Source organism: Streptomyces sp. NPDC049597, from assembly GCF_040675505.1.
Classification (GTDB): Bacteria; Actinomycetota; Actinomycetes; order Streptomycetales; family Streptomycetaceae; genus Streptomyces.
In genome coordinates this window covers 1-56022 of the sequence record NZ_JBFAOY010000014.1, presented here as the reverse complement: position 1 = coordinate 56022, position 56022 = coordinate 1, and the positions used below count along the sequence as shown (strand labels likewise).

At 71.0% G+C, this 56022-nt stretch carries 51 protein-coding genes and 1 pseudogene (1 of these 52 only partly in view); 31 read left to right on the top strand and 21 right to left on the bottom strand.

The annotated features are described in order from the left end of the window. The 10 genes from AB0K02_RS17930 to AB0K02_RS17885 all read left to right on the top strand — a co-directional run. Positions 1 to 400, top strand: partial view of a hypothetical protein gene (locus AB0K02_RS17930; RefSeq protein WP_365993405.1) — the 3' portion only. The gene continues 38 nt to the left of window position 1, outside the view; 400 of the gene's 438 nt are visible here — the last part of the coding sequence; its start codon lies off the left edge, out of view; it ends in the stop codon at positions 398 to 400. A 274-nt stretch (positions 401 to 674) separates the two neighbouring features. Beyond that, the gene (atpB, locus tag AB0K02_RS17925) at positions 675 to 1445 is read left to right on the top strand and encodes a F0F1 ATP synthase subunit A (RefSeq protein WP_365993521.1); all 771 of its coding nucleotides are present in this window, start codon (positions 675 to 677) and stop codon (positions 1443 to 1445) included. Between the two features lie 72 nt (positions 1446 to 1517). After that, complete coding sequence (atpE, locus tag AB0K02_RS17920; RefSeq protein ID WP_147988146.1) at positions 1518 to 1754, top strand: ATP synthase F0 subunit C; 237 nt, start codon at positions 1518 to 1520, stop codon at positions 1752 to 1754. A 41-nt stretch (positions 1755 to 1795) separates the two neighbouring features. Continuing rightward, positions 1796 to 2344: a F0F1 ATP synthase subunit B gene (locus AB0K02_RS17915; protein WP_177147596.1), complete on the top strand. Its 549-nt coding sequence runs from the start codon at positions 1796 to 1798 to the stop codon at positions 2342 to 2344. Next, positions 2341 to 3156 carry a F0F1 ATP synthase subunit delta gene (locus tag AB0K02_RS17910; protein WP_365993404.1) on the top strand — a complete coding sequence of 272 codons (816 nt, stop codon included), beginning with the start codon at positions 2341 to 2343 and terminating at the stop codon, positions 3154 to 3156. The genes AB0K02_RS17915 and AB0K02_RS17910 overlap by 4 nt, the downstream gene beginning before the upstream one ends. Positions 3157 to 3293: 137 nt before the next feature. After that, a complete protein-coding gene (gene atpA, locus AB0K02_RS17905; RefSeq protein WP_365993403.1) occupies positions 3294 to 4892 on the top strand; it encodes a F0F1 ATP synthase subunit alpha in 1599 nt (532 codons plus the stop codon). 20 nt (positions 4893 to 4912) lie between these two features. After that, positions 4913 to 5830 carry a F0F1 ATP synthase subunit gamma gene (locus AB0K02_RS17900; protein WP_365993402.1) on the top strand — a complete coding sequence of 306 codons (918 nt, stop codon included), beginning with the start codon at positions 4913 to 4915 and terminating at the stop codon, positions 5828 to 5830. Next, a complete protein-coding gene (atpD, locus tag AB0K02_RS17895; RefSeq protein ID WP_365993401.1) occupies positions 5830 to 7272 on the top strand; it encodes a F0F1 ATP synthase subunit beta in 1443 nt (480 codons plus the stop codon). The genes AB0K02_RS17900 and atpD overlap by 1 nt, the downstream gene beginning before the upstream one ends. 195 nt (positions 7273 to 7467) lie before the next feature. Next, on the top strand, positions 7468 to 7842 hold the full coding sequence (locus tag AB0K02_RS17890) for a F0F1 ATP synthase subunit epsilon (RefSeq protein WP_365993400.1): 375 nt from the start codon (positions 7468 to 7470) through the stop codon (positions 7840 to 7842). Between the two features lie 129 nt (positions 7843 to 7971). Further along, on the top strand, positions 7972 to 8418 hold the full coding sequence (locus AB0K02_RS17885; RefSeq protein ID WP_365993399.1) for a DUF2550 domain-containing protein: 447 nt from the start codon (positions 7972 to 7974) through the stop codon (positions 8416 to 8418). Between the two features lie 189 nt (positions 8419 to 8607). Here AB0K02_RS17885 and AB0K02_RS17880 read toward each other — a convergent pair whose 3' ends face one another. The 3 genes from AB0K02_RS17880 to AB0K02_RS17870 all read right to left on the bottom strand — a co-directional run bounded on the left by AB0K02_RS17880 (position 8608) and on the right by AB0K02_RS17870 (position 12620). Then, a complete protein-coding gene (locus AB0K02_RS17880) occupies positions 8608 to 10374 on the bottom strand; it encodes a glycoside hydrolase family 18 chitinase (protein WP_365993520.1) in 1767 nt (588 codons plus the stop codon). Between the two features lie 252 nt (positions 10375 to 10626). Next, positions 10627 to 11418: a response regulator transcription factor gene (locus AB0K02_RS17875; protein WP_365993398.1), complete on the bottom strand. Its 792-nt coding sequence runs from the start codon at positions 11416 to 11418 to the stop codon at positions 10627 to 10629. Then, positions 11415 to 12620 carry a histidine kinase gene (locus AB0K02_RS17870; protein WP_365993397.1) on the bottom strand — a complete coding sequence of 402 codons (1206 nt, stop codon included), beginning with the start codon at positions 12618 to 12620 and terminating at the stop codon, positions 11415 to 11417. The genes AB0K02_RS17875 and AB0K02_RS17870 overlap by 4 nt, the downstream gene beginning before the upstream one ends. Before the next feature lie 152 nt (positions 12621 to 12772). Here AB0K02_RS17870 and AB0K02_RS17865 point away from each other — a divergent pair, with 152 nt between their 5' ends. After that, positions 12773 to 13348 (top strand): hypothetical protein, encoded by a 576-nt coding sequence (locus AB0K02_RS17865; RefSeq protein WP_365993396.1) that lies wholly within the window; start codon positions 12773 to 12775, stop codon positions 13346 to 13348. A 158-nt stretch (positions 13349 to 13506) separates the two neighbouring features. On the opposite strand, the gene AB0K02_RS17860 is transcribed toward AB0K02_RS17865, so the two are convergent. Next, positions 13507 to 14079, bottom strand: coding sequence for a cob(I)yrinic acid a,c-diamide adenosyltransferase (locus AB0K02_RS17860; protein WP_365993395.1), 573 nt, complete (start codon positions 14077 to 14079; stop codon positions 13507 to 13509). Between the two features lie 221 nt (positions 14080 to 14300). Between AB0K02_RS17860 and AB0K02_RS17855 the strand changes: the two genes are divergently transcribed. From AB0K02_RS17855 to AB0K02_RS17845, 3 genes are all read left to right on the top strand, one after another. Further along, the gene (locus AB0K02_RS17855; protein WP_365993394.1) at positions 14301 to 15149 is read left to right on the top strand and encodes a 3-hydroxyacyl-CoA dehydrogenase family protein; all 849 of its coding nucleotides are present in this window, start codon (positions 14301 to 14303) and stop codon (positions 15147 to 15149) included. 149 nt (positions 15150 to 15298) lie between these two features. Next, positions 15299 to 15622, top strand: a complete 324-nt coding sequence (locus AB0K02_RS17850; RefSeq protein ID WP_177147608.1) for an STAS domain-containing protein — start codon at positions 15299 to 15301, stop codon at positions 15620 to 15622. A 332-nt stretch (positions 15623 to 15954) separates the two neighbouring features. Then, entirely contained in the window at positions 15955 to 18345 is a 2391-nt protein-coding gene (locus AB0K02_RS17845) for an ATP-binding protein (protein WP_365993393.1), read from the top strand. Between the two features lie 69 nt (positions 18346 to 18414). Here AB0K02_RS17845 and nucS read toward each other — a convergent pair whose 3' ends face one another. Then, positions 18415 to 19077: an endonuclease NucS gene (nucS, locus tag AB0K02_RS17840; RefSeq protein WP_177147610.1), complete on the bottom strand. Its 663-nt coding sequence runs from the start codon at positions 19075 to 19077 to the stop codon at positions 18415 to 18417. A gap of 243 nt (positions 19078 to 19320) precedes the next feature. Between nucS and AB0K02_RS17835 the strand changes: the two genes are divergently transcribed. Then, positions 19321 to 19713 (top strand): SCO5389 family protein, encoded by a 393-nt coding sequence (locus tag AB0K02_RS17835; protein ID WP_307713396.1) that lies wholly within the window; start codon positions 19321 to 19323, stop codon positions 19711 to 19713. A 135-nt stretch (positions 19714 to 19848) separates the two neighbouring features. Here AB0K02_RS17835 and AB0K02_RS17830 read toward each other — a convergent pair whose 3' ends face one another. After that, entirely contained in the window at positions 19849 to 20880 is a 1032-nt protein-coding gene (locus AB0K02_RS17830) for an LLM class flavin-dependent oxidoreductase (protein ID WP_365993392.1), read from the bottom strand. 212 nt (positions 20881 to 21092) lie between these two features. Here AB0K02_RS17830 and AB0K02_RS17825 point away from each other — a divergent pair, with 212 nt between their 5' ends. Beyond that, the gene (locus AB0K02_RS17825; RefSeq protein ID WP_365993391.1) at positions 21093 to 21425 is read left to right on the top strand and encodes an ATP/GTP-binding protein; all 333 of its coding nucleotides are present in this window, start codon (positions 21093 to 21095) and stop codon (positions 21423 to 21425) included. A 3-nt stretch (positions 21426 to 21428) separates the two neighbouring features. On the opposite strand, the gene AB0K02_RS17820 is transcribed toward AB0K02_RS17825, so the two are convergent. From AB0K02_RS17820 to mce, 7 genes are all read right to left on the bottom strand, one after another. After that, positions 21429 to 22262, bottom strand: a complete 834-nt coding sequence (locus tag AB0K02_RS17820; protein WP_365993390.1) for an ABC transporter permease — start codon at positions 22260 to 22262, stop codon at positions 21429 to 21431. Next, a complete protein-coding gene (locus AB0K02_RS17815; protein WP_365993389.1) occupies positions 22259 to 23431 on the bottom strand; it encodes an ABC transporter ATP-binding protein in 1173 nt (390 codons plus the stop codon). Before AB0K02_RS17815 ends, AB0K02_RS17820 begins: the two co-directional genes overlap by 4 nt. 173 nt (positions 23432 to 23604) lie before the next feature. Beyond that, positions 23605 to 24384, bottom strand: coding sequence for an ABC transporter permease (locus AB0K02_RS17810; RefSeq protein ID WP_365993388.1), 780 nt, complete (start codon positions 24382 to 24384; stop codon positions 23605 to 23607). A gap of 3 nt (positions 24385 to 24387) precedes the next feature. Continuing rightward, complete coding sequence (locus AB0K02_RS17805; RefSeq protein WP_365993387.1) at positions 24388 to 25374, bottom strand: ATP-binding cassette domain-containing protein; 987 nt, start codon at positions 25372 to 25374, stop codon at positions 24388 to 24390. Between the two features lie 143 nt (positions 25375 to 25517). Further along, the gene (locus tag AB0K02_RS17800) at positions 25518 to 26456 is read right to left on the bottom strand and encodes a cellulose-binding protein (RefSeq protein ID WP_365993386.1); all 939 of its coding nucleotides are present in this window, start codon (positions 26454 to 26456) and stop codon (positions 25518 to 25520) included. A gap of 113 nt (positions 26457 to 26569) precedes the next feature. Further along, positions 26570 to 30610, bottom strand: a complete 4041-nt coding sequence (gene scy / locus AB0K02_RS17795; protein WP_365993385.1) for a polarized growth protein Scy — start codon at positions 30608 to 30610, stop codon at positions 26570 to 26572. A gap of 167 nt (positions 30611 to 30777) precedes the next feature. Continuing rightward, positions 30778 to 31206, bottom strand: a complete 429-nt coding sequence (gene mce / locus AB0K02_RS17790; RefSeq protein ID WP_177147620.1) for a methylmalonyl-CoA epimerase — start codon at positions 31204 to 31206, stop codon at positions 30778 to 30780. Between the two features lie 144 nt (positions 31207 to 31350). On the opposite strand from mce, the gene AB0K02_RS17785 reads away from it, so the two are divergent. The 3 genes and pseudogenes from AB0K02_RS17785 to AB0K02_RS17775 all read left to right on the top strand — a co-directional run. Beyond that, the gene (locus AB0K02_RS17785) at positions 31351 to 32553 is read left to right on the top strand and encodes an acetyl-CoA C-acetyltransferase (RefSeq protein ID WP_365993384.1); all 1203 of its coding nucleotides are present in this window, start codon (positions 31351 to 31353) and stop codon (positions 32551 to 32553) included. A 35-nt stretch (positions 32554 to 32588) separates the two neighbouring features. Then, on the top strand, positions 32589 to 33545 hold the full coding sequence (meaB, locus tag AB0K02_RS17780; RefSeq protein WP_365993383.1) for a methylmalonyl Co-A mutase-associated GTPase MeaB: 957 nt from the start codon (positions 32589 to 32591) through the stop codon (positions 33543 to 33545). A 575-nt stretch (positions 33546 to 34120) separates the two neighbouring features. Next, a pseudogene (locus AB0K02_RS17775) lies at positions 34121 to 34632 on the top strand (sensor histidine kinase); the annotation flags it as partial. 48 nt (positions 34633 to 34680) lie between these two features. Here AB0K02_RS17775 and AB0K02_RS17770 read toward each other — a convergent pair. The 4 genes from AB0K02_RS17770 to AB0K02_RS17755 form a co-directional block, all read right to left on the bottom strand. Continuing rightward, positions 34681 to 35157 (bottom strand): MarR family transcriptional regulator, encoded by a 477-nt coding sequence (locus AB0K02_RS17770; RefSeq protein WP_365993382.1) that lies wholly within the window; start codon positions 35155 to 35157, stop codon positions 34681 to 34683. Between the two features lie 125 nt (positions 35158 to 35282). Further along, positions 35283 to 36065 carry an AIM24 family protein gene (locus AB0K02_RS17765; protein WP_365993381.1) on the bottom strand — a complete coding sequence of 261 codons (783 nt, stop codon included), beginning with the start codon at positions 36063 to 36065 and terminating at the stop codon, positions 35283 to 35285. Then, complete coding sequence (locus AB0K02_RS17760) at positions 36062 to 36712, bottom strand: AIM24 family protein (RefSeq protein WP_365993380.1); 651 nt, start codon at positions 36710 to 36712, stop codon at positions 36062 to 36064. The genes AB0K02_RS17765 and AB0K02_RS17760 overlap by 4 nt, the downstream gene beginning before the upstream one ends. 1 nt (position 36713) lies before the next feature. Continuing rightward, the gene (locus tag AB0K02_RS17755) at positions 36714 to 37352 is read right to left on the bottom strand and encodes an AIM24 family protein (protein WP_365993379.1); all 639 of its coding nucleotides are present in this window, start codon (positions 37350 to 37352) and stop codon (positions 36714 to 36716) included. Positions 37353 to 37519: 167 nt separating this feature from the next. Between AB0K02_RS17755 and AB0K02_RS17750 the strand changes: the two genes are divergently transcribed. The 5 genes from AB0K02_RS17750 (at position 37520) to AB0K02_RS17730 (ending at position 41038) form a co-directional block, all read left to right on the top strand. Further along, positions 37520 to 37864 (top strand): DUF3817 domain-containing protein, encoded by a 345-nt coding sequence (locus tag AB0K02_RS17750; RefSeq protein ID WP_365993378.1) that lies wholly within the window; start codon positions 37520 to 37522, stop codon positions 37862 to 37864. Further along, positions 37861 to 38154 (top strand): MTH1187 family thiamine-binding protein, encoded by a 294-nt coding sequence (locus AB0K02_RS17745; protein WP_365993377.1) that lies wholly within the window; start codon positions 37861 to 37863, stop codon positions 38152 to 38154. The genes AB0K02_RS17750 and AB0K02_RS17745 overlap by 4 nt, the downstream gene beginning before the upstream one ends. 212 nt (positions 38155 to 38366) lie before the next feature. Continuing rightward, on the top strand, positions 38367 to 38876 hold the full coding sequence (locus tag AB0K02_RS17740; RefSeq protein ID WP_177147632.1) for a MarR family transcriptional regulator: 510 nt from the start codon (positions 38367 to 38369) through the stop codon (positions 38874 to 38876). Between the two features lie 52 nt (positions 38877 to 38928). Continuing rightward, entirely contained in the window at positions 38929 to 39258 is a 330-nt protein-coding gene (locus AB0K02_RS17735; protein ID WP_365993376.1) for a DUF3817 domain-containing protein, read from the top strand. 79 nt (positions 39259 to 39337) lie between these two features. Continuing rightward, positions 39338 to 41038, top strand: coding sequence for a methylmalonyl-CoA mutase family protein (locus tag AB0K02_RS17730; RefSeq protein WP_365993375.1), 1701 nt, complete (start codon positions 39338 to 39340; stop codon positions 41036 to 41038). Positions 41039 to 41195: 157 nt separating this feature from the next. Here AB0K02_RS17730 and AB0K02_RS17725 read toward each other — a convergent pair whose 3' ends face one another. Beyond that, positions 41196 to 41831: a TetR/AcrR family transcriptional regulator gene (locus tag AB0K02_RS17725; protein WP_365993374.1), complete on the bottom strand. Its 636-nt coding sequence runs from the start codon at positions 41829 to 41831 to the stop codon at positions 41196 to 41198. Positions 41832 to 42060: 229 nt separating this feature from the next. On the opposite strand from AB0K02_RS17725, the gene AB0K02_RS17720 reads away from it, so the two are divergent. The 4 genes from AB0K02_RS17720 (at position 42061) to AB0K02_RS17705 (ending at position 46291) form a co-directional block, all read left to right on the top strand. Then, on the top strand, positions 42061 to 43029 hold the full coding sequence (locus AB0K02_RS17720; RefSeq protein WP_365993373.1) for a tetratricopeptide repeat protein: 969 nt from the start codon (positions 42061 to 42063) through the stop codon (positions 43027 to 43029). A 650-nt stretch (positions 43030 to 43679) separates the two neighbouring features. Continuing rightward, positions 43680 to 44336, top strand: a complete 657-nt coding sequence (locus tag AB0K02_RS17715) for a DUF6230 family protein (protein WP_365993372.1) — start codon at positions 43680 to 43682, stop codon at positions 44334 to 44336. A 97-nt stretch (positions 44337 to 44433) separates the two neighbouring features. After that, the gene (locus AB0K02_RS17710; RefSeq protein WP_365993371.1) at positions 44434 to 44991 is read left to right on the top strand and encodes a DUF6114 domain-containing protein; all 558 of its coding nucleotides are present in this window, start codon (positions 44434 to 44436) and stop codon (positions 44989 to 44991) included. After that, the gene (locus tag AB0K02_RS17705) at positions 44981 to 46291 is read left to right on the top strand and encodes a hypothetical protein (RefSeq protein WP_365993370.1); all 1311 of its coding nucleotides are present in this window, start codon (positions 44981 to 44983) and stop codon (positions 46289 to 46291) included. Before AB0K02_RS17710 ends, AB0K02_RS17705 begins: the two co-directional genes overlap by 11 nt. 127 nt (positions 46292 to 46418) lie before the next feature. Here AB0K02_RS17705 and pyk read toward each other — a convergent pair whose 3' ends face one another. The 3 genes from pyk to pta form a co-directional block, all read right to left on the bottom strand. Continuing rightward, complete coding sequence (gene pyk, locus AB0K02_RS17700) at positions 46419 to 47849, bottom strand: pyruvate kinase (RefSeq protein WP_365993369.1); 1431 nt, start codon at positions 47847 to 47849, stop codon at positions 46419 to 46421. Positions 47850 to 47923: 74 nt separating this feature from the next. Further along, positions 47924 to 49144 (bottom strand): acetate kinase, encoded by a 1221-nt coding sequence (locus tag AB0K02_RS17695; RefSeq protein ID WP_365993368.1) that lies wholly within the window; start codon positions 49142 to 49144, stop codon positions 47924 to 47926. Next, positions 49141 to 51234 (bottom strand): phosphate acetyltransferase, encoded by a 2094-nt coding sequence (pta, locus tag AB0K02_RS17690; RefSeq protein WP_365993367.1) that lies wholly within the window; start codon positions 51232 to 51234, stop codon positions 49141 to 49143. Before pta ends, AB0K02_RS17695 begins: the two co-directional genes overlap by 4 nt. A 263-nt stretch (positions 51235 to 51497) precedes the next feature. On the opposite strand from pta, the gene AB0K02_RS17685 reads away from it, so the two are divergent. The 3 genes from AB0K02_RS17685 (at position 51498) to AB0K02_RS17675 (ending at position 55853) form a co-directional block, all read left to right on the top strand. Beyond that, entirely contained in the window at positions 51498 to 52523 is a 1026-nt protein-coding gene (locus AB0K02_RS17685; RefSeq protein ID WP_365993366.1) for an ATP-dependent 6-phosphofructokinase, read from the top strand. A gap of 254 nt (positions 52524 to 52777) precedes the next feature. Beyond that, the gene (locus AB0K02_RS17680; protein WP_365993365.1) at positions 52778 to 53824 is read left to right on the top strand and encodes a helix-turn-helix domain-containing protein; all 1047 of its coding nucleotides are present in this window, start codon (positions 52778 to 52780) and stop codon (positions 53822 to 53824) included. A gap of 478 nt (positions 53825 to 54302) precedes the next feature. Further along, the gene (locus AB0K02_RS17675; protein ID WP_365993519.1) at positions 54303 to 55853 is read left to right on the top strand and encodes a M4 family metallopeptidase; all 1551 of its coding nucleotides are present in this window, start codon (positions 54303 to 54305) and stop codon (positions 55851 to 55853) included. Positions 55854 to 56022 lie beyond the last annotated feature (169 nt).

Here is a 56022-nt window from a genome sequence, read left to right as displayed (position 1 = left end):
CGTACCCACCGCTGCCGCCGGCGTGATCGCCGCTGTGATCAGTGGGGTGGTCGCCGGTGGAAAGGGTGCGCTGGGCGCGGTCGTGGCTGCCGCGGTGGTCATTCTCTTCATGGGGATCGGCGTTCTCGTCCTGCAGCGGACCGCAAAGCAGTTCCCGCACCTTTTCCAGGCAATGGGCCTGATGCTCTACACGACGCAGCTGCTCGTGCTGTTCGTCTTCGTCGCGGTCTTCAAGGACACGACGCTGTTCAACCCCAAGGCCTTCGCTGTGACGCTGGTCGCGGCCACGGTCGTCTGGGTGGCGGCTCAGGCCCGCGCCCACATGAAGGCCAAGATCCTCTACGTTGAGCCGGAACCGTCTGATTCCCGTCAGGGCGAGAAGACGGGGTCCTCGACGTGACAGGTAGGGCCGGGATAAATGCCCGTTCGAGACCCTGCTATCGTCCGGTGCCAACTGCGGCACTGCGGGCGCGGGCATCCGAGCTGACGCCTGCTCGATCGCGAGGCTTTGATGCCTGAGAGCCGCCCCCACATCCGAAACACCAGTCCGGTGCCGACTCGCGGCTGCGCGCCGCTCCGACACAACGAGGTTGCCGAACCCATGCGTCACGCCGAAGGAGCCCGCGGTGAGTGCTGAACAGACCACGCTCGCCTTTGACTGGAGCTGCCGCATCCTGGCCGACAACGGCTGTGGCTTTCCGGCGCCGGGCCTGCACTCCTTCCTCTTCAAGCCGATCTTTCACGTAGGCGGCTTCGAGTTCAACAAGGTGATGCTGCTCGCGCTGATCACCACGCTGCTGATCGTCACGTTCTTCACGATGGCGTTCGGCAAGGCGAAGGTCGTGCCGGGCAAGCTGCAGATGATCGGCGAGGCCGGCTACGACTTCGTACGCCGCGGCATCGTCTACGAGACCCTCGGCAAGCGCGAGGGCGAGAAGTACGTCCCGCTCATGGTCTCGATCTTCTTCTTCGTCTGGATCATGAACGTCTGGTCCGTCGTCCCGCTGGCGCAGTTCCCGGTGTCGTCGATCATCGCCTACCCGGCCGTGCTCGCCCTGCTGGTCTACGTGATCTGGGTGTCGCTGACCTTCAAGCGTCACGGCTTCGTCGGCGGCTGGAAGAACATCACCGGCTACGACAACTCGCTCGGCCCGATCAAGTGGCTGGTCTCGTTCATCGAGTTCTTCTCGAACCTGCTCGTCCGCCCGTTCACGCACGCGGTGCGACTCTTCGCCAACATGTTCGCCGGTCACCTGATGCTGGTGATGTTCACCGTCGCCTCCTGGTACCTGCTGAACAGCTACATGATCCCGGCCGCCGGTGTCTCGTTCGTGATGACCATGGCCATGATCGTCTTCGAGCTCTTCGTGCAGGCCGTCCAGGCGTACGTCTTCGTCCTCCTGGCCTGCACCTACATTCAGGGCGCTCTCGCCGAGCACCACTGAGCCTCAGCACGGACCCCGAAAACGTCCGGTGGTCAACCCCCACCGGTCCGTACATGAAAAGGAAGAATCAGCATGGCTGCCACTGAGACCCTCGCCCAGGTCACCGGTTCGCTCGGCTCCATCGGCTACGGCCTCGCCGCGATCGGCCCCGGCATCGGCGTCGGCATCGTCTTCGGCAACGGCACCCAGGCCCTGGCCCGTCAGCCCGAGGCTGCCGGCCTGATCCGTGCCAACCAGATCCTGGGCTTCGCCTTCTGTGAGGCGCTCGCCCTGATCGGCATCGTTATGCCGTTCGTGTTCGGTCAGTAATCACGTCTCACTGACGACACTTTTCGACGAAAGGCACTGATGTGATCGCCAACATCGTTCAGCTGGCGGCCACGGAGGAGCAGAACCCGCTCCTTCCGCCGGGCCCCGAGCTGCTCGTCGGCACGATCGCCTTCGCCATCGTCTTCTTCTTCTTCGCGAAGAAGCTCCTCCCGAACATCAACCGTGTTCTCGAAGAGCGTCGCGAAGCCATCGAAGGCGGCATGGAGAAGGCCGACGCGGCCAAGATCGAGGCCGAAAGCGTCCTGGAGCAGTACAAGGCCCAGCTCGCCGAGGCCCGCCACGAGGCCGCACGGCTGCGCCAGGAAGCCACCGAGCAGGGCACCGCGATCATCGCTGAGATGAAGGCGGAAGGCCAGCGGCAGCGTGAGGAGATCATCGCGGCCGGCCACGCCCAGATCGAGGCCGACCGCAAGGCCGCGGCCGCGGCGCTGCGTCAGGACGTGGGCAAGCTCGCCACCGACCTGGCCGGCAAGCTCGTCGGCGAGTCCCTCGAGGACCACGCCCGGCAGAGCCGCACCATCGACCGCTTCCTCGACGAGCTCGAGGCGAAGGCCGAGGTCGCACGATGAACGGAGCCAGCCGCGAGGCGCTGGCCGCCGCGCACGAGTCCCTCGACGCGCTGACCGACAACACGTCGGTCGACGCGGCGAAGCTCGCCGGCGAGCTGGCCGCCGTCACCGCGCTGCTCGACCGTGAGGTGTCGCTGCGTCGGGTCCTGACCGACCCGGCGCAGGCCGGCGAGGCGAAGGCCGAGCTGGCGGGCCGCGTGCTCGGCGGCCAGGTGGGCGGCGAGACCGTCGACCTGGTCAAGGGCATGGTCCGCGCCCGGTGGTCGCAGTCCCGCGACCTGGTCGACGCGCTCGAGGAGCTGGCGAACACCGCAGACCTCACGGCCGCCCAGCAGACCGGTGCGCTCGACAACGTCGAGGACGAGCTGTTCCGGTTCGGCCGGATCCTCGCGTCCAGCACCGAGCTGCGGTCCGCGCTGACCAACCGGTCCGCCACGGCCGCCGCCAAGAGCGAGCTGCTGAGCGGTCTGCTCGGCGGCAAGGCCGAGCAGGTCACCGAGCGCCTGGTCGTCCGTCTCGTCACCCACCCGCGCGGACGTAGCCTGGAAGCGGGACTCGAGTCCCTCTCCAAGCTGGCCGCGGGACGCCGGAACCGGATGGTCGCCGTCGTCACCTCCGCGGTGCCGCTGACCGACGCGCAGAAGCAGCGCCTCGGCGCGGGTCTGGCGCGGATGTACGGCCGCGAGATGCACCTGAATCTCGAGGTGGACCCCGAGGTCCTCGGCGGGATCTCGGTGCGCGTCGGTGACGAGGTCATCAACGGCACGATCTCGGAGCGGCTCGACGAGGCCAAGCGTCGGATCGCCGGCTGACCACTCAGCCGCGCACAACTGAATTGGCAAGACCAGCGGCCCGGTTGGGCCGTGCAGAGATTGCAGAAGATTCCTGGGGGTCGGCCCCCAGACCCCCAAAGAAACTTCGGGCCCAACAAGGAGAGCAGGGAACCCAGATGGCGGAGCTCACGATCCGGCCGGAGGAGATCCGGGACGCGCTGGAGAACTTTGTCCAGTCGTACCAGCCGGACGCGGCCTCGCGCGAGGAGGTCGGCACGGTCAGCCTGGCCGGCGACGGTATCGCGAAGGTCGAGGGTCTTCCCTCGGCCATGGCGAACGAGCTGCTGAAGTTCGAGGACGGCACCCTCGGTCTCGCCCTCAACCTCGAGGAGCGCGAGATCGGTGCGATCATCCTCGGTGAGTTCAGCGGTATCGAGGAAGGCCAGTCGGTCACCCGCACCGGCGAGGTGCTGTCCGTCGCCGTCGGCGAGGGCTACCTCGGCCGTGTGGTCGACCCGCTCGGCAACCCGATCGACGGTCTCGGCGAGATCGCGACCTCGGGCCGCCGCGCCCTCGAGCTGCAGGCCCCCACGGTCATGCAGCGCAAGTCGGTCCACGAGCCGATGGAGACGGGCTACAAGGCCGTCGACGCGATGACCCCGATCGGCCGTGGCCAGCGTCAGCTGATCATCGGCGACCGTCAGACCGGCAAGACCGCTCTGGCCGTCGACACGATCATCAACCAGCGCGACAACTGGCGCTCCGGCGACCCGAAGAAGCAGGTCCGCTGCATCTACGTCGCCATCGGCCAGAAGGGCTCGACCATCGCGTCCGTGCGCGGCGCCCTGGAAGAGGCCGGCGCGCTCGAGTACACGACGATCGTCGCCGCCCCGGCGTCCGACCCGGCGGGCTTCAAGTACCTCGCCCCCTACACCGGTTCGGCCATCGGCCAGCAGTGGATGTACGAGGGCAAGCACGTCCTCATCATCTTCGACGACCTCTCGAAGCAGGCCGACGCCTACCGCGCCGTGTCCCTGCTGCTGCGCCGTCCGCCGGGCCGCGAGGCCTACCCGGGTGACGTCTTCTACCTGCACTCGCGTCTGCTGGAGCGCTGCGCCAAGCTCTCCGACGACATGGGCGCCGGTTCGATGACGGGTCTGCCGATCGTCGAGACCAAGGCGAACGACGTGTCGGCGTTCATCCCGACCAACGTCATCTCCATCACCGACGGCCAGTGCTTCCTGGAGTCCGACCTGTTCAACGCCGGTCAGCGTCCGGCCCTGAACGTCGGTATCTCGGTCTCCCGTGTCGGTGGCTCCGCCCAGCACAAGGCCATGAAGCAGGTCTCCGGCCGCCTCCGTGTGGACCTCGCCCAGTTCCGTGAGCTGGAGGCGTTCGCCGCCTTCGGTTCCGACCTGGACGCCGCCTCGAAGGCCGCGCTGGAGCGCGGCAAGCGCATGGTCGAGCTGCTGAAGCAGCCGCAGTACCAGCCGATGTCCACCGAGGACCAGGTCGTCTCCGTCTGGGCCGGCACCACCGGCAAGATGGACGACGTCCCGGTGCAGGACATCCGTCGCTTCGAGCGTGAGCTGCTGGACTACCTCCACCGCGAGGAGAACGGCCTCATGACCTCGATCCGCGAGGGCGGGAAGCTGTCGGACGACACCCTGACGAAGGTCGCGGACTCCATCGCGGACTTCAAGAAGCAGTTCGAGACCTTCGACGGCAAGCTGCTCGGCGAGGACGCCCCGGCCGCCGTCAACGTCTCCAAGTGACGACGGAAGGGACCTGACTCATGGGAGCGCAGCTCCGGGTCTACAAGCGTCGCATCCGGTCCGTCACCGCGACGAAGAAGATCACCAAGGCGATGGAGATGATCGCCGCCTCGCGCATCGTCAAGGCGCAGCGCAAGGTGGCGGCCTCCACGCCGTACGCGACCGAGCTCACCCGCGCGGTCACGGCGGTGGCGACCGGATCGAACACGAAGCACCCTCTGACCACGGAGGCGGACAACCCGGCCCGTGCCGCGGTTCTGCTCATCACGAGCGACCGCGGTCTGGCCGGCGGCTACTCCTCCAACGCCATCAAGGCGGCCGACCGGCTCACCGAGCGGCTCCGCGGCGAGGGCAAGGAGGTCGACACGTACATCGTCGGCCGTAAGGGTGTCGCCTACTACGGCTTCCGTGAGCGCAAGGTCGCGGACTCGTGGACCGGGTTCACGGACAGCCCGGAATACGCGGACGCCAAGAAGGTCGCCGCCCCGCTCATCGAGGCTGTCCAGACGGACACCGCGGAGGGCGGCGTCGACGAGCTGCACATCGTCTTCACGGAATTCGTGTCGATGATGACGCAGAACCCCGTCGACAACCGGATGCTGCCGCTCAGCCTTCAGGAGGCCGCGCAGGAGACCGGCGCGAAGGGCGAGATCCTTCCGCTGTTCGACTTCGAGCCGTCGGCGGAGGACGTCCTCGACGCCCTTCTGCCGCGCTACGTCGAGAGCCGTATCTACAACGCCCTGCTGCAGGCCGCTGCCTCCGAGCACGCGGCCCGCCGCCGGGCCATGAAGTCGGCCACCGACAACGCGGGCGAGCTGATCAACACGCTCTCCCGACTTGCCAACGCGGCCCGCCAGGCCGAAATCACCCAGGAAATCAGCGAGATCGTCGGTGGCTCCAGTGCCCTGGCCGACGCGACCGCGGGGAGTGACAAGTAATGACGACCACTGTTGAGACGGCCGCCGCCACGGGCCGCGTCGCCCGGGTCATCGGCCCGGTCGTCGACGTGGAGTTCCCCGTCGACGCGATGCCGGAGATCTACAACGCGCTGCACGTCGAGGTTGCCGACCCGGCCCTCGAGGGTGCCAAGAAGACGCTGACGCTCGAGGTCGCCCAGCACCTCGGTGAGGGCCTCGTCCGCACCATCTCGATGCAGCCCACCGACGGTCTGGTCCGCCAGGCCCCGGTGACCGACACGGGCGCGGGCATCAGCGTCCCGGTCGGCGACTTCACCAAGGGCAAGGTGTTCAACACCCTCGGTGAGGTGCTGAACCTCCCGGAGGAGAACGCCAACGTCGGTGAGCGCTGGCCGATCCACCGCAAGGCCCCCGCCTTCGACCAGCTCGAGTCCAAGACCGAGATGTTCGAGACCGGCCTGAAGGTCGTCGACCTTCTCACCCCGTACGTCAAGGGTGGAAAGATCGGTCTGTTCGGTGGTGCCGGTGTCGGCAAGACCGTTCTGATCCAGGAAATGATCATGCGTGTCGCCAACCTCCACGAGGGCGTTTCCGTCTTCGCGGGTGTCGGTGAGCGTACGCGTGAGGGCAACGACCTGATCGCGGAGATGGAGGAGTCCGGCGTTCTCGACAAGACCGCGCTGGTCTTCGGTCAGATGGACGAGCCCCCGGGCACCCGTCTGCGCGTCGCCCTGGCCGGTCTGACCATGGCGGAGTACTTCCGCGATGTGCAGAAGCAGGACGTGCTCTTCTTCATCGACAACATCTTCCGGTTCACCCAGGCCGGTTCCGAGGTGTCCACCCTGCTCGGCCGTATGCCGTCCGCGGTGGGTTACCAGCCGAACCTGGCGGACGAGATGGGTCTGCTGCAGGAGCGCATCACGTCGACCCGCGGTCACTCGATCACCTCGATGCAGGCGATCTACGTCCCCGCGGACGACCTGACCGACCCGGCGCCGGCGACCACCTTCGCCCACCTCGACGCGACGACGGTTCTCTCCCGTCCGATCTCCGAGAAGGGCATCTACCCCGCGGTGGACCCGCTGGACTCCACGTCCCGCATCCTGGACCCGCGCTACATCGCGCAGGACCACTACGACGCCGCCATGCGCGTCAAGGGCATCCTGCAGAAGTACAAGGACCTCCAGGACATCATCGCGATCCTCGGTATCGACGAGCTGGGCGAGGAGGACAAGCTCGTCGTCCACCGTGCCCGTCGTGTCGAGCGCTTCCTGTCCCAGAACACCCACGCGGCGAAGCAGTTCACCGGCGTGGACGGTTCGGACGTGCCGCTGGACGAGTCGATCGCCGCGTTCAACGCGATCTGCGACGGTGAGTACGACCACTTCCCCGAGCAGGCCTTCTTCATGTGCGGTGGTCTCGAGGACCTCAAGAAGAACGCCAAGGAGCTCGGCGTCTCCTGAGTCCCCTGACTCGCTGAAGGGGGCGGGCGTCGTCCCGCCCCCTTCGTCACGCCCGTGCTGCACTCTCCGGGGGCGACCCCCGGACACCCGGCCCCTGAGCCGGGGCGGGCCGGGACGCTTCGGTGTCCCGAGCCCTACTAGACTTATGACCCAACACCCGGCAGTACCGCCGGGTGGTGACCCGAGGAGCCAACCTTGGCTGCTGAGCTGCACGTCGAGCTGGTCGCCGCGGACCGCAGTGTCTGGTCCGGCGAGGCCACCCTGGTCGTCGCGCGCACCACGTCCGGCGACATCGGCGTCATGCCCGGTCACCAGCCGCTGCTCGGTGTGCTGGAGTCGGGCCCGGTGACGATCCGCACGAGCGAGGGCGGCACCGTCGTCGCCGCCGTTCACGGTGGATTCATCTCCTTCGCCGACAACAAGCTGTCGCTGCTGGCGGAGATCGCCGAGCTGGCGGACGAGATCGATGTCCAGCGCGCCGAGCGTGCGCTGGAGCGCGCCAAGTCGGACGCGGACGCCGCCGCCGAGCGTCGTGCCGATGTCCGGTTGCGCGCGGTGGCGGTGCACTGACACCCCGCCCACAGTTTTGTCCCTCAGCCGCGGCCCGGGCTGGAGCCACTCCAGACCGTGCCGCGGCTGAGGCGATGCAGGTGCACGTGGTATTCGGTTTTACGGGACGATGCGAGGAGGTCGGTGGAGATGTTCCTCGCTCTTCTTGTGAGCGGCCTGGTCGTCCTACTGGTGGTGGTCGCGCTCTTGGTCTTCGGTCTGCGCCGGCGCCTGATCCAGCGCTCGGGCGGCACGTTCGACTGCAGCCTGCGGTGGAACGTCCCCGAGCAGGGCGACCCGTCCAGCAAGGGCTGGGTGTACGGCGTCGCCCGGTACAGCGGTGACCGGATCGAGTGGTTCAGGGTCTTCTCGTACGCCCCCCGGCCCCGGCGCATCCTGGAGCGTTCGGCGATCGAGGTGCTCGCCCGGCGTACGCCGGACAGCGAGGAGGAGCTCGCGCTGCTGTCGGACTCGATCGTGCTCGGCTGCCTGCACCGCGGCACCCGTCTGGAGCTGGCGATGAGCGAGGACGCGCTCACCGGCTTCCTCGCCTGGCTGGAGGCGGCTCCGCCCGGCCAACGCGTCAATGTGGCGTGAGTAAGGGCTCTCGTTGGTTGTGGGTCCCCCGGACGAAGTCTGAGGGAGAGCCAATGTGGCATGGGGGATGGGGCGTGATCAGGGGTTCTCGTCGGTGGGGCCCCCGGACGACGTCCGCGGGAGTCGTCCGAGACGTGACGCGGGGGCGGTGCGCACGCACCGCCCCCGCTCCTGTGCCCGCTCCCGGGACTACCCGAGGCCGCTGTTGATCGCGCTCACGAGCTCGCCGTTCGCGGTGTCGCCGCTGAACTCCCAGAAGAAGGCCCCGCCGAGCCCCTGGTTCCTCGCCCAGCCCATCTTGGACGTGACGGTGGCCGGGGTGTCGTAGCTCCACCAGTTGCTGCCGCAGTGGGCGTAGGCCGTGCCGGCGATCGTGCCGGTCGCCGGGCAGGTGGACTTCAAGACCTTGTAGTCCTCGATGCCCTGCTCGTACGTGCCGGCCGCCGGTCCGGTGGCCGAACCGCCGGGCGCCGACTGCGTCACGCCCGTCCAGCCCCGCCCGTAGAAGCCGATGCCCAGCAGCAGCTTCGACGAGGGGACGCCCTTGGCCTTGAACTTGGCGATCGCCTCGGCGGAGTTGAAGCCTGCCTGCGGGATGCCCGCGTACGAGGTGAGGGGGGAGTGCGGGGCGGTCGGGCCCTTGGCGGCCCAGGCGCCGAAGAAGTCGTACGTCATCACGTTGTACCAGTCGACGTACTGCGCGGCGCCGCCGTAGTCGGCCGCGTCGATCTTGCCGCCGGAGGAGGCGTCGGCCGTGACGGCCGCGGTGACCAGGTTGTTCGCGCCGAACTTCGCGCGCATGGCCTGCATCATGTTCCTGAAGGCCGCGGGGCCGCTGGTGTCGCACGACAGACCGCAGGCGTTCGGGTACTCCCAGTCCAGGTCGATGCCGTCGAAGACGTCGGCCCAGCGCGGGTCCTCGACCAGTTCGTAGCAGGACTGGGCGAAGGCGGCCGGGTTCGCCGCGGCCTGGCCGAAGCCGCCGGACCAGGTCCAGCCGCCGAACGACCACAGCACCTTGATGTGCGGGTACTTCGCCTTCAGCTTGCGCAGCTGGTTGAAGTTGCCGCGCAGCGGCTGGTCCCACGTGTCGGCGACGCCGTCGACGCTCTGGTCGGCCGTGTACGCCTTGTCGTAGTCGGCGTACGCGTCACCGATGGCGCACTTGCCGCCGGTCACGTTGCCGAAGGCGTAGTTGATGTGCGTGATCTTCGACGCCGACCCCGAGGTGACCAGGTTCTTCACGTGGTAGTTGCGCCCGTAGACGCCCCACTCGGTGAAGTAGCCGAGCTTGACCTTGCCGCCGGGGCCGGGGCCCGGGTCGGTGCCGCCGCCGGTGGTGCGCACGGCGCGGGCGCCGCTGACGGGGCCGGTCTGGTCGGCGGTGTCCCGGGCCTGGACGCTGTACGAGTAGTCCGTGCCGGCGGTCAGGCCCGTGTTCGTCCAGGTGGTGCCGGTGACGGTGGCGACCCTGGCGCCGTCGCGCAGGACGTCGTAGTTCTTGACGCCCTTGTCGTCGGTCGCGGCGCTCCAGCTGAGCGTGACGGAGGTGTCGGTGATGTTGCTCGCGCTCGGGGTGCCGGGGGCCGATGGCGGGTTGTCGCCGGGGACGGAGCCCCCGTCGCAGGACGCGCCGTTGAGCTTGCAGCCGGAGGGGGAGCCGGAGCCGGTGCCGTTGAAGCCGAAGGAGACGGAGGCACCGGGTGCGAGCGACCCGTTCCAGCTCTTGTTCTTCGCCGTCCAGTGAGTGCCGGAGTTCGTGACGTCCGCGTCCCAGGCGGAGCTGACGGCGGTGCCGGTGGGGAAGTCCCACTCGACGGTCCAGGAGCTGAGGGCGGTGGTGCCGGTGTTCTTCACCGTCCACTTGCCCTCGAAGCCGGATCCCCAGTCGGAGACCTTGGTGTAGGAGGCCGTGGCCGACGCGGCGGCCTCCGCGGGGGAGGCCAGGCCGACCATGGCGGCGAGGGGGAGGAGAAGCGCGGTCAGGGCCGCGGTGGTTCTGGCTCTGTATCTGCTTCCGGGGCGGGTCGCCCCGGTGACGGGAGTGCTCAAGGAAGCTCCTCGAGTTGCGGACGGACAAGTCGGGGTGGTCCGTGCACTGCGTACGCCGTGAGGCTCACCACGGCGCGTGTGCCGTGAGAGTAGGAAGGTCTGGACCAATCGTCAATAGGTCCAGACCACGCCTGCCGCCCTGTCGGGCGGCAGGCATCAGATCCCCAACTCCTGCGCCAGCACCGCCGCTTGGACCCGGCTGCGGAGTTCCAGCTTCCCGAGCAGCCTGCTGACGTGCGTCTTCACCGTCGCCTCCGCCATCGACAGACGGCCGGCGATCTCGGCGTTCGACAGCCCTTCGCCCAGGCACGCCAGCACCTCGCGCTCACGGCGCGTCAGCGTCCCGACGGCCGAGGGGCCGGGCGCCTGTGCGGGGCGTGCGGCGCGCGGCCCGGCGAACTCCGCGATCAGGCGGCGCGTCACCGCGGGAGCGATCATGCCCTCGCCGCGCGCCACCGTGCGCACCGCCGCGATCAGGTCCTTCGCGTCCGTGTTCTTCAGCAGGAATCCCGCGGCCCCGGCCCGCAGCGCACCGAAGACGTACTCGTCGAGGTCGAACGTCGTCAGCACGAGCACGTCGGCCAGGCCCTCGGCGACCACCTGCCGGGTCGCCGAGACGCCGTCCAGCTTCGGCATCTGCACGTCCATCAGGACGAGGTCCGGCCGCAGCTCACGGGCGAGGCGGACCGCCTCCTCCCCGTCCGCGGCCTCGCCCGCCACCTCGATGTCCGGGGCGCTGCCCAGGATCAGCACCAGCCCGGCGCGCACCGCGCTCTGGTCCTCGGCGACGAGCACCCGAACGACCCGGCGCGGCGCCTGCCCGCCGGATGCGTCCGCCGGCGCGTGCACGTCCGCCGGTGCGCGTACGTGCGCCCGCGCCCGTGTGGCCGATGCGTCCACCGGCGCCCGCCCGCCCGGTGCGCCCGACGGTCCCGCTGCGAACGTCATGCCGAAGGCTCCTTGTCGTCCGGTACGGGCAGCACCGCCCGTACCCGCCAGATCTTTCCGGTCCCCGGGCCGGGCCACGCCGCCGGACCCGCCTCGAACGTCCCGTCCAGCAGCGCCACCCGCTCATGCATCCCGACGAGACCGGCGCCGGATCCCGGCGCCCGCGGTCCCGGCCGTCGGCCGAACGGGCTCGTCACCGTCACGGCCAGCGCGCGCCCCGCGCCGTTCGACACCTCCACCAGGACCTCACCCTCCTCCGCGTGCTTGATCGCGTTCGTCAGCGACTCCTGCACAATCCGGTAGGCGGCCAGCTCCACCGGCGGGGGCAGCCGCGCGCCCCCCTCCCGTACGTCGTGCAGCGTGAACGTGAGGCCGCTCGACGCCCCGTTCGTCCGGGCCTGCTCCACCAGGGCGTCGAGACCCGCCAGGGTGGGGGCGGCGGCCGGTCCCGCGTCGCCGCTGCTTTCCCGCAGCAGCCCGATGAGGCGGCGCATCTCGGCCAGCCCCTCGACGCTGTTCTCGCGGATGACCGTCAGCGCCTGCCGGGTGGTCGCCGCGTCGTCCAGCGAGAGCGCGGCGGTGGAGTGGATGGCGATCGCCGAGAGGTGGTTGGCGACCATGTCGTGCAGCTCGCGGGCCATCCGGGCGCGCTCGGCGACGACGGCCTGCGTCCGGTCCATCTCGGCGAGCAGCGCGGTCTGCTCGGCGCGCAGCCGGGCCGCCTCCGCGGCCTCGCGGTGGTTGCGCACGATCGCGCCGGTGGTGGCTGGGCCGAACGTGACGAGCCCCGTGACCAGGCCGATCAGCAGCGCGCTCGGCTCCCTGAGCCATGCGAGGCAGCCGATCGTCACCACGAGCGTGATCATCCCGGTGGTGACCGGGATGCGGCGGGCGGAGGCGGGGGTCCCGTACACCACGGCCGCGTACACGATGTCCGCGAACATCAGCAGCGACACGATGCTGCCCGGAGTGAACGGGTCCAGCACGACCGCGGCCGAACCGGCGATCAGGGCCGTGCGCGGCATGGTCCGGCGCAGCAGCTCCAGACCGGCCAGCGCCACCAGCGGCACGAGCGTCACCCACGACGGCAGCGGGGCGTACGGGCCGTTGCTGTGGACCCCCAGGGACCACAGCAGCAGACCGCCGAGCAGGCACACGGCCGCGATGAGCACGTCGTCGCGGTGCGGGCGGGGGAGGGGCACGCCCCCATCCAACACGCTGCGGGCCGACCGCTGCCTCACCGTGCGGGCGGAGCCGCGACTACATCGAAGGATGCAGTCGCGGTTCGTCACTCACGACGACGAAACAGCGGTGCCGTGCCGAGAGGCTGGGACCGTACGAAAGGAGAGCCGTCGTGATCGTCACGCTGATCGTGGTCTGCGAGGTCGGTTTCTGGGTGCTGCTGGCCGCGGGACTCGCCACCCGATACCTGCTCAGGATGCCGCGCACGGGCGCGGCGCTGCTGCTGTGCGAACCGCTGCTGGAGGTCGTGCTGCTCGTCGCCACGGCCGTCGACCTCGAGAACGGCGCCGAACCGAGCTGGAAGCACGGCCTGGCCGCGCTGTACATCGGCTACACGGTCGGCCACGGCCACCGCACGGTCACGTGGCTGGACGGACACGCGGCGCACCGCTTCGGCGGCGCCCCGCCGCCCGCGAAGCCGCCGCGCTACGGCATGGCCCGCGCCAAGCACGAGGGCCGCGTCTGGCTGGGCACCCTGATCGCCGCCGCCGTCACCACCGTGCTGCTCCGGGTCGCGATCTGGTACGTGGGCGACGCGAGCCGGACGGGGTCCCTGGAGAGCTGGACGACCGTCGCGTGGCAGGCGGCCGGGATCCACGGCCTGATCGCGCTGTCGTACGCCGTGTGGCCGAAGAAGGCGCCCAAGACCGACCAGGAGCGCGACCCGGTCCCGGCCGGACGCGACTAGCGGTCGCCGCCCGGACCCCCGGCCGGGTGCGTCCGGGGTCAGCGGTCGCCGCCCGGTACCCACAGGACGTCTCCGACCTCACTTGTTCGCGGTCCTCGCGAGGATGCTGTGTCGTTCCGGGGGGCGACCCCCGGGCCCCCGGCCGGGTGCGTCCGGGGTCAGCGGTCGCCGCCCGGCACCCACAGGACGTCCCCGACCTCCTTGTTCGCGGTCCTCGCCAGGATGAACAGGAGGTCGGACAGGCGGTTCAGGTACGTCGCCGTCAGCGCGTTCATCGTCTCGCCGTGCACCTCCAGCGCCGCCCACGTCGAGCGCTCCGCGCGCCGCACGACCGTGCACGCCTGGTGCAGCAGCGCCGCCCCCGGCGTGCCGCCGGGGAGGATGAAGCTGCGCAGCTTCTCCAGCTCCTCCAGGAAGCGGTCGCAGTCCGCCTCGAGCTTGTCGATGTACGACTGCTCGACGCGCAGCGGCGGGTACTTCGGGTTCTCGACCACCGGGGTCGACAGGTCCGCGCCCACGTCGAACAGGTCGTTCTGCACGCGGACGAGGACCTTCACGACATCCTCGCCGAGCTGCCCGAGGGCGATGGCCGTGCCGATGACGGCATTGGCCTCGTTGGCGTCGGCGTACGCGGCGATGCGCAGATCGGTCTTGGCGGTGCGGCTCATGTCGCCCAGGGCGGTGGTGCCCTGGTCGCCGGTACGGGTGTAGATACGCGTCAGATTGACCATGCGGCCAGCGTAGTTACGCTCGGCCCCGGCGGGACACACGTGTGCCCGCCGTCACGGCGCAGGGGGACGAACGGGCACCCGTCCGGGCGGACGCGCCGTCCGGCGGTGTGATGTCCGCCATGTGGGACGTGACGCGCATCTCTTCACGGTCACAGGGCACCTCACGGGCGCTAACCTCCGCCAGAGAGCGAACATGTAAACAGCTGTTAAGGGGTGCCGCAGTGGCCAGGAAGCTCGCCGTCATCGGGGCCGGACTCATGGGGTCCGGAATCGCGCAGGTCTCGGCCCAGGCCGGCTGGGACGTCGTACTCCGCGATGTCACCGACGAGGCTCTGACCCGCGGCCGGGACGGCATCAAGGCGTCGTACGACAAGTTCGTCTCCAAGGGCAAGCTCGAAGCCGCCGACGCCGAGGCCGCGTTGGCCCGCATCACCACCACGACCGACCTGGACGCCGTCGCCGACGCGGACGTCGTCGTCGAGGCCGTCTTCGAGAAGCTCGAGGTCAAGCACGAGATCTTCCGTACGCTCGACAAGCTCGTACGGGACGACGCCGTCCTCGCCTCCAACACCTCCGCCATCCCGATCACCAAGATCGCGGCAGTGACGGAGCGTCCGGAGCGCGTCGTCGGCACGCACTTCTTCTCGCCGGTTCCCATGATGCAGCTGTGCGAGCTGGTCCGCGGCTACAAGACCAGCGACGAAACGCTCGCCACCGCGCGGGAGTTCGCCGAGTCGGTCGGCAAGACCTGCATCGTCGTCAACCGTGACGTCGCCGGCTTCGTCACCACCCGCCTCATCTCGGCGCTCGTGGTCGAGGCCGCGAAGCTGTACGAGTCGGGCGTCGCCAGCGCCGAGGACATCGACATCGCCTGCAAGCTCGGCTTCGGCCACGCCATGGGGCCGCTGGCCACCGCCGACCTGACGGGCGTCGACATCCTGTTGCACGCCACCAGCAACATCTACACCGAGTCGCAGGACGAGAAGTTCGCGCCGCCGGAGCTGATGCGCCGGATGGTGGATGCCGGTGACATCGGCCGCAAGAGCGGGCAGGGCTTCTACAAGCACTGACCGTATCGACCGGTTCGGTATCGCCCTCCGGGGTGAATTCGGTATCGGTTCGCTTACAAACAGCAACCCGTCCAGGTGCCGGGCAGTCAGTTGTTGCTAGACGAAGAAGTATCGGTAACGGGGTAGCGAAGAGTTCTCGGGGAGCGCATATGCACATCAGGGGCGACCACGCCGAGCTGGTCGTCGGGGGCCGCCTCGACGTCCGCAGCGCGGCGGACGCCCGTACGGTCCTGCACTCGGCCGTCGACGACGGAGTCGGCGACCTGGTGCTCGACCTGACCCATCTCGACTCCTGGGACGCCACCGGGCTCGGGGTCATCATGGGGGCGCACAGGCGGGCCGGCCGGTGCGGCCGCCGCCTGGTGCTGCGCGGTGTCCCGCCGCAGATGCAGCGACTCCTCGTCGCGACCCGGCTGCACCGCATCCTCGCGATCGAAGGCGGCCTCGCGGCCGAATCGCTGCCCCGGGTCTGACGCGGGTCCGATCGGGCACGACGGTACGAGCCGCGCGGGACGGCACGAGACACACGTGACGGCACGAGCCCGACGGGACGTCATGAGTCGCGCAAATCTCCCGAGACCGTGACGTCCCAGGCGGCGTGGGACCCCGCCGGTTCCGCCATGCCGACGGAGCGTCTAGGGTTCAGGCGCCCACCCTTGCGAAGGACCCACAGGTGGGCACCGGACCGAAGCGACGGCGAGCGTGCGAGACAAGGCCGGGAGGGCATCCGCACGCGGCTCGGGCCCCGGGATCGGCAGATTCCGGCGGCGCGAAGCCAGGCGAACCGTATCTGGGGGCTTTCACCATGGACAACGACAGCTTCGGCGAGGGCGGCTTCGGCGACGGCGGCAGCTTCGGCAACGGCGCGGCCCGGCCGCCGCGCGACGCCGTTCCTCCGGCCGCGAAGGCCGCACCGGCACCCGCGCGCACCGTCAAGGTGGTCTCGGGCGACTTCCTGCTCACCGTCAACCCCGTCGACGGCAGCGAGATCGAGCCCTGCCCGCCGGGGGAGCAGCCCGCGCGGCCGACCCGGCGCACGGCCGCCGAGCGCGTGGAGCGGCAGCGCGCCGCGCTGCCTCCCGTGCCGCCGGGGCCCGCGTCCCCGCGGCTGCCGCTGCTGGAACGGGACGAGGAGCGGGAGCGGCTCGTCCGCCTGCTCGGCCAGGGCCGGTCCGTACGGCTCACCGGCCCCGCGGGCTCCGGACGCAGCACCCTCCTCGACGCGGTGGCGGAGGACTGCGCGGGCCTCGCGCCCGACGGTGTCGTACGCCTCAACGGCCACCACCGCTCCCCCGGGGAGCTCCTCCAGGAGCTCTTCACCATCGTCTTCTCCGCGCCCGGCCACCGGCCCGACCGGAACGCGCTCGCGGGATTCGTCCGTGACATCGGGGCCGTCGTCGTCCTCGACGACCTGGAGTTCGGCGGCGCCGCGCTCGACGAGCTGCTCGACGCCGCTCCCGAGTGCGCCTTCCTGCTCTCCGCGACGCCCGACGTGCCCGCGCCGTCCGCGGACTCGCCTCTCGAAGAGGTCTTCCTCGGAGGCCTCGGCCGCGCGACGGCGCTGGAGCTGCTCTCGCACATAGTGGAGCGGCCGCTCACCGAGGAGGAGTCGAACTGGGCGGGCGACCTCTGGTTCGAGTCCGAGGGACTGCCGCTGCGCTTCGTCCAGGCGGGTGGGCTGCTGAGGCAGGGCGACGAGCTGCGCGGGGATCCGGAGGCCGTGGACGAGTTCGCGGCGTTCGACGGCGCGAAGGGCCGGGACGTACCGCTGCCGACGCTGGGGGAGGGGGCGGCGCCCGCGCCGCTGCTCGCCTCGCGGCTCAGCGAGTCCGCGCGGCAGACCCTGCGGATCGCCGTCGCCCTCGGTGGCGAGGTGCCGCACCAGGCGCACCTGCCGGCGCTCGTCGGCGACACCCACGCGGACGCGGCGCTCGGCGAACTCATGGGCTGCGGGCTCCTCTCCCCGGTCGGCACGCGCTACCGGCTGGCGGCCGGAGTGCTCGCGCAACTGCGGGAGAAGGGCTACGACAAGGACTCCGTCGCCCACGCGCACACCGCCGCCCAGCATTACGCCTGGTGGTCGGGCCACCCCTCGGTCACGCCCGAGCGCGCGATCGCCGAGTCGGACGCCGTGCTCGCCTCGCTGGCAGCGCTGGTCGCGGGCGGCCGGGACGCCGGCTACGCGGACGCGGCGGTGCGGCTGGCCCGCAGTGCCGGGCCCGTGTTCGCCGCGGGCCTGCACTGGACCGCCTGGGAGAAGGCCCTCCGGGCCGGCTCGGCGGCCGCCAGGATCGCGGGTGAGGTCGCCGAAGACGCGTTCTTCCACCATGAGTTGGGTGTCCTCGCGCTCTGCACCGGCAACCTCGAGCGCGCGAGGGCCGAGCTGGAGGCGTCCATCGGGATGCGCGGCGCGCTCGCGGACAAGCGCGGCACGGTGGCGGGGCGGCGGGCGCTGGCGCTCGTCGAGGACCGCACGTCGGGGCTGACGCCCACCTCCGAAGCGCTGACGATACGTACCCAGAGCGCGACGCAGCCCGTGTTCCCGCTGCCGGGGCTGACAGCCACGACGTCGCAGCTGCCTCGTACGCGGCCGGAGGAGGAGACCGCGGCGCTGGTGACCGCCACCGAGCCGCCGTCCCGGCGCGGCCTCGCCCTCCTCGGCACCCGCCGCAACGTGGTGGCGGCGGGAGCGGGTGCGCTGCTCGCGGTCGTCCTCGGCACGGTGGTCACGCTCGGGGCGGCCTCCGACAAGGAGGAAGCGCCGGCGGACAACGTCAAGAACGGGCAGCAGACGGACGGGGACGATTTCTCGGAGGACTGGGACACGCCCCAGGACCCGGCGGACGACGCGTCGGACAAGCCGGACGACAAGGGCGCGACGAAGAGCCCGACGTCCTCGGCGGTGCCGGGCACGTCCACGGCCCCCGACGCGCCGGCCTCGCCGGGCGAGATGCCGTCGTCGACCCCGTCGCAGCCGGGCAGCCCCTCGAAGACGGCGCAGACGCCGCTTCCCTCGCCGACGCGCTCCACACCGAACCCGCCCTCGACGCCGCCGAAGCCGACCCCCTCGACGGGAACGCCCACCTCGGAGCCGCCGCCCACGGAAACGACCTCTCCCGCGCCGACGCCTGCCGGTGGCGAGACGTCGGCGAGCGGCCCGTCGGCCTCGCAGAGCTCGTCGGAGCCGGTGATGTAGAAGTCCCGGCGTCCGCTGACCTGTGCCCCCGGCCCTCCGCACATGCGGAGAGCCGGGGGCACAGACCCGTCAGAACAGGCGGAGTTTGTCGTCCTCGATGCCTCGCAGCGCGTCGTAGTCCAGCACCACGCAGCCGATTCCCCTGTCCGTGGCCAGCACTCTGGCCTGGGGCTTGATCTCCTGCGCCGCGAACACGCCCTTCACCGGGGCCAGGTGCGGGTCGCGGTTCAGCAGTTCGAGGTAGCGGGTCAGCTGTTCCACGCCGTCGATCTCGCCGCGGCGCTTGATCTCCACCGCCACCGTCCCGCCGTCGGCGTCGCGGCACAGGATGTCCACCGGGCCGATGGCCGTGGGGTATTCGCGGCGGATCAGGCTGTATCCCTCGCCGAGTGTCTCGATCCGGTCGGCCAGAAGCTCCTGCAGGTGCGCTTCCACGCCGTCCTTGATGAGGCCCGGGTCCACCCCCAGCTCGTGCGACGAGTCGTGGAGGACCTCTTCCATCGTGATGATCAGTTTCTCGCCCGCTTTGTTCACCACGGTCCACACGCTGTCGTCGCCTTCCTTCAAGGTGCAGGGAGGCGACATCCAGTTCAGTGGTTTGTACGCCCTGTCGTCGGCGTGGATCGACACGCTGCCGTCCGCCTTGACCAGGATCAATCGGGGAGCGGATGGCAGATGGGCGGTGAGCCTGCCCGCGTAGTCCACGGAGCAGCGGGCGATGACGAGACGCATGGTCGGCAACGCTACTCGACCGACACCGCCCCGCGCGATTCGCCCCGGAAGCCCCCTTCTTATTTGGCCGGTTGTGCTCCCAATCTCCTGGTGCGCTCAAGACACCGCACTTACCGTGGAAGCGGGAGGTTGCCGCTCGTGCACTCTGCGTCGTCCTACGTCGTTCGTATGCCGCCGTTTCGTCCGGTACCTCCTTCCCTGCCCGTAAGGCCCCGTTCGCCCGGGGCCGCGAGAGGAGAACCCATGTCGCTCGACGTCTCACCGGCGCTGTTGGAACAGGCCGAGCGAGGCGAGGTCGACGAAGCAGCCTTCGTCGACTGCGTCCGGACCTCCCTGCCCTACGCATGGGAGATGATCAGTTCTCTGGTGGCTCAGCTGAAGGTGGACGGCGGCGACTTCGCCGACAACCAGACGCCTCCGCCGGACGAGCAGGCACGTGGTCAGCTGCTGCGCGCACTCGCGAGTGACGCCATTCGCGGTGCGCTCCAGCGGCACTTCGGTGTGCGTCTGGCATTCCAGAACTGCCACCGCGTCGCGGTGTTCCCGCTGGACTCCTCGGTGGACGAGCGGCTCGCCCGCTTCACTTCCGTACGGGCCCAGCTGCTCAACCAGTCGCCCGAACTGCGCGACTGCTGAGAACTTCCGCTGCCGCTCCGCATCGCGGGAGGAACCGCTCCGGTGGCCGGGGCGGCGGCACTGTGCGCGTTCCCGTGGGCGCGTACGGCTCCGGCCGGGCTCGACGGGGCCGGCCGGAGCCGAAAGGCCGGGGGCTCAGGCGAGCTGTGGAAGCACTTCCGCGCCCAGGCGCCGTACGTTCTCCTCGGTCGCCGCCAGATCGCCCGAGCCTTCGGCCAGCAGCGCGAAGCGTGTGATGCCGGTCCGCTCGGCCGTCGCCGCGAGCCGGTCGGCGGCGAGCCGCGGCGGGCCCACCGGGTGCAAGGAGCACAGCAGTTCCGTGTAGGCCAGGGGGTCGCGCATCGTGCGGTGCCGGCCGTCGACCGTGACATGCGCCTCCAGGCCCCGCTTGAGCCAGCCGGGCATCGCCTTCACCAGGCTCTCGGTCGCCTCCGCGGCCCGGTCGGCGATCTGGACGACGCCCGCCGACACGTGCCCGGCCGCCGCGATCTCGCCGGGGCGGCGACCGCAGGCCCGCGCGTGCCCCCGCCACAGGGCGACCATCTCCGCCTTCTCCTCGTCCCCGCAGTGCATCCCGAGCAGCATGGGCAGCCCCCGCTCCGCGGCGAGCTTCACGCTTTTCGGAGACGTGCAGGCGACGACGACCTCCGGGCCGCCGGGCGGACCGCCGATCAGCTCGTCCGGCCGCGGGACGACCGCGACCTCGCGGAAGGCGTACCGCTCGCCGTCCGCGCCGACGCGCGGCTCGCGCAGCCAGCGCATCAGCAGGTCGAGCGATTCGGGGAACCCGCTCTCGTACGCGGCCGGTCCCGTGCCGAACACCTCCAGGTCGACCCACGGCCCGCCGCGCCCCACGCCGAGCGTGAACCGCCCGCCCGAGGTGAGATGGAGCAGCGCCGCCTGCTCGCCGAGCGCCACGGGATGGGCGGTCGGCAGCACGCTCACGGCCGTGCCGACCCGGATCCGGCGCGTGCGGCCGAGGAGCAGCGCCGAAAGCGTCACGGCCGACGGGCACACCCCGTACGGTACGAAGTGGTGCTCCGCCAGCCAGACGGAATCCAGCCCGGCTTCCTCCGCGACCTCGGCGGTCCGCACCGCGCGGTGCAGCGCCTCCCCCTGCCCTTGTCCCGGGAACTGGGCGGCCAGTACGAAAGTCCCAACGCGCATCGCCAGTAGCCTCCTTGCGGCCGACGCGTCTTCCCCCCTACCGGCAACAACGTCTGACACGTGCCAAAGGCACGGCCGGACGGGAAGTTGTTGCGATTGTCCGGTAACCGGCGCTCGCCGGCGGCCAGGGCCCGCGGCCGGAAGGGCGAGTGCCCCATTTCCCGGCCCGTACGCTGGGAGGCGACTGTCCCGACTCTCTGTGAGGTGTCCACGTGTCCCCGCGCCGCAACCGCCCCCGAGGCGGCGAGAAGCCGACCGAGCGAGCAGCAGCGAGCGGCGACCGGTACGGCGGGTTCGGGAGCAGCGAGAGCTGGCAGGGCGAGGACTGGTCGGTGCGCCATGTCGCGGGCGCGAGTGCCGCCGGCAAGACGTACCGCTGCCCGGGCTGCGACCAGGAGATCCCCTCCGGCCTCCCGCACGTGGTGGCCTGGCCCCAGCACGGCGGCGGCCTCGACGAACGGCGCCACTGGCACAAGGCGTGCTGGAACGCGAAGGACCGCCGCACCACGAGGGTGCAGCGGTCCCGGAACGCGCCGCGCTACTGATGCTCAGACATCGCGGCTGTTGATCACGGCGAACGCGCCGCCCATCGCCACCGCGGTGATGCCGAGCATGATCCACACCGGCTCCCAGCCGACCGGGCCGGCGGAGCCGCCGGCCGCGGCCTCGCCGTAGATGCCGATGAGCTGGCTCGGGACGGCGTACTCGAGCAGGAACTCCTGCACGTCGGCGAGCGATTCCGAGAACATGAACATGGCCGCGACCAGCGGCAGCAGCATCACGCCGATCATGATCGTGATCGCGCCGGCGGAGTGCCGGATCATCGTGCCGACGGCCAGCGACAGCAGACCGATCGAGGCGACGAAGAGCGCCACGCCGACCGTCGCGCGCAGCCACTCGTCGCCCGTGGGCTCGGCGGCCTCGACCATGCCCGTCTGGACGACGGCGACCAGCGCCGCGAAGACCGCCGTGATGGTGAAGACGAGTCCGAAGAAGACGATCGACTTGGCGGCCAGCACACGTGCACGGCTGGGGCAGGCGGTCAGGGTCGTACGGATCATGCCGGTGCCGTACTCCGAGGCGATCGTCAGCACGCCCAGCGTGATCACGCAGATCGTGCCGAGCAGGACGCCGAAGAAGCCGAAGCCGAGCGCCGACTCACCCTGGAGATCGACGTCGCTCGCCGCCACGATCGCCGCGGTGCCGAGGCCGATGCCCACCATGAGCACGATCATCACGCCGAGCGTCCACATCGTGGAGCGCACCGAGCGGATCTTGGTCCACTCCGAGGCGAGCGCGTCGCCGAGGTGGGCGCTGCGGACCGGGATCGGGGAGGCGTACGTCGGGGCCGCGGCGCCCGGGTGCTGGTAGGGGGTGGTCATCGGGCGTCCTCGGGCTTGGTCAGGTCGGCGGGGGCGGCGGCAGGGGGAGCGGCGGGCGGTGCGGCCGGCGGCGCGGGCTGCGCGGGCGCCGGCTGGGCGGGGGCGCCCGGCGCCACGGCCGCGTACGGGTTCTGCCCGGCTCCGGGCGGCGGCGGGGCGTACCAGCCCTGCTGCGGGACCTCGGGGATCTGCGGCTGCGACGGCGGCATGTAGCCCATCGGCGGCTGCTGCATCAGCCCCGCCTTCTGGTCGTCGGTGGAACGGTAGTCGACGGCGCCCTGCGTCATCCGCATGTACGCCTCCTCCAGGGACGCCTGGTGCGGCGACAGCTCCCACAGCCGGACATCCGCCTCGTGGGCCACGTCGCTGATCCTCGGCAGGGCGAGTCCGGTGACGCGCAGGGCGCCGTCCGGCTCGGACATGACCTGCCCGCCGGCCTCGGTGAGCGCCGCCAGAAGCTTCTCGCGCTGCTGCGGCTCGGTCTGCGGCGTGCGCACACGCGCGAAATCGGCCGAGTTGTGCGAGATGAAGTCCTTGACGCTCATGTCCGCGAGCAGCTGCCCCCGGCCGATGACGATCAAGTGGTCGGCGGTGAGCGCCATTTCGCTCATCAGATGGGAGGAGACGAAGACGGTACGTCCCTCGGCGGCCAGCTGCTTCATCAGGTTGCGCACCCACAGGATGCCCTCGGGGTCGAGACCGTTGACCGGCTCGTCGAAGAGCAGCACCTGCGGGTCGCCGAGCAGCGCGGCCGCGATGCCGAGCCGCTGCCCCATACCGAGGGAGAAGCCCTTGGAACGGCGCTTGGCGACGTCCTGGAGACCGACGACGCCCAGCACCTCGTCGACCCGTCGGGCCGGGATGCCGGACAGCTGCGCCAGCGACAGCAGGTGGCTGCGCGCACTGCGCCCGCCGTGCACGGCCTTGGCGTCCAGAAGCGCACCGACCTGCCGCGGCGCGTTCGGCAGCTGCCGGTACGGCCGTCCGCTGATGGTGACCTGGCCCTCGGTCGGCTTGTCGAGTCCGAGGATCATGCGCATGGTCGTGGACTTGCCGGCTCCGTTGGGCCCGAGGAACCCGGTGACGGCTCCGGGCCGTACCTGGAAGGAAAGGTTGTACACGGCCGTCTTGGCGCCGTAGCGCTTCGTCAGGCCGACTGCCTCGATCATTCTCCAGCCCCATCGACTTTCAGGTCGTCGGGGCACAGGCCATGCATGCCGTACGCCCCCCGTAAGAGTTAGGAGGATATCCGGGCCTTGACGGTTCCCATCAAGCCGCGCGCCGTGAGTCCCGGATTCCGCATCCGCCGCGCCCGGCCCGCCGGGCGCCGCGTCCAGGACGCCTACGCATCCCGCTTCTTGAGCACCAGGACGCCGCCGGCCAGCGCCGCCGCCACCCACAGCAGCATGATGCCCAGGCCGCCCCATGGCCCGTAGGGGGCGTCGCCGCTGTTCATCGCGCCAGGGACGACCTGCATGATCGTGGCACCGGCCTGGTCGGGGAAGTAACGGGCCACGTCCTTCGCGCCCGGGACGGCGGACAGGATCTGGGACACCAGGAAGAAGAACGGCATCAGGATGCCGAGCGACAGCATCGAGCTCCGCAGCATCGCCGCGACGCCCATCGAGAAGATCGCCATCAGGCCCATGTAGAGGCCGCCGCCGATCACCGCGCGCAGCACGTTCTCCTCGCCGATCGTGGTGCGGTGCTCGCCCAGCAGCGCCTGGCCGAGGAAGAAGGTCAGAAAGCTCGTCGCCATCCCGACCGCCAGGGCCAGCAGCCCGGCCACCGCGATCTTGCCGAACAGGAAGGTCGCGCGCTGCGGAACGGCCGCGAGCGACGTGCGGATCATGCCGGAGCTGTACTCCGTGCCGATCACGAGGACGCCGAAGACGACCATCGCCAACTGGCCCAGCACCATCCCCGAGAAGCTGATCAGCGTCGGGTCGAAGGTCAGGCGCTCGGCCTCCGGCAGGTCGTCGAAGGTCGAGTTCATCAGGGCGCAGAGCGCGGCGCTCATGGCGACCGTGACCGCGAGCGCGCAGATCAGGGTCCAGCGCGTCGAGGAGACTGTACGGATCTTGGTCCACTCGGACTGGAGGACGGCGGGTACGGATGCCATCGGTCAGGCTCCCTTGCTGCGCGGGGCCCACTGCGGGGCGGCGGTGCCGGTGGCGGCGGGTGCGGCGGGCGGTGCGGCGGGGCCGGCCGAATGCGCGTGGTACTCCACGGCGCCGGCCGTCATCCGCATGAACGCCTCCTCCAGCGAGGCGCGTTGGGCGCTGAGCTCGTGCAGCACGATCCGGTGCTCCGCCGCGAGCTCGCCCAGCTGTTCCGTGGACGCCCCGTCGATCTCCAGCGTGCCGTTGCCCGACTCGACGGCGATCAGACCGGCGGCGTGCAGGACGTCGAGCAGCCTCTCCCGCTGGGGAGTGCGCAGCCGGACATAACTGCGGGAGTTCTCGTGGATGAAATCGGCCATCGAAGTGTCAGCGAGCAGTCTGCCCTGGCCGATGACGATCAAGTGGTCGGCGGTGAGCGCCATTTCGCTCATCAGGTGGGACGAGACGAAGATCGTCCGGCCTTCTGAGGCAAGGGCCTTCATCAGATTGCGGATCCAGTGAATTCCCTCGGGGTCCAGGCCGTTGACGGGCTCGTCGAACATGAGGATCTCCGGATCGCCGAGCAGCGCCGAGGCGATTCCCAGCCGCTGGCCCATGCCGAGGGAGAAGCCCTTGGCCTTCTTGCGCGCCACCGCCGTCAGTCCGACCACGTCCAGGACCTCGGCCACGCGGCTCGCCGGGATCCGGTTCGCCTGTGCCAGGCACAGCAGGTGGTTGTAGGCGCTGCGCCCGCCGTGCACCGCCTTGGCGTCCAGCAGGGCGCCGATGTGCTTGAGCGGCTCGTCGAGGTCCCGGTAGTGCCTGCCGTCGATCCGGACCGTGCCGCTCGTGGGGTTGTCGAGGTCGAGCATCATGCGCATCGTCGTCGACTTGCCCGCGCCGTTGGGGCCGAGGAAGCCGGTCACCATGCCCGGGCGGACCGTGAAGGACAGATGGTCGACGGCGACCTTCGTACCGAAGTGCTTGGTGAGGCCCTCGAGCTCGATCATGCGCTTCACGCTACGGGGGCGTCATGGCGTCCGCCACCGGGTTCGACCAACGGACGAGGGCCATTCCGCATAGGGCAGGCGACGCGCGAGTGCCCGGTGCCGAGACGGCACCGGGCACTCGTCGGATCCGGCCTGCGCAGGCGTCAGCGGGACTGCTGCGCCGGAACCCCGCGGGAGATCGGCTCGTCGTCCGCCGGCGTACCCGCCGCGGCGACGGCCGCACCGGTCAGCGTCGCCAGCATCTCGCGGACGTTGGTCAGCTGGGCGTTGATCGAGTCGCGGCGGTTCGTGAGCGCCGCCAGCTCGCGCTCCGATTCGCTGCGGATGCGGTCGGCCTTGGCGTTCGCGTCGGCCACGATGTCCTCGGCCTGACGCTGCGCGGTCTCCACCGTCTGACGGGCCCGGCGCTCCGCGTCCGTGCGCAGCTTCTCGGCCTCCAGGCGCAGCTGCTCGGCACGGTGCTCGATCTCGGCGAGGCGCTTCTCGGCCTTGGCCTGACGCGAGGCCAGGTCGCGCTCGGACTGCTCGCGGCGCTTGGCCAGGTTGGTCTCGAAGTCCGCGGCGGCCTGGGCGGCCTTGGCGCGGGTCTCCTCGAAGAGGGCGTCCGCCTCCTCACGCTTGGACTGCGCGTCCTTCTGCGCCTCGGCACGCAGCGAGTTGGCCTCGCCCTGCGCCTTCTCGACGATCCTAACGCCCTCGTCCTCGGCCTTCGCCTTGCGCTCCGCAGCGAACGCCTCGGCGTCGTTGCGCACCTGCTGGGCGGCGGACTCGGCGAGCTCGCGGTGCTGCTCGGCCGCGCGACGGGCCTCCTCGCGCAGGTCCTTCGCCTCCTCCTCGGCGAGGCGGAGGATCTTCTCGACGCGCGCGCCGAGGCCCGCGTACGACGGCTCGGCGTCGTTTACCTGGGCCTGGGCGTTCTGCGTCTCGAGGTGGAGCTCCTCGATGCGCTTTTCCAGAGAGGTGATTCGGGCCAGAGCACTGTCACGGTCGGCGACGAGCTTGGTAATGCGGTCGTCCACCTGACCGCGGTCGTAACCACGCCGCACGAGCTCGAAGCCGAAGGGGGAGGAAGTGTCGCTCATGGGGTTCCTGTCAATGAGACCGGTGAGGTGTTAGAGGGAATCCTAGGGGCCGAACCGGCGTGTCATCGAGCGGATGCCGGTTTGATATGGAGAATGTCCAGCCTTTTGAGTGGCTAGTCGTCGGACGACTTGCCACTCGAACGTGTACCCCCTGCTGACGCTCCCGCCTTGACGGCTCCCGCCCCCGAGCCGCTGTTGGCCGAAGCCTTGCCCCCCGGCGCCTCGAAGGACTCCAGTGCCTCGAGTACGTCCTGGACACGTGAGATCTCGGCCTGGATGTCCTCACGCCTGCGCACCAGCACGTCGAGTTCCCGCTGGCCCTCGGCGATCGTGCGCTCGGCCTGGCGGTCGGCCTCGGCCTTCACGCGCTCGGCCTCGCGGATCAGTTCCGCCTTCTTGGTCTCGGCCTCCTTCAGGAGCGCCTCCGCCTTCTTCACGGCGGCGATCCTGACCTTGCCCGCCTCCGAATCGGCGTCCGACACCAGCTCCTTGGCCTTGGCCTCCGCCTCGGCCCGCTGCTGTTCGGCGGCCTTGACCAGCTTGTCGACACGCTCGCCGGCCGTCTTCAGCTGCTCCGCCGTCTCCCGGCGGGCCCGCTCGTGCAGCTCCTCGATCTCGCTCTCGGTCCGGGCGCGCAGCTCCTCGGCGCGTTCCCTGATCGCCGTCGCGTCCCGGCGCGCGCCGACCAACAGCTCGTCGGCATCCGTACGCGCCTTCTCCACCCGGGCGTTGCCCTCGACGGTCGCCTCGGTGACGATCCGCTCGGCCTCCTTGCGGGCGGCGCCGACCATCGTGTCGGCCTGCTCCTCCGCCTCGGTGGCCGCGCGCAGCGCCTCCTCCTGCACCTTGGCCATCAACTGGTCCGCCTGCTGGGCCGCGTCCGCGCGGCGCTTCGCCGCCGCCTCGCGCGCCTCGTCCAGCAGCCGGTCCGCCTCGGCCCGCGCCTCGTTGCGCAGCTGCTCGGCGGCGGCCTCCGTCTCGGCGCGGTGCCGCTCCGCCTCCGCCCGCATCCGCTCGGCGGCCTGCTGCGCGGAACCCACCGTCTCGGCGGCCTCAGCCCGCATCCGCTCGGCGTCGCCGGCCGCCTCGGTCCGCGTCCGCTCCGCGGCGGCGGCCGACTCGGCCGCGATCCGCTCGGCTTCGCTCGTCGCCTCGGCGATCAGCTGGTCGGCCTGCTCCGCGGCGTCGGCACGCCGCTTGTCCGCGGCCTGCCGCGCCTCGTCGAGCACCTGCTCCCGGTCGGCGCGCACGGCCGCCCGCATCTGCTCGACCTCGGCCTCGCCGTCCACCTTGATCTGTTCGGCCTCGGTGAGCAGCCGTGTCGCGTCCGCATCCGCGGCGGCCAGCACCTCGGCGGCCTCCGTGCGCATCCGCTCGGCTTCGCTCGTCGCCTCGCCGACCAGCAGGTCCGCCTGCGCCGCCGCCTCGGAACGGATCCGGTTCGCGTCCTCGCGCGCCTCCGCCCGCGTCCGCGACGCGTCCTGCTCGGCGGACGCCAGCGAGTCCGACGCCTCCGTACGCATCCGCTGCGCGTACTCCGAGGACTCCGCGCGCAGCCGCTCCGCCTCCGCGACCGCCTCGGCGACGGTCCGCTCGGACAGCGCCTGCGCCGCCTCCGTCTCCTCCTGGGCCCGCTGCCGCAGTCTGGCCGCGTCCTCGGAGGCCCGCTCCCGCTCCGCGTACGCGTCGGCGCGGACCCGGTCCGCCTCCTCCTGCGCCTCGCTGCGGGTGCGCTCCGCCGCGTGCTCGGCGGCACTGCGCAGCCCGGCGATCTCCTGCTCCGCCTGCTCCTGCAGCCCGCTGACGGAGTCCCGTACCTGCTGGGCGGTCTGCTCGGCGGCCGAGACCATCTCGGTGGCCCGCCGGTCCGCCTCCTCCACGAGCCGCTGCGCCTCGGCCTGCGCCTCCTCGACCCGCTTGCGGGCCGACGCCAGCAGCTCCTCGCTCTGCTCGCGGGCGCGTTCGCGCTCCTGGCCCGCCTCGGCCCGCGCGGACTCGAGGGTCTCCTCGGCCGCCCGCCGCCGGCGGGCCGCCTCCTCCTGCGCGGCGGCGAGCGCCTCGGCGGCCTCCGCACCGACCCGCTCGGCGGCCGCCGCGGCCTCCGCCCGCACCCGGTCGGCGGTGTCCTGCGCCTCGGTGCGCAGCCGCTCCGCCTCGGCCGCCGCCTCGCTGGTGAGCCGTACGGCGACGGACTCGGCCTCCGCACGGGCCGCCGACGCGTCGGCCGCGGCCTCGGTGCGCAGCCGCTCCGCCTCCTGCTCGGCCTGCGCCTGGAGCGTGCGCAGCCGCTCCGCGGCCTCGGTCCGCAGCCGCTCGGTCTCCTCCGCCGCCTCGCGGCGGATCCGCTCGCCCTCCGCGCGGGCCTCGGTCAGGTTCTCCTCGGCGCTCGCGAGCCGGGCCTCGGCCTCGGCGTGCAGCCTCGTCAGCTCCTCGGCCGCCTCCGCCTGCCGGGCCGCGATGCCACGCTCGGTCTCCTCGCGCAGCCGGTCCGCGGCGGCCTCGGCCGCCGCGCGCATGCCGTCCGCCTGCTCCTCGGCCTCCACGCGAAGCCGGTCGGCCTCCGCGCGGGTGCGCTCCAGCGTCTCCTCGGCCTGCTTGCGCAGCGTGGTGGCGCGCTCGATCGCCTCGGTGCGCACCTTCTCGGAGTCGGCCGCCGCCTTCGTCCGCAGCTCGTCCGCGTCCGTACGCGCCTTGGTCAGCAGCTCCTCGGCGGTCTTCGCCGCCTCCTCGATCTGCTGGACGGCCTCGCGCCGCGCCTCGCCGCGGATCCGCTCGCCCTCGGCGACCGCCTCGGCCCGCAGCTGCTCGGCCTCACCGCGCAGCCGGCGCGCCTCCTCCTGCAGCTCGACCGTCTTGGCGCGGTACTCCTTGGTGTCGTCCTTCGCCGCGCCCTTGAGCTGGTCGGCCTGCTCGGCCGCCTCGCCGCGCAGCCGGTCCGCCTCCGCCTCGGCCTCGCGCCGGATCCGCTCGGCCTCCTCGCTCGCCGCACGGGTGGTCGCCTTGGCGTCCTCGGACGCCTTGGTCAGCACCTCCTCCGCGGTGCGGGCCGCCTTCGCGAGCTGCGCGGCCGAGTCCTCGGCCGCGGCCGTGCGGGCCTTCTCGGTGGCGTCCGCGACCAGCTTCTCCGCCTCGGCGCGGGCGTCCGCGAGCGCCTGCTCGGCGTCCGCCTTCAGCGCCTCGGACTCCTTGGTCGCCTCGGCGACGAGACGGGCGATCTCGGCCTTGGCCGTGCGCGTGCGCTGCTCGTTGACCGACTCGGCCGACGAAAGCTGCCTGGCCGCGGACTCCTTGGCCTCGGCGACCAGCTTCTCGGCCTCGGCCCGGGCCTCGCGGAGCTTCTCCTCCGCTTCCTGCATCCGCGCCTCGGCGGCACGGCTGAGCTCGGTGGCGTGCTGGCGGGCCTGGTCGGACTCGGCCGTGGTCGACGAACGCAGCTGCTCCGCGTGGGCGGTCGCCTCCTGCGCCTGGTTGGAGGCGGCGGTCAGCAGCCGCTCGGCGTCCTTGCGGGCACGCAGCAGGATCGACTCGGCCTCGGCGCGGGCCGTCTCGGCCTCGCTGCCGAGCCGGCGACGGGCCTCCTCGGCGATCCTGGCGGCCTCGGCGCGTGCCGCGGCGATGGCCTGCTCGGCCTCGGCGCGGGACTGGTCCAGCAGACGCTGCGCCTGCGACTCGGTGCGGGCGCGCAGCTGCTCGGCCCAGGCGACGTTCTCGTTGACGTGCGACTCGACGGTCTGGCGGCGCTCGGCCAGCTCCTGGTCCAGACGCTGCCTGCGCTGCACCGCCTCGGCGTGCAGCTCGGCCTGCAGGCGCGCCTGGTGCTCGGCGTGCTCCTGCAGGATGCGCTGGGTCTGGGCGCGCGCCTCGCGCAGCTCCCGCTCGGCGTCCGAACGCAGCTGGTCCGCCTGGATCTGGGCGTTACGGAGCAACTGCTCCGCCTGGTAACCGAGGTCGGCGCTGTCATAGGCGGGGCGGGAGGCGATGGTCCGGCGCGCCTCATGGAGTTTGGCGCGCAAGACCTCGACCTGGTAGCCGAGGTCCTCGGCGTGCTGGACGGCCTTCTCCCGCTCGGTCTTCAGCCGGTCCATCTCGGCCTCGAACCGCGAGAGGTGGTCGTCGTCAGCTCGGTGGCTCTCCTGGCGTTCGTAGCCCCGCACTGCGCGGTCCCATCCGTCCCCTGGTCGCAACTGTCTCCACACGAGCACCGTTCGCCGGCGAACGGCCCCCCGGGGAATGGTGACAGATCAACGACGGAGACGCGGCACGGCCCCGACCCGGCCCCGGCCCGGAACGGCCCACTCTACCGGGCCGGGAATCGTGTCGGTCAGTGCTCCGTTGCAGAGGTGACGAGTTCGGTGAGAACGCCGTGGCAGTCCTTCGGGTGCAGGAAGGTGATGCGCGACCCCATGGAGCCGATACGCGGTTCGTCGTAGAGGACGCGTACGCCCTTGCCGCGGATGTCCGCGGCGTCGCCGTCGACGTCCGCCGTCCCGAAGGCGATGTGGTGCACACCCTCGCCGTTCTTGGCCAGCCACTTGCCCACCGCGGAGTCCTCGCGGGTGGGCTCCAGGAGCTGGAGGTAGGAGGCGCCGCCGTCGGACGTCTCGTTGATCTTGAGCATGGCCTCCCGCACGCCCTGCTCCTCGTTGACCTCGGAGTGGAAGACCTCGAAGCCGTAGGTCGCACGGTAGAACTCGACGGTCTTGTCGAGGTCGAAACAGGCGATCCCGATGTGGTCGATTCGCGTCAGCATGGCTCCAGTGCAGCGCCCCGGCGGCCGGTTACGCAACGTGCGCGCGATCACACCGGCCGACCGGTGACCGGCGACGGTACCGCTCAGTACATTTGAGTAAACCCTCGTTCACTCCTCAGCTGCGGCTGAAAGGGGATCGTGCACATGTCTGGAACGACCGGTACCACTTCCGTGATCGTCGCGGGTGCCCGTACGCCCATGGGCCGTCTGCTCGGCTCGCTCAAGTCCTTCTCCGGCGCCGACCTCGGCGGTTTCGCCATCAAGGCCGCCCTCGACCGTGCGGGTATCGGCGGCGACCAGGTGCAGTACGTGATCATGGGGCAGGTGCTCCAGGCGGGCGCCGGTCAGATCCCCGCCCGTCAGGCCGCCGTCAAGGCGGGAATCCCGATGAACGTCCCGGCCCTGACCGTCAACAAGGTGTGCCTGTCCGGTCTGGACGCCATCGCGCTCGCCGACCAGCTGATCCGCGCCGGAGAATTCGACGTGATCGTCGCCGGCGGCCAGGAGTCCATGACGAACGCGCCGCACCTGCTGCCGAAGTCCCGCGAGGGCTTCAAGTACGGCGCGATCGAGATGCTCGACGCCATGGCGTACGACGGCCTGACCGACTCCTTCGAGAACATCGCCATGGGCGAGTCGACGGAGAAGCACAACACCCGCCTCGGCATCCCGCGCGACGTGCAGGACGAGATCGCGGCGCTCTCCCACCAGCGGGCCGCCGCGGCGCAGAAGAACGGCATCTTCGAGGCGGAGATCACGCCGGTCGAGATCCCGCAGCGCAAGGGCGACCCGATCCTGTTCTCCAAGGACGAGGGCATCCGCGCCGAGACCACCGCCGAGTCGCTGGGCAAGCTGCGCCCCGCGTTCACGAAGGACGGCACGATCACCGCCGGCACCTCCTCGCAGATCTCGGACGGCGCCGCCGCCGTCGTCGTGATGAGCAAGGCCAAGGCCGAGGAGCTGGGTCTGGAGTGGATCGCCGAGATCGGCGCCCACGGCAATGTGGCCGGCCCCGACAACTCCCTCCAGTCGCAGCCGTCCAACGCCATCCGGCACGCGCTGAAGAAGGAGGGCCTGGAGGTCTCCGACCTCGACCTCATCGAGATCAACGAGGCCTTCGCCGCGGTCGCCCACCAGTCAATGAAGGACCTCGGCGTTACGCCGGAAAAGGTGAACGTGAACGGCGGCGCCATCGCGCTCGGCCACCCCATCGGCATGTCCGGCGCGCGTGTGGTGCTCCACCTGGCGCTGGAGCTCAAGCGCCGCGGCGGCGGCGTCGGTGCGGCCGCGCTGTGCGGCGGCGGCGGTCAGGGCGACGCGCTGATCGTCCGCGTCCCGGCCAAGTAGAACAGTCGGTACCCGACGAGGATCGGAGCAGCACCATGGTGGACGTCCCCGAGCTGGTCGCCCAGGCGAGGGAGGGCCGGCCGCGGGCCGTGGCCCGGCTGATCTCGCTCGTGGAGGGCGCGGCGCCGCAACTCCGTGAGGTCATGGCGGCATTGGCGCCGCTGACCGGCGGGGCGTACGTCGTCGGGCTGACGGGCTCCCCGGGTGTCGGCAAGTCCACCTCCACCTCGGCGCTGGTCTCCGCCTACCGGCGGGCCGGGAAGCGGGTCGGCGTCCTGGCCGTCGACCCGTCGTCGCCTTTCTCGGGCGGGGCGCTGCTGGGCGACCGGGTCCGGATGTCGGACCACGCCTCCGATCCTGGCGTCTACATCCGCTCGATGGCCACCCGCGGCCATCTGGGCGGCCTGGCCTGGGCCGCGCCGCAGGCGATCCGTGTCCTGGACGCGGCGGGCTGCGACGTGATCCTCGTCGAGACGGTGGGTGTCGGCCAGTCGGAGGTGGAGATCGCCTCCCAGGCCGACACCTCCGTGGTGCTGCTCGCGCCGGGCATGGGTGACGGCATCCAGGCGGCGAAGGCGGGAATCCTCGAGATCGGCGACGTGTACGTCGTCAACAAGGCGGACCGGGACGGCGCGGACGCGACGGCCCGGGAGCTGAACCACATGCTGGGCCTCGGCGAGGCCCGCGGCCCCAGCGACTGGCGGCCGCCGATCGTCAAGACGGTCGCGTCGCGGGGCGAGGGCGTGGACGAGGTCGTCGAGGCGCTGGAGAAGCACCGGGCGTGGATGGAGGAGCACGGCGTCCTCGCGGAGCGCCGGGCGCGCCGGGCGGCGACGGAGGTCGAGACGATCGCGGTCACGGCCCTGCGCGAACGCATCGGGGACCTCCACGGGGACCGCCGCCTGGGCGCGCTGGCGGCGCGCATCGTGGCGGGTGAGCTGGACCCGTACCGGGCGGCGGACGAACTGGTGGCGGGCCTGACGCAGTCGTAGCGGGGGGCGGTGTCCCGGGGTGGGCGTGGGCGCCTTCGGCGTGACTCTTCCCCACCCCGCCCTCCCCCTGCGGCCTGGCGGCCGTGGGAGGCGCCTCCTTCCCGTAACCGGGGGCTCCGCCCCCGGACCCCCGTGGCCCCTGCGCCCTGGCGGGCGTGCGCTGTGCTTCGCGTGATGGTCCCGGACTTCCCGACAGGGGCGTGTCCTGAGCGAGGGGCCGTGTCCTGGGCGAGGGGCTCCTGCCGGGCCCGTGGCCCCTGCCTGCGCCCTGGTGGGGGGCTCCGCCCTGTGTTCCCCGCCGCGCTTCACGCGGTGTTCTCGCCGTCGGGGGGCCTGGCGGCCGAGGGAAGGGCCCGTCCTCGAACGTTGCCTTGCGCCCTGGTGGGCGTGGGCGTGGGCGGGATTGCCCCGCCCCCGGCGGCCGAGGGCCCTGTCCCGAACGGGACTTCGCCCTCGGGCCCGTGGCCCTCCGCCTCGCCGGTGTTGAGGCGGGGGTCGGGGGCGGAGCCCCCGGAAAGCCTCGCGTCAGGCGTCCACCGCGCACGAACTGCGCAGCCGCATCGCCTCGCGGCGCACCACGAGTTGCGGACGTGCCGGGAGCGGTGGAGGACACCGTTCGGCTCCAGCGACCTGTTGCTGCCGGCGCGCCTCGACGCGGCGCGGCTGCCGCGCGAGGAGGTGGCGCAGCGGACGGGCGACCGGGTGCCGGTCTCCGTGAGCGCCAGGACGGGCTCGATGTGGCGGGATCGCGCGGTCAGTTGGTCCGGGTGCTGGGCAATCTTCTGGACAACACGCAGCGGCACGCGGCCACCTCGGTCACCGCCTCCGTACGGGGGAACGCGGCCGGGTCGTGTTCGCGGTCGGTGACGACGGGGCGGGTGTGCCCGAGGACCAGCGGAAGCGGATCTTCGAGCGGTTCGTCCGCCTGGACGACGCCCGAAGCCGGGACGAGGGCGGTGCGGGGCTCGGTCTGACCATCGCCCGGGATGTGGCGCAGCGCCACGGAGGAACGCTCACGGTGAGCCGATCCCCGGCGGGAGGAGCGCTGTTCGAGCTGAGCCCGTCGCGCGCCGCTGAGCCCGCGTAGGGCAGGCATGGGCCTAGGTGGCGGCCCCGGGCCGCTCGGCCCCGCCGCTCAGAGCTTGCCGCGCCGTCCGCGCAGGTGCTCGGCCACCGGGGTCAGGGACTCGCGCAGGTCGGCGAGGGCCTCGGGCGTCAGCAGATCGATGAAGTGCTTGCGCACGGAGGCGACGTGGTGCGGCGCGACCTTCTTCATCGTCGCGATGCCCTCGTCCGTCAGGACCGCGTACAGGCCGCGCCGGTCCGACTCGCAGTTCTCCCGCCGGACGAGGCCGGCGTTCTCCATGCGGGTGATCTGGTGCGAGAGGCGGCTCTTGGACTGCAGCGTCGCCGCGGCGAGGTCGCTCATGCGCATGCGCTGGTCCGCCGACTCCGAGAGGTTGACCAGGATCTCGTAGTCGTTGTTGGTCAGTCCGAACGGCTGGAGGTCCTTCTCGAGCTGGTGCATCAGGAGCTTGTTGACCTCCAGGTGCGTGCGCCACGTGCACTGCTCGTCATCGGTCAGCCAGCGAATGGCCGTCTCGGTCTCCATATATGGATTCTACCTAAGAAGTTGAAAAGCGGACGAAGTTGGGGGGTGTGACGTCCGGCACCCGCGCGACCCGGAGGTCCCGCAAGGTGCGCAGACGTTCGACGTCACACTCCGCAGACTACCGCTCACAGGCCGAAGCGACGCTGGAGGTCCCCGAGCTGGCCGGGAAGGCGCGGTGACGAACCGTGCTGCCCAGCGCCGCCCATGGGCCTCGCGCCCCCCGGAACGCCCGGCTCCGGTGTCACGGCGCCGGTGGCCTGCTCCGGCATCATCGCCTCGCTCGACTGCAGCAGCACCGTACCCGCCCCCACGAACTCGAACTGGTGCTCCTCGCCGGACGCCCCGCCGATCCCGGTCAGGGCGCGCAGCCCGCCCATCACGCCCGTCATGTACCCGTGGTCGTAGTGGTGGCACGGGGAGGGACAGTCCGCCCAGCCCACCAGGGCCTGCGGATCCACCCTGATCGGCGGCTCCATGAACACCACGGGACCGTTGGAGGCGGCCACGAACTTGCCCGTGCCGATCAGGGTCAGAAAACCCGGCACGATCGACTGCTTGAGCGCCAGCGTCGGCTGGTAGGCGAGCAGGTTCCCCGACCGGATCGTGAGGTTGCCGTCCTCGAGGTCGTAGGAGTTCACGTCGAAGGCGCGGTCGGCGAGCAGCATCTTGCCGCTGCCCTCGGCGACCACCCAGTCGCTCGCGTGCAGCGGCGAGTGGAACGACGTACGCATCAGCCGGTCGAGCCGGCCGTGGCCGATTCCGTTGAAGTCGATGCGCCCGTAGTAGGCGATCATCTTCCCCTTCTGCAGGAACCACTGGCTGCCCTTGAGCTCCACGCAGAAGGTGTACGCGTTGACGTTGTCGTCGCTCGGCAGGGTCGTCGGGTCGAGAATGACGGGCGTGCTCACAGCTTCTCCTCCGACGCCTGGACGTACACCGCACCACTGCCGCTGAGCTCCAGCTGGAACGCCTCGCCCGAGCCGCGCCCCACCATGTCGCGCCAGCCGAGCGCGGTGGAGAGCTTGTTGCGTACGTCGCCGTGGTGCGCGACGTACGCCTGGGGGTCGACATGGACGGCCCGGCCCGGCGTGATCGGCAGTTCGATCACTCCGCCGTGCGCCATCACCGCGACCGCGCCGTGGCCCTTGAGGGTCGTGGTGAACAGACCCTGGCCCGTGACCTGCCCGCGCACCATGCCCATGACCCCGCCCTGCGAGCCCATGAACATCGTGCCCTGCTGCAGCGTCCCGTCGAACGCGAGCAGCCGGTCGGCCTCCACGTACAGCGTGTCGCCGGTCAGCTGGATCACCTGGATGTGGTGGCCGCCGTGGCCGAACATCACCGTGCCGCTTCCCTCGACGGTCATCAGCGGCGTCGCCTCGTTCGCCACGCGGCGGCCGATCATCGACACCAGCCCGCCCTGGCCGCCCTGGATGTTCGGGGTGAACGACACCTCGCCCTTGTAGGCGAGCATCGCGCCCCGCTGGCTGAACATCTTCTGGCCGGGAGCGATCGTCGCCTCGACCATCTTCGAGTTGATCTCGCGGAACGGCATGTCAGACGTCCCCTCCCACCGTGTTGCGCTCGCTGGGCTGGACGTAGACCAGCCCGTCCCCCTCGAAGCGGATCTGGAACGCCTCGCCGCCGCCTTCGCCCAGGAAGGTGCGGAACGTCACGCCGGACTGGAAGTCCTGACGCAGGTTGCCCTGGTGGGCGATGTAGGCGCCGGGGTCGACGGAGAGCGGGTAGGCGGGCGTCACCCGCAGGACGACGGCCGGGCCGTCCGACATGACGGCGACCTGACCGCTGCCCTCGACGGTCGTCGTGAACAGGCCGTTGCCCTGCGCGGCGCCCCGCAGGCCGGTGAAGGTCGTGCCGGTGCGCAGCCCGCCGTCGGTGCACAGCAGGTTGCTCGACTCGACGTAGAGCTTGTCCCCGTGCAGGTGCACCAGGTTGATCTCACTGGCGCGGTCGGCGAAGTAGCAGGTGCCCTGCCCCTTCACCTCCATCATCTCCATCTGCTCGCCGGTGAGCCGGCGGGTCACCATCCCGCGGATGCCCTCACCGCCGCCGGACATCTTCTTGAACGCCATCTGGCCGTCGTACGCGACCATCGAGCCGTTCTTCGCTTTGACGGCGTCGCCGGTCATGTCGACGGCGAGCACCTTGCTGCCTTGGAGTCGGAACGTTGCCACGCGCTGACGTTAACCGGTGATCCGGGCTGCGGACAGCATTCCCGAGGAGGACTCGGACCCTGACAAAGGCTTGGCAAAGAGAGCTGCCACAATGGGGGCGGCGCTTGTGCATTCGTTCACAAGATCGCCCGTCCGAACATGCCCGCCCGACGTCGAAGGTGCCTTCCGTGGACATCAAGACCGCCTCCTCCCTCCACCGCCTCCGCCTGGTCTCCACGCCGGAGGCCGTGTCGTTCCTGCTGCTGCTCGTCTGCTCGGTGCTCAAGCGGACGACGGAGTTCAACGCGGTACCGGTCATGGGTGCGATCCACGGTGTGCTCTTCGTTCTCTACGTCCTGTTCTGGCTGGACGCCTGGAACCGCACCAAGTGGGACCTGAAGACGGCGGCGCTCTACTTCGTGCTCTCGGTCCTGCCGTTCGGCGGCTTCGTCGCCGAGCGCAAGCTCAAGCGCGAGGCGGAGGCCGCCGTCATCGCCTCCCGCGCCCGCCGGGAAGGCACGGTCAACGCATGATCGTCGCCTTCTCCGTCACGCCCCTCGGCGTCGGTGAGGATGTCGGCGAGTACGTCGCCGACGCCGTGCGCGTGGTGCGCGAGTCCGGTCTGCCCAACCGCACGGACGCGATGTTCACCTCCATCGAGGGCGACTGGGACGAGGTGATGGACGTGGTCAGGCGCGCCGTCGCCGCGGTCGAGGCCCGCGCGCCGCGCGTCTCGGTCGTCCTGAAGGCCGACATCCGTCCCGGCGTCACCGACGGCCTCACCTCCAAGGTCGACACCGTCGAGCGGCATCTGCGGGACTGACCCGATCGCCGCGCGAACCCCCGGCCGGTGCGGCCGGGGGTTTCTCGTGCGGCGCCTGCTCGCGCGGGACCCGGTGGCCGTACCGGCGGGAGCCGCCGGGCGGGCGGGGAATCCGGCCGGACCGCCGGCGGAGCGGCAGCCGCACCGGTCAACCGGGACCGAAGGGCGAGACGGGGCTGACCACGATATGACCAGTCGGTAAGGTCTCTGCCGTGCCGAAGCCGCTCAGCCTCCCCTTCGACCCGATCGCCCGCGCCGACGAACTCTGGCAGCAGCGATGGGGCCCCGTGCCGTCGATGGCGGCGATCACCTCCATCATGCGGGCGCACCAGATCCTGCTCGCCGAGGTCGACGCCGTGGTCAAGCCGTACGGACTGACCTTCGCCCGGTACGAGGCGCTGGTGCTGCTGACCTTCTCCAAGGCCGGCGAGCTGCCCATGTCCAAGATCGGCGAGCGTCTGATGGTGCACCCGACGTCCGTGACGAACACCGTCGACCGCCTCGTGCGGTCGGGTCTGGTCGACAAGCGTCCCAACCCCAACGACGGACGCGGCACGCTCGCCTCCATCACCGACAAGGGCCGCGAGGTCGTCGAGGCGGCCACCCGCGAGCTGATGGCGATGGACTTCGGGCTCGGCGTGTACGACGACGAGGAGTGCGCCGAGATCTTCGCGATGCTGCGCCCGCTGCGGGTGGCGGCCCACGACTTCGAGGAGAAGTAGCCCCGGCGACCCGGGCGAAGATCGCCCCTTGCGCCCCGTTACGCTCGATGCCATGAAAGCGAATGTGCTGACCCGCTACCGGGTGATGGCGTACATCACCGCCGTGTGGCTGCTCGTGTTCACCGGCGCCATCGTCCTGAAGTACGGGTTCGACACCGGCGACACCATGCTGATCTCGCAGATCCACGGTGTGCTGTTCATCATCTACGTGATCTTCGCCTTCGACCTCGGCTCCAAGGCGAAGTGGCCGTTCGGCAAGCTGCTGTGGGTGCTGGCCGCCGGCTGCATCCCGTTCGCCTCCTTCTTCGTCGAGCCGAAGGTGACCCGCGAGGCCCGCGCCCTGGTCGCGGGCGGCGCCACCCCGGTCGAGGCCGAGGCGTAATACCTGGTGACGGCCGCGAGCAGGGGCTCGCGGCCGTCAGGCGTCGACATTTACTAGGACGTCCTAGTAAATTCGAAGCATGGACGCTGACGCGATCGAGGAAGGCCGCCGACGCTGGCAGGCCCGTTACGACAAGGCCCGCAAGCGGGACGCCGACTTCACCACGCTCTCCGGGGACCCGGTCGAGCCGGTATACGGCCCGCGGCCCGGGGACACCTACGAGGGATTCGAGCGCATCGGCTGGCCCGGTGAGTACCCCTTCACCCGCGGTCTGCACCCGACCGGCTACCGGGGCCGCACCTGGACCATCCGCCAGTTCGCCGGCTTCGGCAACGCCGAGCAGACCAACGAGCGCTACAAGATGATCCTGGCCGCCGGCGGAGGCGGGCTCTCCGTCGCCTTCGACATGCCGACGCTGATGGGCCGCGACTCCGACGACCCGCGCTCGCTCGGCGAGGTCGGTCACTGCGGTGTGGCCATCGACTCGGCCGCCGACATGGAGGTCCTGTTCAAGGACATCCCCCTGGGTGATGTGACGACGTCGATGACGATCTCCGGTCCGGCCGTCCCGGTCTTCTGCATGTACCTGGTCGCCGCCGAGCGCCAGGGCGTCGACCCGGCCGTGCTCAACGGCACCCTGCAGACGGACATCTTCAAGGAGTACATCGCGCAGAAGGAGTGGCTGTTCCAGCCCGAGCCCCATCTGCGCCTGATCGGCGACCTGATGGAGCACTGCGCGCAGGGCATCCCCGCCTACAAGCCGCTGTCCGTCTCCGGCTACCACATCCGCGAAGCCGGTGCGACGGCCGCGCAGGAGCTCGCGTACACCCTCGCCGACGGCTTCGGCTACGTCGAGCTCGGTCTGTCCCGCGGCCTGGACGTGGACACCTTCGCGCCCGGTCTCTCCTTCTTCTTCGACGCGCACCTCGACTTCTTCGAGGAGATCGCCAAGTTCCGTGCCGCGCGCCGGATCTGGGCCCGTTGGATGAAGGAGGTGTACGGGGCGAAGACGGACAAGGCGCAGTGGCTGCGGTTCCACACCCAGACCGCCGGAGTCTCGCTCACCGCCCAGCAGCCGTACAACAACGTGGTGCGCACCGCCGTCGAGGCCCTGTCCGCCGTCCTCGGCGGCACCAACTCCCTGCACACCAACGCCCTCGACGAGACCCTCGCGCTGCCCTCCGAGCAGGCCGCCGAGATCGCGCTGCGCACTCAGCAGGTGCTCATGGAGGAGACCGGTGTCGCCAACGTCGCGGACCCGCTGGGCGGTTCGTGGTACGTCGAGCAGCTCACCGACCGGATCGAGGCCGACGCCGAGAAGATCTTCGAGCAGATCAGGGAGCGTGGACTGCGTGCCCACCCGGACGGCAAGCACCCGATCGGCCCGATGACGTCCGGCATCCTGCGCGGGATCGAGGACGGCTGGTTCACCGGCGAGATCGCCGAGTCCGCCTTCCGCTACCAGCAGGCGCTGGAGAAGGGCGAGAAGAAGGTCGTCGGCGTCAACACCGCCACCGGTTCGGTCACGGGCGACCTGGAGATCCTGCGGGTGAGCCACGAGGTCGAGTGGGAGCAGGTCCGCGTGCTCGGCGAGCGCAAGGGCCGGCGCGACGACGCCGCGGTGCGGGCCGCGCTGGACGCGATGCTCGGCGCCGCGCGCGACGGCTCCAACATGATCGGCCCGATGCTCGACGCCGTCCGCGCGGAGGCGACCCTCGGCGAGATCTGCGGGACGCTGCGCGACGAGTGGGGCGTCTACACGGAGCCGCCGGGCTTCTGACGGCCGGGGCGCGCCGCGTGCACCGGCGGGGGCCGGTACGGACTGCGCTCACCCGGCCCTGTCACGGCCCCCGGCCCCCGGCCCCCGGCCCCCGGCCGAGCCGGCCGGGGCCGCGCCCGGCCGCGGCGCGACCGGAAGCCCGCGGCCACACGGCCGTTCAGGCCGAGAGCGCGCCGAGGCCGGACACCAGCAGGGCGGTGAACCGGCGCGCCCACTCCGCGTCCACCGGCTCCGCGCTCACCAGCGCGCGGTGGACCACGGCGCCCGCCACCACGTCGAAGATCAGGTCCGCGTTGCGGGCCTCCGCCGCGGGGTCGTCCTCGTACGGAAGCTCGCCGCGGGCCTGTGCGCGTTCCCGGCCCTCCACGACCAGCCGCTTCTGCCGCTCGACGATCGCCTCGCGGATCCGGCCGCGCAGCGCGTCGTCGCACGTGGACTCCGCGACCACGCCCATGAGCGCGGTCTTGGTCTCCGGCTGCGCGAGAAGGTCGGCGAACTGCAGGACCACGCCCTCCACATCGGCGGCGAGGCTGCCCCGGTCGGGGAGCTCGAGCTCGTCGAAGAGCACGGCGACCGCGTCGACGACGAGCTCGTTCTTGTTGGTCCAGCGGCGGTAGAGCGTCGTCTTGGCCACTCCGGCCCGGGCGGCCACATCCCCCATCGTCAGCTTCGACCAGCCGAGCTGGACGAGCGCGGCACGGGTCGCGGCCAGGATCGCGGCGTCGGTCTCGGCGCTGCGTGGCCGTCCCGTACGACCCTTGCGTACGGGTTCGGGGTGGGCGGTGCTGGGCATGCCGGAGACCATACCGGCCGGTAAGCAGATTGCTGTGAGGCAGTTCACCGGGGAAATCTCACACGCGGCGACCGCGATGCAGATACGCTACGACGCGTAGCGAAAGCCGGGTCCGAGCGGCCGGGTCCGGAGCGACGACCACAGGCGCCGAGGTGGGGACCCGGCGCCGTTCCGGCTGATGGTACGGCCGGTTTTTCACATGCGCGCGCGGAAGGGGGAGGATGTACCCATGCAGCCTAGGAACATGTCCATGAGCGGCGTCGTCGACCTCGCCGCGGTGAAGGCGGCCGGAGAGGCCAAGGCGAAGGCGGAGCAGGCCCGCGCGGAGGCCGCCCGGCAGGGTGGCGGCGGTGCCGTGTCGCCCGCCGCGCTGGTGATCGACACCGACGAGGCGCGCTTCGAGCGCGACGTCCTGCAGCGTTCCACCGAGGTCCCGGTCGTCATCGACTTCTGGGCCGAGTGGTGCGAGCCGTGCAAGCAGCTCAGCCCGCTTCTGGACCGCCTCGCGAAGGAGTACAACGGCCGGTTCGTTCTCGCCAAGATCGACGTCGACGCCAACCAGATGCTGATGCAGCAGTTCGGCGTCCAGGGCATCCCGGCGGTCTTCGCCGTGGTGGCGGGCCAGGCGCTGCCCCTCTTCCAGGGCGCGGCCCCCGAGGCGCAGATCCGTCAGACCCTGGACCAGCTGATCCAGGTGGCCGAGGAGCGCTTCGGGCTCACCGGCGTCACCGTGGACCCGGACGTGTCGGGCGAGGCGGCCGAGGCCCCCGCGCCGGCGGGCCCGTACGACGCGCTGTTGAGCGCGGCCATGGACGCGCTCGACGCCGGCGACTTCGGCGGCGCGATCCAGGCGTACAAGAACGTGCTGGCGGACGACCCCGCCAACAGTGAGGCCAAGCTGGGCCTCGCGCAGGCCGAACTGCTCGGCCGCGTACGGGACATGGACCCGCAGCAGGTCCGCCGGGACGCCGCCGACAACCCGGGCGACGTGCGGGCCCAGATCGCCGCGGCCGACCTCGACCTGGTCGGCGGTCACGTGGAGGACGCGTTCGGCCGGCTCGTGGAGACCGTGCGGCGCACGGCGGGCGCGGACCGCGACGCGGCGCGGGTGCGGCTGCTCGAACTCTTCGAGGTGGTCGGTCCCGACGACCCGCGGGTGACGGCGTCGCGTCAGGCGCTCGCGCGGGTGCTGTTCTGACCCCACATTGACAGACCTTCTGACAACGGCGCCCGAATGCGCCGTGTCCGACGGTTTTGCGGCGGTGGCGCGGTGTGCGGCGCCACCGCCGATTTGGCGACACAGTGACACATCGCAGCCGTGCTTTACCAAAACTTGGTAATGAGAACGTCTGTTACTCCGAGTACAGCGGGCCGCTGGTTCTGTCCGTTTATCGATGCCAATCTCCCGCTCTGCTCCCTGGGTGGGTGGCACCCTGTGTGCTCGGTCGACGCCGCGCGGTCGTGGCGTGGTTATCAGGCCGTTACTAGCGAGTAACGAACCCCCTTGTATCCGGGCTTGGAATGGACCACGATCGGCGACGCTCGGTCCAATACCGCACCCGCCCGGCTTCCCGCCGTGCCGCGGTCCGTTGGGTCCCCACCGGGCCGGTCGGCGGCAGTGGCGCCGGCCGCGGACAGGGGGGTTCCTGCTGACCGGCAGGGCCTGTCCGACCGGTTGCGCGAGAGTGCGGCCAGTGGTTGTCGCTCGGGGGTGATCGCCGGTGTTTCGGACGCAGTCAGCGCCTGAAAGTACAGGCGCTCTCCTTCCCGAGGACGTAGCACTTCTCCCATCCCAGGACGGGCCCGCGGGCCCGGACCGGAGATGTACGTCCGAGAAGGAGGAAAGTCATGGAGTCTGTGGCTCGTGGTGGAACCAGATGGAAGCGGTTCGCCCTTGTCATGGTGCCGAGTGTGGCCGCGACGGCCGCGATAGGCATCGGCCTGGCACAGGGCGCGCTCGCCGCGTCGTTCGCTGTGTCCGGCCAGGAGTTCAAGGTCACCGCAGGCAAGCTCGTCGGACATGGGTTCGCCCAGTACGGCGGCGTCGACATGGGGTACAAGGACCTCAAGGGTGACGAGAAGGTCGCGCGTCCCGTCGCGATCTCGACCTTCAAGAACGCCTCGATCACCAAGATGTGCCAGTCGGTCGTCACCGACGTGCCGTTCGTCGGCAAGGTCACCCTGCGGCTGACCGCAGGTGACAAGGGCACGGACGTCAAGGCGCAGAACCTGTACCTGGACGTGTCCGAGCTGGACGCGAACGCCAAGTTCGAGAACATCGACATCGGTGTCGCGGCCAAGGACACGGACAACCCCGGCGTGGGCAAGGGTCCTGAGGTCAAGGACAAGTCCATCCTGCCCAACGGCTTCGGACAGCAGGCCGACGTGGCCACGCTGACCGACGTCGAGCAGAAGGCGTGGGCGACCACCGCCGGCACCTTCGAACTGAGCGGTCTGAGCATGCGCCTGCACAAGGGCGACGGACCCAAGGTCGAGTGCTACTGACGGTCATCCCGTCCGGGCGGGCGGGTGAAACTCTGGCAGCTTCGCCCGCCCGCCACTCTCTTCACACAGCAACGCCAGTACCAGGGAGCTGTTTTCCATGAGCGCCGAGTCTGCAGTGTCACAGGGGCGGGACGAGCACTTCGTCCGCGTCATTCGGCGGAACTTCCGCAACTGGCGGGGACAGCGGCCGTTCTGGGCCGGACTGTTCACCCTGCTCGGTGGAATCCCGATCGCCTACTTCCCGTATGCCACCTTCAAGCTCGGTCACATGACCCTGTCGATGGCGACGACGGCGGGCGCGGGCTCCTTGATCATCGGCGTACTGCTGGTCACGCTCGGTCTGACGATGTGGTTCCACCACATCGTCAGGGTGTTCGCGGGCATAGCCACGATTCTCCTGGCACTGATCTCGATCCCGATCGCCAACCTGGGCGGGTTCGTCGTCGGCTTCCTGTTCTCTCTCATCGGTGGCGCGCTCGCTCTGTCGTGGGTGCCGGGGAAGCCCGCGGCGGCGAGTGCCGTGCCGTCCGCCGACGAGACCGCTCCGCCGAGCGACGTGGAGATCCCCGCCGTGCCCGAGCAGTGGGACGGCTACGGCGTGGACGCACACGAGGCAACCATCGAAGGCAACGGAGGGAGGAACAGTGCCGGGTGACGTGACACCACCGCTGTCCGCGGGCGCGGGCGGCGACGGTTCGCGCGAGAGGAAAGGGCCGCGGCACGCCGCCCCCAGGAAGTCGCTGCTGAACAGGATGCAGCTGCCCGCGAGCAAGGCCATAGCCCTGGCCGCGATGCCCACCGCCGTGTTCGTGGGCATGGGCCTCGCTCCCAAGCTGGCGCTCGCCGACGACAAGGACATCCCGTTCGCACCCGGTCCGTGCGTGACGCGCTCGGACGAGCCGGCGGAGTCCGAGTCGCCGTCGCCCTCCGAGTCGGCGAAGCCGTCCGAGACGCCGTCGCCTTCCGACAGTGCGGAGCCGGAGCCGGCGCCGAGCGAGACGTCCCTCACGGACGTCCTGAAGCCGAATCCGTCCGAGAGCCCGTCGGCGGACGCGGCGGACGCGGCGGACGCGGCGGACAAGACCGCGGAGGCCGTGTCGCCTGAGCCGGCCCCGAGCGAGACCAGGAACCCCCTGGACCCGCTGGGCGTGGGCGACGCGCTCGAGGACCTGTTCGACGGCCCCGACAAGGAGCCGGAGACCAGCCCGACGCCGAGCGAGAGCGCGAGCACCGAGCCGGCTGCCGAGCCCTCAGAGGAACCGTCCGAGAAGCCGGCGGAGGAGCCGGCGGAGAAGCCCGCCGACGCCGTGGGCGACGTGGTGGACGACACGGTCGACACGTCCAAGGAAGCGATCAAGGACGCCGCGGACAAGGTGGGCGCGACGGTCGAGGAGCTGGACGAGGACGTCAAGGGGCTCGACCCGAAGGCGGACGAGGACATCCCGGACGGCGCCAAGCCGCGCTTCCCGTGCCCGACCCCAGACCCGGAGGCGCTCGCCGCCGCGGAAATGGAGCCAGGCCGTCCGCTGCTTCCGGACGAGCCGTGGATCCTGGAGAGCACCCGGCTCACCCTGAACGGCCTGGACTACCACGGCATCGTCGAGGTCAAGACGGGCAGCGGCAAGGTCAAGAAGGTGCTGAAGTTCACGGCGACGGGCGTGGACATCAAGGACCTGCACCAGCTGGTGCAGGGCCCGAACGGCACGATCGCGCACGTCGAGGCCGACAAGGGCTCCACGTCGACCATCCGCGACGGCGAGGTCACGATGTACACGGAGGAGCTGAAGGGCAACCTCTTCGGTCTCATCCCGGTGACGTTCAGCCCCGAGACACCGCCGCCGCTGAATGTCCCGTTCGCCTTCTTCACCGATGTGAAGGTGACGCAGGCCGGCCAGTTCGGCGGCACGCTGACGGTCCCAGGACTGCACAACTACTTCACGGGCGCCGAGAGCTGACCCGAGAGGACCGGACCACCGGGAGCCGCGAAAGGAACTGCGGGCCGTACCCCCTCGGGGTGCGGCCCGCAGTCGTGGGACTCCGCCCGGTGGCGGCGCTCGGCCGCCCGTCGGGCGCAGAGGGGGGTCAGGACTTCGACTGACCGCCCAGGTGGTGCACCCGGACCATGTTCGTCGTGCCCGGGACACCCGGAGGGGAGCCCGCGGTGATGATCATGGTGTCGCCCTCGTTGTAGCGCTGGAGCTTCAGCAGTGCCGCGTCCACCAGGTCCACCATCGCGTCCGTCGTCTCCACGAACGGCGCCAGGAAGGACTCCACGCCCCAGCTCAGCGACAGCTGGTTGCGGGTGGACTCGTCCGTCGTGAAGGCCAGGATCGGCTGGGACGCGCGGTAGCGGGACAGACGGCGGGCCGTGTCGCCGGACTTGGTGAAGGCCACCAGGGCCTTGCCGTCCAGGAAGTCGGCGATCTCGCAGGCCGCGCGGGCCACCGAACCGCCCTGGGTGCGCGGCTTCTTGCCCGGAACCAGCGGCTGGAGGCCCTTGGAGAGCAGTTCCTCCTCCGCCGCGGAGACGATCTTCGACATCGTCCGGACCGTCTCGATCGGGTACGCGCCGACCGAGGACTCCGCGGAGAGCATGACCGCGTCCGCGCCGTCCAGGATCGCGTTGGCGACGTCGGACGCCTCGGCACGGGTGGGACGGGAGTTGGTGATCATCGACTCCATCATCTGGGTCGCCACGATCACCGGCTTGGCGTTGCGGCGGCACATCTCGATGAGCCGCTTCTGCACCATCGGGACCCGCTCGAGGGGGTACTCGACGGCCAGGTCGCCGCGCGCCACCATCACGCCGTCGAACGCCATCACGACGTCCTGCATGTTGGCGACGGCCTGCGGCTTCTCCACCTTGGCGATGACGGGGACCCGGCGGCCCTCCTCGTCCATGACCTTGTGGACGTCCTTGACGTCACTGGCGTCGCGGACGAACGAGAGCGCCACGAGGTCACAGCCCATGCGGAGCGCGAAGCGCAGGTCCTCGACGTCCTTCTCGGACAGGGCGGGGACGTTGACCGCCGCGCCGGGCAGGTTGATGCCCTTGTGGTCGGAGATCACGCCGCCCTCGACGACGATCGTCTTGACCCGCTGCCCGTCGACCTCGACGACGCGCAGCTCGACGTTGCCGTCGTTGATCAGGACCTGGTCGCCCTTGGAGACGTCTCCGGGCAGGCCCTTGTACGTGGTCCCGCAGATCGACTTGTCGCCGGGGACGTCCTCGGTGGTGATGGTGAACTCGTCGCCGCGGACCAGTTCGACCGGTCCCTCGGCAAAGGTCTCGAGGCGGATCTTGGGACCCTGGAGGTCGGCCAGCACGCCGACGGCGTGCCCCGTCTCCTCGCACGCCTGACGCAGGCGGTGATACCGCTCCTCGTGCTCAGCGTGGGTCCCGTGGCTCATGTTGAAACGGGCCACGTTCATGCCGGCCTCGATGAGCGCTTTCAGCTGCTCGTAGGAGTCGACGGCGGGGCCCAGTGTGCAGACGATTTTGGAACGGCGCATAAGGCGGATCCTATCGGTTTGTTTCCCTGCGGAATATTCCGTCTGGTGGAATGTACAAATGGGCGCCATACCGCTCAGGCGTTCACCCTTTCCCGCACCAGCTCGAAGGTCTGGCGGGCGATCTCCAGCTCCTCGTCCGTCGGGACCACGGCCACCGCGACCCGTGCGCCCTGCGGCGAGATCAGCCGCGCCTCGTCCGAGCCCTCGGCGTTGAGCCCGGCGTCCACCGCGAGGCCCAACTGCTCCAGGCCGGCGATCGCCGCCTCCCGCACCGGCGCGGCATTTTCACCGACCCCGGCCGTGAATGCGACCGCGTCCACCCGGCCGAGTACCGCGTAGTACGCCCCGATGTACTTCTTCAGCCGGTGGACGTAAATGTCGAACGCCAGCTTCGCCCGCTCGTCGCCCGCGTCGACACGGCGGCGGATCTCCCGCATGTCGTTGTCCCCGCAAAGGCCCACCAGACCGCTCTTCTTGTTGAGCAGCACATCGACCTCGTCGGCCGACATTCCCGCCACCCGCATGAGGTGGAACGTCACCGCCGGGTCGATGTCCCCCGAGCGCGTACCCATCACGAGCCCTTCCAAGGGGGTCAGCCCCATCGAGGTGTCCACGCAGCGGCCGCCGGCCACCGCCGAGGCGGACGCTCCGTTGCCGAGGTGCAGCACGATGACATTCACCTCGGACGGGTCCTTGCCCAGCAGCGCCGCCGTCGCCCGCGACACGTACGCGTGCGAGGTGCCGTGGAAGCCGTAGCGGCGGATCCGGTGGGCGTCGGCCGTCTCGACGTCGATGGCGTACCGGGCGGCCGGCTCGGGCATTGTCGTGTGGAACGCCGTGTCGAACACCGCGACCTGCGGCAGGTCGGGCCGCAGCGCCTGCGCGGTACGGATGCCGGTGATGTTCGCCGGGTTGTGCAGCGGGGCGACCGGGACCAGACGCTCGATCTCCGCCATCACCTCGTCCGTGATCACCGTCGGCTCGGTGAACCGCAGGCCGCCGTGCACCACCCGGTGACCGATCGCCGCCAGCTCGGGGGAGTCCAGGCCGAGACCGTCGTGCGCCAGCTCGTCGGCGACCGCCTTCAGCGCGGCCGAGTGGTCGGCGATCGCGCCCGCGCGCTCCCGCCTGTCGCCGCCGGTCAGCGGAGTGTGCACCAGGCGCGAGGTGGACTCGCCGATCCGCTCGACCAGACCGACGGCCAGCCGCGTGCTGTCGCGCATGTCCAGCAGCTGGTACTTCACCGACGACGAGCCGGAGTTGAGGACGAGGACGCGGGTGGCGGTGCGGGTCATGCGGGAAGCTCCTGAGCCTTCGACGGGTCCTGGGACTGGATCGCGGTGATCGCGACCGTGTTGACGATGTCGCTGACGAGCGCGCCGCGCGACAGGTCGTTGACCGGCTTGCGCAGACCCTGCAGCACCGGGCCGACCGCCACGGCGCCGGCCGAGCGCTGGACGGCCTTGTACGTGTTGTTGCCCGTGTTCAGGTCGGGGAAGATCAGGACGGTCGCCCGGCCCGCCACCTCGGAGTCGGGCAGCTTCGTCGCCGCGACGGACTGGTCGACCGCCGCGTCGTACTGGATGGGACCCTCGATCCGCAGGTCGGGCCGGGACTCCCGGACCAGCTTGGTCGCCTCGCGCACCTTGTCCACGTCCGCGCCCGTCCCCGACGTGCCCGTGGAGTACGACAGCATCGCGATGCGCGGCTCCACGCCGAAGCGGGCGGCCGTCGCCGCCGACTGGATCGCGATGTCCGCGAGCTGCTCGGCGTCGGGGTCCGGGTTCACCGCGCAGTCGCCGTACACCAGCACCCGGTCGGCCAGGCACATGAAGAAGACCGACGAGACGATCGAGGCTTCGGACTTGGTCTTGATGATCTCGAAGGCCGGGCGGATCGTCGCCGCGGTGGAGTGGACGGAACCCGACACCATGCCGTCGGCCAGGCCCTCGTCGACCATGAGCGTGCCGAAGTAGTTGACGTCCGCCACCACGTCGTACGCCAGCTCCACGTTCACGCCCTTGTGCGCGCGCAGCGCCGCGTACCGCTCGGCGAAGGTCTGGCGCAGCTCCGAGGTCTGCGGGTCGATCAGCTGGGCCGCCGTGAGGTCGATGCCGAGGTCGGCGGCCTTCTTGCGGATCTGCTCGGTGTCCCCGAGCAGCGTCAGGTCGCAGACGTCGCGGCGGATCAGCACGTCGGCGGCGCGCAGCACCCGCTCCTCCGAGCCCTCGGGCAGCACGACGCGGCGGCGGTCGGCACGGGCCTGCTCCAGCAGCTCGTGCTCGAACATCATCGGCGTCACCCGGCCGCTGCGCGCGACCGCGAGCCGGGCCAGCAGGTCCGCGGTGTCCGCATGGCGCTCGAACAGGCCCAGGGCGGTCTCCGCCTTGCGCGGTGTGGTGGCGCTCAACTTGCCTTCCAGCGCGAACAGTTCGCCGGCCGTCGGGAAGCTGTTGCCCGCGACCGACACCACCGGCGTGCCGGGGGCGAGGCGGGAGGCGAGGGTGAGGATCTCCTCGCTCGGGCGCTCGTTCAGCGTCAGCAGCACCCCCGCGATGGGCGGCGTGCCCGCGGAGTGGGCGGCGAGCGCGCCCACCACCAGGTCGGCGCGGTCGCCGGGCGTGACCACCATGCAGCCGGGCGTCAGGGCGCCGAGGAAGTTCGGCAGCATCGCCCCGCCGAAGACGAAGTCCAGCGCGTCGCGCGCGAGGCCGGAGTCGTCGCCGAGCAGCACGGTGCCGCCGAGGGCGTGCGTGATCTGGGAGACCGTGGGCGCGGCGAGCGCGGGCTCGTCGGGCAGCACGTAGCAGGGGACCGGGAGGCGGGCGGCGAGCCGCTCGGCTATCGCGGCGCGGTCGCCGGGCGCGACCCGGTTCGCGACCATGGCGAGCACGTTGCAGCCCAGGCCCTCGTAGGCGCGGTAGGCGTTGCGGGTCTCCGCCCGTACGGACTCCGGCGTCTGGCCCTTGCCGCCGACCACGGCGATCACCGAGGCGCCGAACTCGTTCGCCAGCCGTGCGTTGAGCGCCAGCTCGTCCGGGAGCTGCGTGCCCGCGTAGTCCGTGCCGAGGACCAGGACCACCTCGTAGTCCCTGGCCACCCGCAGGAAGCGCTCGACCAGGGCGGAGACCAGCTCGTCGGTGCCCTTCTCGGCCTGCAGCGCCGCCGCCTGGTGGTAGTCGATGCCGTACACCGACGCCGGGTCCTGGGAGAGCCGGTAGCGCGCCCGCAGCAGTTCGAAGAGCCGGTCGGGTCCGTCGTGGACGAGCGGGCGGAAGACGCCCACCCGGTCCACCTGGCGGGTCAGGAGCTCCATGACCCCCAGCTCGACCACCTGCCGTCCGTCTCCGCGGTCGATCCCGGTCACGTACACGCTGCGCGTCACGCGTGCTCTCCCGTCCATTGCGTCGTTCCGGTACGTCGTTCCGGTCCGCGCCGCGGGCGGGCGGCCGACCGGATGTGGGCGTGCAGAAGAACCGCCCGGGGCGGCATTGCCCTCTTGACAATACCCCTGAGGATGGATAAAGCGCCCGTCGGGCACCGTGCGGCCCGGCCTGAGGGGGGCTGCCGGGAGCGCGGGCGGTTCGGGCACCGTGGGACAATCGGACCGGGCTCACACGTACGACGACGAGCAGGAGACACGGCACGATGCGTATCGGAGTTCTCACCGCAGGCGGCGACTGTCCCGGCCTGAACGCAGTGATCCGGTCGGTCGTGCACCGCGCCCTGACCGGCCACGGCGACGAGGTCATCGGCTTCGAGGACGGTTTCCGTGGTCTGCTCGACGGCCACTACCGCCCCCTCGACCTCAATGCGGTGGGCGGAATCCTCGCCCGGGGCGGCACCATCCTCGGCTCCACCCGCCTGGAACGCGGCCGCCTGCGCGAAGCCGCGGAGAACGCGGCGGAGTTGGCGAAGCAGTACGGCATCGACGCGCTCATCCCCATCGGCGGCGAGGGCACGCTCACCGCGTCCCGCCTGCTGTCGGAGGCCGGGATGCCCGTCGTGGGCGTCCCCAAGACGATCGACAACGACATCTCGTCCACCGACCGCACCTTCGGTTTCGACACCGCCGTCATGGTCGCCACCGAGGCGATCGACCGGCTCAAGACGACCGCCGAGTCGCACCAGCGCGTGATGGTCGTCGAGGTCATGGGCCGGCACGCGGGCTGGATCGCCCTGGAGTCGGGCATGGCGGGCGGTGCGCACGGCATCTGCCTGCCGGAGCGGCCCTTCGAGGTCGACGACCTGGTGAAGATGGTGGAGGAGCGCTTCGCGCGCGGCAAGAAGTTCGCGGTCGTCTGCGTCGCCGAGGGCGCGCACCCCGCCGAGGGGTCGATGGAGTACGCCAAGGGCGAGATCGACCAGTTCGGCCACGAGCGCTTCCAGGGCATCGGCAACCGCCTGGCCGCGGAGCTCGAGCGGCGCCTCGGCAAGGAGGCCAAGCCGGTCATCCTGGGCCATGTGCAGCGCGGCGGCACACCGACCGCGTACGACAGGGTCCTCGCCACCCGCTTCGGCTGGCACGCGGTGGAGGCGGCGCACCGCGGCGACTTCGGCAAGATGACGGCGCTGCGCGGCACGGACGTGGTGATGGTGCCGCTGGCCGACGCGGTGACACGGCTGAAGACGGTGCCGGAGGACCGGGTGTTCGAGGCGGAGTCCGTCTTCTGAGGGGTCCGCCCCCGCTGTCCTGCGCCGAGCGGCCCCGACCGTCCTTCCACGGACGGTCGGGGCCGCTCGTGCTTCCCCCTCTTCCCCCGTGATCCCCCGTTTCCCCCGTACGCCCCCGGGTGGCCCGCGCGGTCGGCGCGGAATCCGGTTGGCGCAGATCACTCTTGAGTTCCGCGGCCCCCGTCGCAAGGCTGTTTCCTGTCCGGGACATGTCCCACCCTGTCCCAGCTGGTGAATCGGCAGAAGGAGAGCGGATGGCGGGGGCCAGGAGCGGTGCTCCGGATCCGGAAAGGGCCACCGACGCGGCCGAGTTCGTGGCCGCTCTGCAGGCGCTGAAGGACTGGTCGGGGCTGACGTATCGCGAACTGACGTCCCGGGCGGAGGCGTTGGGCGACGTGCTGCCGCGCTCCACGGTCGCCAACATGCTCGCCCGCGCGACGGTGCCACGCGAGGAGCTGGTCGCCGCCTTCGTGCGGGCGTGCGGGTGCGACCCGGGCGACCTAGACACCTGGCTGCGGGTGCGCAAGGAGCTGGCCCGCGGGGAGCGGCAGGCCGAAGAGGCTCCGGACGCGGTCTCGCCCGACCGCGACCCGGCAGGCGCCGGGGCCGCCGGCGAAGCCGCCCACGCGCGCGGCAGCGCACCCGCCGAGCCGCCGCCCGCCCCGGGGGCCGCGGCGAGGCGGCCGCGCCGCCGGACACGGGTCCTGCTGCCCGTCGCCGGATTCCTGCTCGCCTCCGCGGCGGTGGCCGCGGCCGTCGGCCTTCCCGGCGACGGCGACGGCGAGGGGCGCGAGAAGGGGCGGGCAGACGGGCGGCCCGCCGCCGCGTCCGGGCCGGGCCCCGCGCCCGCGCCCGGAGCCGTGACGATCAGAGCCGTGCACTCCGGTCTGTGCCTCGCAGAGGACGGCGGCCAGAACGGCCAGGTGTACCAGCGCGCCTGCGCACCGGACTCGATCCCGCGCTTCGCGCTCAAGCGGATCGAGGGCGGCTGGCGGCTGGTGACGTTCCACCAGAAGTTCGGAGAGGGCTGCACGGGCGTGCAGGACAAGTCGGTGTGGGACGGAGCCCCCGTCGAGGACCAGGAGTGCGGCAAGCGCGGCCCGGCCGAGGCGTTCCGCCTGGAGCCGGTCGGCAGCCCCGTACGCGGCTACCGCCTGCGCCCGCTCCACAGTGACCTCTGCGTCGGCGTGGAGGCGGGAACCAAGCGGGCGGGGGAGCCGTTGCGGCAGCTCACCTGTGCCGCTGACGCCGAGGGGCAGCTCTTCGCCTTCGACCGCAGGGAGTCCGCGGCGACAGGATGAACAACAGACCGCCGGCGCAGGCACGTTCGGCGTGACGCACCTTCCGCGTGAAACGCGCCTTCCCGCTGTCGCCGTCAATTCGCCCGCAACGGGCTCGAACCACCCGTCGGCGGCCACCTCGGGCGGGCAAAGCGGACGTCGCGGCTGACGCGATTCGGCATGTCGGGTATACGACAGCCTTTCATTTGTCTGACCACTGTCATTCAGTCGCAGGTTGCTGGCAGTCTCGGCCGGGTTCCAGCAGGCAGCCGAACAACACACCGTCGACCCGGCACTTCCTCCCCACGTCGTGCACCCGGGCCGCGGCGCCGGTCTGTCCGCAAGCTCCTGACACCCCATCAGAGCGGCACCACCCCCGCCGCTCACCCCCCACCGGGCCGCGGACACCGAGCGGCCCCCTGCCGAGGAGACCTGAGTGACACCCAGCACCACCCGCAGGGCGACCACCCGAGCCGCGGTTCTCGTGGCGTCGGCCGCGATGGTCGTCGTCGGTATGCAGACCGGTCCGGCGACCGCCGAGGCGGAGAGGGCCGGCGACGCGACAGCCGTCGCCCAGGCGCCCGCCGACCGCGCCCTCGCTCTCAAGGCGGCGCAGGCCGGTGCCGGCGCCGAGGCGACCGCCCTCGGTCTCGGCGACAAGGAGAAGCTTGTCGTCCGCGATGTCATCAAGGACGCCGACGGCACCGTGCACACGCGGTACGAGCGCACCTACGCCGGACTGCCGGTCCTCGGCGGCGACCTCGTCGTCCACGAGAGGAAGAACGGCAAGCGCTCGGTCACCAAGGCCACCGAGGCCCGCATAGCCGTGCCCGGCACGGACGCGAAGGTCCCCGCGTCGGCCGCGGAGAAGTCCGCGCTGAAGGCCGCCGCGGCCCAGGACACCGGCGAGGCCGCAGCCGAGGGCGCGCCGCGCAAGGTCGTCTGGGCGGCGTCCGGCAAGCCCGTACTCGCCTGGGAGACCGTCGTCACCGGCCTCCAGCACGACGGCACGCCGAGCGAGCGGCACGTCGTGACCGACGCGACCACCGGAGCCGAGCTGTTCTCCTACGAGACGGTCCACACCGGCACCGGCACCGGCGACTACAACGGCACCGTCCCGCTGACCACCACGCCCAACGGCAGCACCTTCGACCTGAAAGACGGCCTGCGCGGCGGCCACCGCACCTTCGACCTGAACGGCGGCACCTCGGGCACCGGCACCCTGTTCAACGACGCCGACGACGTCTGGGGCGGCGGCCGGCAGAGCGCCGCGGTCGACGCGCACTACGGCGCCGCGGTCACCTGGGACTACTACAAGAACGTGCACGGCCGCAGCGGCATCCGGAACGACGGGGTCGCGGCGTACTCCCGGGTCCACTACGGCAACGCGTACGTCAACGCCTTCTGGTCCGACTCCTGCTTCTGCATGACCTACGGCGACGGCGCGAACAACACCAAGCCGCTCACCTCGCTCGACGTGGCCGCGCACGAGATGACCCACGGCGTGACCTCCAACACCGCCAAGCTCGTCTACCGCGGCGAGTCGGGCGGCCTGAACGAGGCCACCTCCGACATCTTCGGCGCCGCCGCCGAGTTCGCCGCGTCGAACACCGCCGACGCGGGCGACTACCTCATCGGCGAGAAGATCGACATCCGCGGCAACGGCACCCCGCTGCGCTACATGGACAAGCCCAGCAAGGACGGCAACTCCAAGGACTACTGGTACAAGGGCATCAACCGGATCGACGTCCACTACTCGTCCGGCCCCGCCAACCACTTCTTCTACCTGCTGTCCGAGGGCAGCGGCGCCAAGACGATCAACGGCGTGAGCTACGACAGCCCGACCTACGACGGCAAGGCCGTCAGCGGCATCGGCCGGGACAAGGCCGAGCGGATCTGGTACAAGGCGCTGACCGCGTACATGACCTCCACGACGGACTACGCGGGCGCCCGCACCGCCACCCTGTCGGCCGCGACCGACCTGTACGGCACGGGCAGCGCCGAGTACCAGGCGGTGAACGCCGCCTGGGCCGCGGTCAACGTCAAGTGACGACCCGCTGATCCGGCGGGCGACGCCGTCGCCCCGGGCCGTGGGGGGCGCCCCCGCCCCCCCCCGGGGGGGGGGGGGGGGGGGGGGGGGGGGCGGGGGGCCCCCCCAAGCGGATTTTGGGCACACCCCCCCCGCCCCCCCCGGGGGGGGAGAGCAGGAGGGGGGGCGG

What these genes read in the sequence shown, in the direction of transcription:
- AB0K02_RS17810 (WP_365993388.1), bottom strand. Translation starts at nt 24,384, where the DNA reads ATGGCATCCGTACCCGCCGTCCTCCAGTCCGAGTGGACCAAGATCCGT.
- AB0K02_RS17735 (WP_365993376.1), top strand. Translation starts at nt 38,929, where the DNA reads ATGAAAGCGAATGTGCTGACCCGCTACCGGGTGATGGCGTACATCACC.
- AB0K02_RS17695 (WP_365993368.1), bottom strand. Translation starts at nt 49,144, where the DNA reads ATGACCCGCACCGCCACCCGCGTCCTCGTCCTCAACTCCGGCTCGTCG.
- AB0K02_RS17885 (WP_365993399.1), top strand. Translation starts at nt 7,972, where the DNA reads ATGTTCCTCGCTCTTCTTGTGAGCGGCCTGGTCGTCCTACTGGTGGTG.
- AB0K02_RS17730 (WP_365993375.1), top strand. Translation starts at nt 39,338, where the DNA reads ATGGACGCTGACGCGATCGAGGAAGGCCGCCGACGCTGGCAGGCCCGT.
- AB0K02_RS17745 (WP_365993377.1), top strand. Translation starts at nt 37,861, where the DNA reads ATGATCGTCGCCTTCTCCGTCACGCCCCTCGGCGTCGGTGAGGATGTC.
- nucS (WP_177147610.1), bottom strand. Translation starts at nt 19,077, where the DNA reads ATGCGTCTCGTCATCGCCCGCTGCTCCGTGGACTACGCGGGCAGGCTC.
- mce (WP_177147620.1), bottom strand. Translation starts at nt 31,206, where the DNA reads ATGCTGACGCGAATCGACCACATCGGGATCGCCTGTTTCGACCTCGAC.
- atpD (WP_365993401.1), top strand. Translation starts at nt 5,830, where the DNA reads ATGACGACCACTGTTGAGACGGCCGCCGCCACGGGCCGCGTCGCCCGG.
- AB0K02_RS17900 (WP_365993402.1), top strand. Translation starts at nt 4,913, where the DNA reads ATGGGAGCGCAGCTCCGGGTCTACAAGCGTCGCATCCGGTCCGTCACC.
- AB0K02_RS17815 (WP_365993389.1), bottom strand. Translation starts at nt 23,431, where the DNA reads ATGATCGAGGCAGTCGGCCTGACGAAGCGCTACGGCGCCAAGACGGCC.
- meaB (WP_365993383.1), top strand. Translation starts at nt 32,589, where the DNA reads ATGGTGGACGTCCCCGAGCTGGTCGCCCAGGCGAGGGAGGGCCGGCCG.
- atpA (WP_365993403.1), top strand. Translation starts at nt 3,294, where the DNA reads ATGGCGGAGCTCACGATCCGGCCGGAGGAGATCCGGGACGCGCTGGAG.
- atpE (WP_147988146.1), top strand. Translation starts at nt 1,518, where the DNA reads ATGGCTGCCACTGAGACCCTCGCCCAGGTCACCGGTTCGCTCGGCTCC.
- AB0K02_RS17835 (WP_307713396.1), top strand. Translation starts at nt 19,321, where the DNA reads ATGTCGCTCGACGTCTCACCGGCGCTGTTGGAACAGGCCGAGCGAGGC.
- AB0K02_RS17760 (WP_365993380.1), bottom strand. Translation starts at nt 36,712, where the DNA reads ATGCCGTTCCGCGAGATCAACTCGAAGATGGTCGAGGCGACGATCGCT.
- AB0K02_RS17680 (WP_365993365.1), top strand. Translation starts at nt 52,778, where the DNA reads ATGGCGGGGGCCAGGAGCGGTGCTCCGGATCCGGAAAGGGCCACCGAC.
- AB0K02_RS17805 (WP_365993387.1), bottom strand. Translation starts at nt 25,374, where the DNA reads ATGATCGAGCTCGAGGGCCTCACCAAGCACTTCGGTACGAAGGTCGCC.
- AB0K02_RS17785 (WP_365993384.1), top strand. Translation starts at nt 31,351, where the DNA reads ATGTCTGGAACGACCGGTACCACTTCCGTGATCGTCGCGGGTGCCCGT.
- AB0K02_RS17720 (WP_365993373.1), top strand. Translation starts at nt 42,061, where the DNA reads ATGCAGCCTAGGAACATGTCCATGAGCGGCGTCGTCGACCTCGCCGCG.
- AB0K02_RS17715 (WP_365993372.1), top strand. Translation starts at nt 43,680, where the DNA reads ATGGAGTCTGTGGCTCGTGGTGGAACCAGATGGAAGCGGTTCGCCCTT.
- AB0K02_RS17875 (WP_365993398.1), bottom strand. Translation starts at nt 11,418, where the DNA reads ATGACGTTCGCAGCGGGACCGTCGGGCGCACCGGGCGGGCGGGCGCCG.
- AB0K02_RS17830 (WP_365993392.1), bottom strand. Translation starts at nt 20,880, where the DNA reads ATGCGCGTTGGGACTTTCGTACTGGCCGCCCAGTTCCCGGGACAAGGG.
- AB0K02_RS17910 (WP_365993404.1), top strand. Translation starts at nt 2,341, where the DNA reads ATGAACGGAGCCAGCCGCGAGGCGCTGGCCGCCGCGCACGAGTCCCTC.
- AB0K02_RS17685 (WP_365993366.1), top strand. Translation starts at nt 51,498, where the DNA reads ATGCGTATCGGAGTTCTCACCGCAGGCGGCGACTGTCCCGGCCTGAAC.
- AB0K02_RS17820 (WP_365993390.1), bottom strand. Translation starts at nt 22,262, where the DNA reads ATGACCACCCCCTACCAGCACCCGGGCGCCGCGGCCCCGACGTACGCC.
- AB0K02_RS17880 (WP_365993520.1), bottom strand. Translation starts at nt 10,374, where the DNA reads ATGGTCGGCCTGGCCTCCCCCGCGGAGGCCGCCGCGTCGGCCACGGCC.
- AB0K02_RS17675 (WP_365993519.1), top strand. Translation starts at nt 54,303, where the DNA reads ATGGTCGTCGTCGGTATGCAGACCGGTCCGGCGACCGCCGAGGCGGAG.
- AB0K02_RS17850 (WP_177147608.1), top strand. Translation starts at nt 15,299, where the DNA reads ATGCACATCAGGGGCGACCACGCCGAGCTGGTCGTCGGGGGCCGCCTC.
- pyk (WP_365993369.1), bottom strand. Translation starts at nt 47,849, where the DNA reads ATGCGCCGTTCCAAAATCGTCTGCACACTGGGCCCCGCCGTCGACTCC.
- AB0K02_RS17725 (WP_365993374.1), bottom strand. Translation starts at nt 41,831, where the DNA reads ATGCCCAGCACCGCCCACCCCGAACCCGTACGCAAGGGTCGTACGGGA.
- AB0K02_RS17770 (WP_365993382.1), bottom strand. Translation starts at nt 35,157, where the DNA reads ATGGAGACCGAGACGGCCATTCGCTGGCTGACCGATGACGAGCAGTGC.
- AB0K02_RS17800 (WP_365993386.1), bottom strand. Translation starts at nt 26,456, where the DNA reads ATGAGCGACACTTCCTCCCCCTTCGGCTTCGAGCTCGTGCGGCGTGGT.
- AB0K02_RS17710 (WP_365993371.1), top strand. Translation starts at nt 44,434, where the DNA reads ATGAGCGCCGAGTCTGCAGTGTCACAGGGGCGGGACGAGCACTTCGTC.
- AB0K02_RS17845 (WP_365993393.1), top strand. Translation starts at nt 15,955, where the DNA reads ATGGACAACGACAGCTTCGGCGAGGGCGGCTTCGGCGACGGCGGCAGC.
- AB0K02_RS17860 (WP_365993395.1), bottom strand. Translation starts at nt 14,079, where the DNA reads ATGGTCAATCTGACGCGTATCTACACCCGTACCGGCGACCAGGGCACC.